41 protein-coding genes, 1 other RNA gene and 2 pseudogenes (1 of these 44 cut by a window edge) are annotated in these 57,671 nt (G+C 43.4%); 10 read left to right on the plus strand and 34 right to left on the minus strand.

Annotated elements, in window-relative coordinates:
* The 5 genes from EJ419_RS01615 to hisS form a co-directional block, all read right to left on the minus strand.
* Positions 1-1,560 carry the 5' portion of an NAD+ synthase gene (locus tag EJ419_RS01615; protein ID WP_165496191.1) on the minus strand. Its footprint begins 102 nt before the window's first position, so 1,560 of the gene's 1,662 nt are visible here — the first part of the coding sequence; its start codon is at positions 1,558-1,560; the stop codon falls past the left edge of the window.
* A complete protein-coding gene (locus EJ419_RS01620) occupies positions 1,553-3,016 on the minus strand; it encodes a replication-associated recombination protein A (protein WP_165496192.1) in 1,464 nt (487 codons plus the stop codon). Before EJ419_RS01620 ends, EJ419_RS01615 begins: the two co-directional genes overlap by 8 nt.
* Before the next feature lie 7 nt (positions 3,017-3,023).
* Positions 3,024-5,681: a DEAD/DEAH box helicase gene (locus EJ419_RS01625; protein ID WP_131283172.1), complete on the minus strand. Its 2,658-nt coding sequence runs from the start codon at positions 5,679-5,681 to the stop codon at positions 3,024-3,026.
* Between the two features lie 403 nt (positions 5,682-6,084).
* Positions 6,085-7,881 carry an aspartate--tRNA ligase gene (gene aspS, locus EJ419_RS01630; RefSeq protein ID WP_131283173.1) on the minus strand — a complete coding sequence of 599 codons (1,797 nt, stop codon included), beginning with the start codon at positions 7,879-7,881 and terminating at the stop codon, positions 6,085-6,087.
* Positions 7,882-8,060: 179 nt separating this feature from the next.
* Positions 8,061-9,461: a histidine--tRNA ligase gene (hisS, locus tag EJ419_RS01635; protein WP_131283174.1), complete on the minus strand. Its 1,401-nt coding sequence runs from the start codon at positions 9,459-9,461 to the stop codon at positions 8,061-8,063.
* Between the two features lie 80 nt (positions 9,462-9,541).
* Here hisS and EJ419_RS01640 point away from each other — a divergent pair, with 80 nt between their 5' ends.
* The gene (locus EJ419_RS01640; protein ID WP_131283175.1) at positions 9,542-10,882 is read left to right on the plus strand and encodes a DUF349 domain-containing protein; all 1,341 of its coding nucleotides are present in this window, start codon (positions 9,542-9,544) and stop codon (positions 10,880-10,882) included.
* Positions 10,883-11,127: 245 nt separating this feature from the next.
* Here EJ419_RS01640 and EJ419_RS01645 read toward each other — a convergent pair whose 3' ends face one another.
* The 3 genes from EJ419_RS01645 to EJ419_RS01655 all read right to left on the minus strand — a co-directional run bounded on the left by EJ419_RS01645 (position 11,128) and on the right by EJ419_RS01655 (position 14,345).
* Positions 11,128-13,485, minus strand: coding sequence for a RelA/SpoT family protein (locus EJ419_RS01645; protein WP_131283176.1), 2,358 nt, complete (start codon positions 13,483-13,485; stop codon positions 11,128-11,130).
* Positions 13,486-13,569: 84 nt separating this feature from the next.
* Entirely contained in the window at positions 13,570-14,049 is a 480-nt protein-coding gene (dut, locus tag EJ419_RS01650; RefSeq protein WP_131283177.1) for a dUTP diphosphatase, read from the minus strand.
* On the minus strand, positions 14,049-14,345 hold the full coding sequence (locus tag EJ419_RS01655) for a DUF4193 domain-containing protein (protein WP_131283178.1): 297 nt from the start codon (positions 14,343-14,345) through the stop codon (positions 14,049-14,051). The genes dut and EJ419_RS01655 overlap by 1 nt, the downstream gene beginning before the upstream one ends.
* A gap of 211 nt (positions 14,346-14,556) precedes the next feature.
* Here EJ419_RS01655 and sepH point away from each other — a divergent pair, with 211 nt between their 5' ends.
* The gene (gene sepH, locus EJ419_RS01660) at positions 14,557-15,711 is read left to right on the plus strand and encodes a septation protein SepH (protein WP_131283179.1); all 1,155 of its coding nucleotides are present in this window, start codon (positions 14,557-14,559) and stop codon (positions 15,709-15,711) included.
* Positions 15,712-15,925: 214 nt separating this feature from the next.
* On the opposite strand, the gene EJ419_RS01665 is transcribed toward sepH, so the two are convergent.
* Positions 15,926-17,146 carry an alkaline phosphatase family protein gene (locus EJ419_RS01665; protein WP_165496196.1) on the minus strand — a complete coding sequence of 407 codons (1,221 nt, stop codon included), beginning with the start codon at positions 17,144-17,146 and terminating at the stop codon, positions 15,926-15,928.
* A gap of 59 nt (positions 17,147-17,205) precedes the next feature.
* Between EJ419_RS01665 and EJ419_RS01670 the strand changes: the two genes are divergently transcribed.
* Positions 17,206-19,890, plus strand: coding sequence for a DNA gyrase/topoisomerase IV subunit A (locus EJ419_RS01670; RefSeq protein WP_131283181.1), 2,685 nt, complete (start codon positions 17,206-17,208; stop codon positions 19,888-19,890).
* 96 nt (positions 19,891-19,986) lie between these two features.
* On the opposite strand, the gene EJ419_RS01675 is transcribed toward EJ419_RS01670, so the two are convergent.
* Positions 19,987-21,177, minus strand: a complete 1,191-nt coding sequence (locus EJ419_RS01675) for an MFS transporter (RefSeq protein ID WP_131283182.1) — start codon at positions 21,175-21,177, stop codon at positions 19,987-19,989.
* 640 nt (positions 21,178-21,817) lie between these two features.
* Here EJ419_RS01675 and EJ419_RS01680 point away from each other — a divergent pair.
* The gene (locus EJ419_RS01680) at positions 21,818-22,165 is read left to right on the plus strand and encodes a hypothetical protein (RefSeq protein WP_131283183.1); all 348 of its coding nucleotides are present in this window, start codon (positions 21,818-21,820) and stop codon (positions 22,163-22,165) included.
* Positions 22,166-22,244: 79 nt separating this feature from the next.
* On the opposite strand, the gene EJ419_RS01685 is transcribed toward EJ419_RS01680, so the two are convergent.
* The 3 genes from EJ419_RS01685 to EJ419_RS01695 all read right to left on the minus strand — a co-directional run bounded on the left by EJ419_RS01685 (position 22,245) and on the right by EJ419_RS01695 (position 27,348).
* Entirely contained in the window at positions 22,245-24,647 is a 2,403-nt protein-coding gene (locus EJ419_RS01685) for a DNA gyrase/topoisomerase IV subunit B (RefSeq protein ID WP_131283184.1), read from the minus strand.
* A 133-nt stretch (positions 24,648-24,780) separates the two neighbouring features.
* Positions 24,781-26,433 (minus strand): RNA polymerase sigma factor, encoded by a 1,653-nt coding sequence (locus EJ419_RS01690; RefSeq protein WP_131283185.1) that lies wholly within the window; start codon positions 26,431-26,433, stop codon positions 24,781-24,783.
* 222 nt (positions 26,434-26,655) lie between these two features.
* Entirely contained in the window at positions 26,656-27,348 is a 693-nt protein-coding gene (locus tag EJ419_RS01695) for a hypothetical protein (RefSeq protein ID WP_131283186.1), read from the minus strand.
* 100 nt (positions 27,349-27,448) lie between these two features.
* Between EJ419_RS01695 and EJ419_RS01700 the strand changes: the two genes are divergently transcribed.
* Together EJ419_RS01700 and EJ419_RS01705 are read left to right on the plus strand one after the other, a co-directional pair.
* Positions 27,449-28,558 carry a polyprenyl synthetase family protein gene (locus EJ419_RS01700; RefSeq protein ID WP_131283187.1) on the plus strand — a complete coding sequence of 370 codons (1,110 nt, stop codon included), beginning with the start codon at positions 27,449-27,451 and terminating at the stop codon, positions 28,556-28,558.
* A 16-nt stretch (positions 28,559-28,574) separates the two neighbouring features.
* Positions 28,575-30,548 carry a protein kinase domain-containing protein gene (locus EJ419_RS01705; protein WP_131283188.1) on the plus strand — a complete coding sequence of 658 codons (1,974 nt, stop codon included), beginning with the start codon at positions 28,575-28,577 and terminating at the stop codon, positions 30,546-30,548.
* A gap of 34 nt (positions 30,549-30,582) precedes the next feature.
* Here EJ419_RS01705 and EJ419_RS01710 read toward each other — a convergent pair whose 3' ends face one another.
* Entirely contained in the window at positions 30,583-31,302 is a 720-nt protein-coding gene (locus EJ419_RS01710) for a lysophospholipid acyltransferase family protein (protein WP_131283189.1), read from the minus strand.
* A gap of 30 nt (positions 31,303-31,332) precedes the next feature.
* Between EJ419_RS01710 and EJ419_RS01715 the strand changes: the two genes are divergently transcribed.
* Positions 31,333-31,869, plus strand: coding sequence for a tetraspanin family protein (locus tag EJ419_RS01715; RefSeq protein WP_131283190.1), 537 nt, complete (start codon positions 31,333-31,335; stop codon positions 31,867-31,869).
* A 116-nt stretch (positions 31,870-31,985) separates the two neighbouring features.
* On the opposite strand, the gene EJ419_RS01720 is transcribed toward EJ419_RS01715, so the two are convergent.
* From EJ419_RS01720 to hpf, 4 genes and pseudogenes are all read right to left on the minus strand, one after another.
* Positions 31,986-32,957, minus strand: coding sequence for an ROK family glucokinase (locus tag EJ419_RS01720; RefSeq protein WP_131283191.1), 972 nt, complete (start codon positions 32,955-32,957; stop codon positions 31,986-31,988).
* A gap of 290 nt (positions 32,958-33,247) precedes the next feature.
* Positions 33,248-33,433: pseudogene (locus EJ419_RS08580) on the minus strand (SEC-C metal-binding domain-containing protein); the annotation flags it as partial.
* Positions 33,434-33,633: 200 nt separating this feature from the next.
* Positions 33,634-36,103, minus strand: a pseudogene (secA, locus tag EJ419_RS01725) (preprotein translocase subunit SecA); the annotation flags it as partial.
* 173 nt (positions 36,104-36,276) lie between these two features.
* A complete protein-coding gene (hpf, locus tag EJ419_RS01730) occupies positions 36,277-36,924 on the minus strand; it encodes a ribosome hibernation-promoting factor, HPF/YfiA family (RefSeq protein ID WP_131283193.1) in 648 nt (215 codons plus the stop codon).
* A 134-nt stretch (positions 36,925-37,058) separates the two neighbouring features.
* Here hpf and rnpB point away from each other — a divergent pair.
* An RNA gene (gene rnpB / locus EJ419_RS01735) (RNase P RNA component class A) lies at positions 37,059-37,457 on the plus strand.
* A gap of 189 nt (positions 37,458-37,646) precedes the next feature.
* Here rnpB and EJ419_RS01740 read toward each other — a convergent pair.
* The 9 genes from EJ419_RS01740 to miaB all read right to left on the minus strand — a co-directional run bounded on the left by EJ419_RS01740 (position 37,647) and on the right by miaB (position 47,656).
* Complete coding sequence (locus EJ419_RS01740; RefSeq protein WP_131283194.1) at positions 37,647-38,324, minus strand: regulatory protein RecX; 678 nt, start codon at positions 38,322-38,324, stop codon at positions 37,647-37,649.
* Positions 38,325-38,328: 4 nt separating this feature from the next.
* Positions 38,329-39,414: a recombinase RecA gene (recA, locus tag EJ419_RS01745; protein ID WP_131283195.1), complete on the minus strand. Its 1,086-nt coding sequence runs from the start codon at positions 39,412-39,414 to the stop codon at positions 38,329-38,331.
* Positions 39,415-39,570: 156 nt separating this feature from the next.
* Complete coding sequence (locus tag EJ419_RS01750; protein ID WP_131283232.1) at positions 39,571-39,804, minus strand: DUF3046 domain-containing protein; 234 nt, start codon at positions 39,802-39,804, stop codon at positions 39,571-39,573.
* A 136-nt stretch (positions 39,805-39,940) separates the two neighbouring features.
* Entirely contained in the window at positions 39,941-40,471 is a 531-nt protein-coding gene (locus tag EJ419_RS01755) for a helix-turn-helix domain-containing protein (RefSeq protein WP_131283196.1), read from the minus strand.
* 191 nt (positions 40,472-40,662) lie between these two features.
* Positions 40,663-41,199: a CinA family protein gene (locus tag EJ419_RS01760; protein WP_131283197.1), complete on the minus strand. Its 537-nt coding sequence runs from the start codon at positions 41,197-41,199 to the stop codon at positions 40,663-40,665.
* A gap of 168 nt (positions 41,200-41,367) precedes the next feature.
* On the minus strand, positions 41,368-42,030 hold the full coding sequence (gene pgsA, locus EJ419_RS01765; RefSeq protein WP_131283198.1) for a CDP-diacylglycerol--glycerol-3-phosphate 3-phosphatidyltransferase: 663 nt from the start codon (positions 42,028-42,030) through the stop codon (positions 41,368-41,370).
* Between the two features lie 52 nt (positions 42,031-42,082).
* A complete protein-coding gene (locus EJ419_RS01770; RefSeq protein ID WP_131283199.1) occupies positions 42,083-44,941 on the minus strand; it encodes an FtsK/SpoIIIE family DNA translocase in 2,859 nt (952 codons plus the stop codon).
* A gap of 251 nt (positions 44,942-45,192) precedes the next feature.
* The gene (gene miaA / locus EJ419_RS01775; protein WP_131283233.1) at positions 45,193-46,233 is read right to left on the minus strand and encodes a tRNA (adenosine(37)-N6)-dimethylallyltransferase MiaA; all 1,041 of its coding nucleotides are present in this window, start codon (positions 46,231-46,233) and stop codon (positions 45,193-45,195) included.
* A gap of 19 nt (positions 46,234-46,252) precedes the next feature.
* On the minus strand, positions 46,253-47,656 hold the full coding sequence (gene miaB, locus EJ419_RS01780; RefSeq protein WP_240680301.1) for a tRNA (N6-isopentenyl adenosine(37)-C2)-methylthiotransferase MiaB: 1,404 nt from the start codon (positions 47,654-47,656) through the stop codon (positions 46,253-46,255).
* A gap of 201 nt (positions 47,657-47,857) precedes the next feature.
* Between miaB and EJ419_RS01785 the strand changes: the two genes are divergently transcribed.
* Positions 47,858-48,604, plus strand: a complete 747-nt coding sequence (locus tag EJ419_RS01785) for a GTP pyrophosphokinase (RefSeq protein WP_131283201.1) — start codon at positions 47,858-47,860, stop codon at positions 48,602-48,604.
* A gap of 33 nt (positions 48,605-48,637) precedes the next feature.
* A complete protein-coding gene (locus tag EJ419_RS01790) occupies positions 48,638-49,402 on the plus strand; it encodes a Bax inhibitor-1/YccA family protein (RefSeq protein ID WP_205668800.1) in 765 nt (254 codons plus the stop codon).
* Positions 49,403-49,466: 64 nt separating this feature from the next.
* Here EJ419_RS01790 and EJ419_RS01795 read toward each other — a convergent pair whose 3' ends face one another.
* The 7 genes from EJ419_RS01795 to brnQ all read right to left on the minus strand — a co-directional run bounded on the left by EJ419_RS01795 (position 49,467) and on the right by brnQ (position 57,425).
* On the minus strand, positions 49,467-51,890 hold the full coding sequence (locus tag EJ419_RS01795) for an HAD-IC family P-type ATPase (RefSeq protein ID WP_131283203.1): 2,424 nt from the start codon (positions 51,888-51,890) through the stop codon (positions 49,467-49,469).
* Positions 51,891-51,920: 30 nt separating this feature from the next.
* The gene (locus EJ419_RS01800; protein ID WP_131283204.1) at positions 51,921-52,493 is read right to left on the minus strand and encodes a type 1 periplasmic-binding domain-containing protein; all 573 of its coding nucleotides are present in this window, start codon (positions 52,491-52,493) and stop codon (positions 51,921-51,923) included.
* 44 nt (positions 52,494-52,537) lie between these two features.
* Positions 52,538-54,067: an ABC transporter permease/substrate-binding protein gene (locus EJ419_RS01805; protein ID WP_131283205.1), complete on the minus strand. Its 1,530-nt coding sequence runs from the start codon at positions 54,065-54,067 to the stop codon at positions 52,538-52,540.
* Positions 54,067-54,792, minus strand: coding sequence for an ATP-binding cassette domain-containing protein (locus tag EJ419_RS01810; protein WP_131283206.1), 726 nt, complete (start codon positions 54,790-54,792; stop codon positions 54,067-54,069). Before EJ419_RS01810 ends, EJ419_RS01805 begins: the two co-directional genes overlap by 1 nt.
* On the minus strand, positions 54,785-55,237 hold the full coding sequence (locus EJ419_RS01815) for a MarR family winged helix-turn-helix transcriptional regulator (RefSeq protein ID WP_165496193.1): 453 nt from the start codon (positions 55,235-55,237) through the stop codon (positions 54,785-54,787). The genes EJ419_RS01810 and EJ419_RS01815 overlap by 8 nt, the downstream gene beginning before the upstream one ends.
* A gap of 137 nt (positions 55,238-55,374) precedes the next feature.
* The gene (locus EJ419_RS01820; protein ID WP_131283208.1) at positions 55,375-55,998 is read right to left on the minus strand and encodes a sugar O-acetyltransferase; all 624 of its coding nucleotides are present in this window, start codon (positions 55,996-55,998) and stop codon (positions 55,375-55,377) included.
* A 59-nt stretch (positions 55,999-56,057) separates the two neighbouring features.
* Positions 56,058-57,425 (minus strand): branched-chain amino acid transport system II carrier protein, encoded by a 1,368-nt coding sequence (gene brnQ, locus EJ419_RS01825; RefSeq protein WP_240680298.1) that lies wholly within the window; start codon positions 57,423-57,425, stop codon positions 56,058-56,060.
* Positions 57,426-57,671 lie beyond the last annotated feature (246 nt).

Here is a 57,671-nt window from a genome sequence, read left to right on the forward strand (position 1 = left end):
ACGATCAACTAAGCGCATTACAGTATCAACCGTTTTCTCATCAAAGCCATCTGCAAGTAGATCTGCGCGACCATGAGCTTTTTCGATATATGCTTCCAATACAGCGTCGAGAAGTTCATATTCAGGTAATGAATCCGAATCTTTCTGACCTGGTCTCAATTCCGCACTTGGCGGTTTAATAATCGAATTTTCAGGGATTGGTGGCACTTGACCATTTTCTATGGCGAAAGAGTTACGCCATCGCGCTAATTGCCACACACGGGTCTTGAGCAAATCTTTGATAGGCGCATAACCACCCACAGCATCGCCGTAAATCGTTGAATAACCACATGCACACTCAGACTTATTACCTGTTGCTAATGCCAATAATCCATGAGAATTCGAATAAGCCATGACGATTACACCGCGAATTCGCGCCTGAAGATTTTCTTGTGCAATTCCTTCTAAATTAAGTTGCTCTTGATAGCTCGTAAAGATTGGCTCGATTGGTTGAATTTCATAATGTGCACCAATATTTTGAGCAAGGTCAGCAGCATCATCTTTAGATCCATCTGACGAATACATGCTCGGCATAGAGATTCCCCATACATTCTCGCCACCACAGGCATCAGCGGCCATTGCAGCAACAAGAGCGGAGTCAATTCCACCAGAAAGTCCTAAGACTACGCCCTTGAAACCGTTCTTTCGCATGTAGTCTTCAAGTCCTAATACGCACGCACGATACACTTTCTCATCCGTGTCCATTTCACGCGCTAACTCATCCGCTGTACTTGTCCCATCGGCATGAAGAGTCCATGTGCGCATATCTTGATCAAACTGGTTTAACCGAGCAAGAACAGTACCTTCCTTACTCACGACAAAGCTTCCCCCATCAAACACCAGATCATCTTGTCCACCGACCTGGTTCACATACACAACAGGAGCATTAACTTCTTGCGCTCGCTTTATACACAGATCCAAACGAACACTATCTTTATTCTCTTCAAATGGAGAACCATTAATGGTTACCAAGGCATCAAGATCCGCGTCTGCTAGTTGCTGTGCCGGTCCGTTATCTTGCCAAATATCCTCGCAAATAGCAAACCCTAAACGATATCCATCAATTTGCATTGTAAGAGTACGATGTCCTGGCGTAAAAATTCGGAATTCATCAAATACGCCATAATTAGGCAAAAATTGCTTATCGTACGAATGAATAACTTCGCCATCGTGCAGGACAAGCAAAGTATTAGTTGGCAGTTCAACTCCTTGAGCGCTGCGTGCATCGTGAGATGTGCCCACTGTCCCTACAACTACGAAAAGATCGCCATACCCGTTATTCTTGAGCTTGCGAGCGATAGCAGAAGCTGAATCCTCAGCAGCTTTTCTAAATGTTGCGCGCAAAGCTAAATCTTCTATAGGATAGCCCGTCAACGTCATCTCAGGAAATACAACGATATGTGCTCCCTGCTCGTAAGCACGAGAAGCATAGTCGAAAATCACACGTGAATTGGATTCAATATCCCCCACACTGGTATTAACTTGTGCTAATGCGAAAGTTAAAGATTCTGCCTTAGTCATGGTCATTCTCCTCATGCGATTTGTTGTTAGAGCTATTTTCCTTAGTATTATTCCTATCGTACTGCCGAGTATTGAGGTCTGTATGAGAATCATGAGCACGACCCGCGTGAAGTATGGATCGAATTCGTTCTACTCTCGGACCTACTTCTCGTTCATATCCTCTATCTGTAGGATGGTAATACTCTCTGTCGCGTAGTACTTCTGGTAAATATTCCTGTGTTGCTACCGCTCCTGGCACATCGTGGGCATAAATATAACCTTTATGATTGCCAAATTCTTCCATAAGCTTAGTCGGAGCATTCCTCAAATGTAAAGGAACTTCGCCAACGTTTCCCGATGCAACGTCTTGCAATGCTGCATTAATTGCGTTATAACTTGCGTTGGATTTTGGCGCCGTCGCAACTGCTAAAACAGCTTCGCCAAGAATTATACGTGCTTCAGGCATGCCTACTAAAGCAACCGCCTGAGCTGCAGCAACAGTTACTTGCAAAATTTGTGGTGCTGCCATTCCAACTTCTTCGGCTGCAGCAATCATAATTCTTCGTGCGATGAAGCGTGGATCTTCGCCAGCATGGAGCATTCGCGCCAAATAATGCAATGCAGCATCCGAATCAGAACCACGCATGGATTTAATAAAAGCGCTAGCGACATCATAATGATTATCACCGGATTTATCATAATTAAGTTGCGCAATATCGAGAACAGACGCAACTACAACCGTATCAACGAGTGGCCGGCGCTCCCCTTTTTTTCGTTGTCTTTCGATAGCCACAGAGCCAGCAGCTGCTTCTAAAATCGTTAACGACTTTCGAGCATCCCCTCCGGACAGGCGTGCTATGTCTGATATTGCTTCATCCGTAACGCGAACTTCATCATTCAAACCATTACTTGAATGGATAGCACGACGAAGGACTTCCTCAATATCTTTAGATTCGAGTGAATTGAGTTTAACGACAACAGAACGCGAGATAAGCGGAGATATTATCGAAAAACTCGGGTTCTCAGTAGTCGCTGCGATAAATGTAACATCACGATTTTCCACACTTGGCAAAAGTGCATCTTGCTGAGATTTGGAAAAACGGTGAACCTCATCAATAAATAAAACAGTTTCTTGACCAGTTGTTACAAGCCTTTCATGAGCGCGTGTTAAAACCTCACGAATATCTTTAACTCCAGAGGTAACAGCTGACAATTCTTCAAATGCCCGACCAGACTGCTGAGCAACAATGTACGCTAAAGTTGTTTTCCCAACTCCAGGAGGACCAAAAAGGATAATTGACGTTGGCGCCGTACGTGTCTTTGAAACTGGTGCAGCAACACGACGAAGAGGCGAACCATCAACCAGTACGTGCTTTTGTCCTATGACCTCATCTAGTGTCGTAGGCCTCATTCGTACAGCTAAAGGGCGCACTAACGCATCATCTGCTGAAGTTGCAGAGAATAAATCATCAACCATGATATTCCTATCGAGCTTGCCACACCGGTAAATCTTCTACTACGTTTACATCATAGCTTTCAAATGAAACTTCCCCATCATCAAGTGTGGCATCCAAATCGACCACACCATCAATTGCCCAATCATAGTCACCCTCAAGATCGCATAAAATTTGTCGCACACGCCAACGATGATGAGTTTTTTCTTGCGAATCATCAAGCATAAAGAATTTGGAAGAACGTGCCTCATTATTTGTAAGCAAACCTTCATGGTCTTCATAAAAGTCATCCAACGCGTCTTCCCATTCGTGAACAGGCATACCCCATGCAGAATCGAGCTGCCCTAGTTGTTCTGGTTCATCCAAATCAATAAGCTGCACGCGGGTAAACAACGCATTGCGCACTAAGGTTATAAGCCCACTCTTGTGTGCGAGAATCTCATCGACAGCTGGAGGTGCTGCCTGTGCATTAAGCATCTGTACATCAAGATCAGAATCATTTTCACTCAATTGTGCAAGTCCAGCAGCAGCTTCCCATTCATCAACCAACGAAGAATCCACTGTACGGACGACTACAGCTAGCCAATCGATAATAGCTCGCAATTGATCATTTTTCTTAACATCTGGAACTGTGCGATCAAGAGCACGGTAGGCATCTGATAAGTACCGTAGCAATGTTCCTTCACTACGTGCTATAGACAATGAGGTGACGTAGCTTGTAAAAGAACTCGCCGTTTCGACCATGTCACGTACCACAGATTTGCAGTTTAATTCGTAATCCGCAGCCCAAGGAACGTCCGTTCGATATTGAATAAACGCCGGAAGAAGCAAATCTTCTAGAGGTTTTGGATACGTCACATCCTGCAAACGTTCCATACGCTCGTCGTACTCAATTCCCTCATCTTTCATAGCTAGCATTACTTTATCACGTGCACGCCGTTGCTGCACACGTAAAACTGGATACGGATTTTCCAATGTTGCTTCTACTACGGAAATAACATCTAACGCATACGTATCAGACTGTGGGTCGAGCAATTCAAGTGCCGCAATAAGGAATGGAGACAATGGCTGATCGAGTGCCAAATCATCAGGCATATCAATAGTCAGAGAATAATCCATAGAGCCGTCATCAAGTTCCCATTTTTCAACTATCTTTGTATCCATCAATGTTTGGAAAATCTCTGCAGCACGCTGCTTTAGAGCTTCTTGCTGTTGTTCATTAACTTGACTATGCTTTATGAGCTCTCGAATGCGCTTCCATGCATCGCCACCTTGAGCTACTTCATTAAGAATCATTGAATGCGTAATTTGCATATGCGGTGTCAGAATTTCAGGCTCAGATTCAATAAGTTTGAGGAAAGTAGGCTCACCCCAATTGACAAATCCCTCAGGTGCCTTCTTACGATGGATTTTCTTCAATTTCTTTGGATCACCGTTTGCTTTAGCAATAGCCTTTGCATTTTCAATTTCATGCTCTGGTGCTAACGCAATAACAAGCCCTTCTGAATCAAAGCCACTTCTACCCGCGCGGCCTGCAATCTGGTGGAATTCGCGCGAGCGTAAACGCCGTTGCTTGAATCCATCATACTTTGTTAACGCGGTAAAAATAACTGTATGAATAGGAACATTAATTCCTACTCCCAAAGTATCCGTACCACAAATAACCGGCAGTAAACCTTCTTGAGCGAGATTTTCGACAAGTCGACGATAGCGTGGGAGCATCCCCGCATGATGTACGCCTACACCAGTCAGCAACATACGTTTAAGCGTCTTACCAAAATACGAAGTAAAACGTGTCCCTTCAAGAGCTTTTTTGATAGCTTCACGTTGAGAACTTGATGCAACGCCCAAATTAGCAAGATTTTGCGCAGTCTCAACAGCAGCTTCTTGTGCAAAATGAACTACATAAATAGGGGCATCGCCTTTTTGTATATGCTTCGAAATCACCGAATGCAAATCATCGACGACATATTCATAGGACAAAGGAACAGGACGCTGAACACTCGAAATAATACTGACAGACCTATCAGTGCTTTCTTCTAATGACTGACATATCCCACTCATATCTCCCAACGTGGCACTCATGAGCACAAATTGAGTTTGTGGAAGTGTAATCAGTGGTACCTGCCATGCCCATCCACGATGAGGGTCTGCATAAAAATGAAATTCATCCACTGCTACACAGCTCACATCTGCTTTCTCACCTTCTCGAAGAGCTTGATTTGCAAGTATCTCAGCCGTGCAGCAAATGATAAGTGCATGTGGGTTAATCTGTGAGTCGCCCGTTATCATTCCAACATTTTTTGCACCGAATACGGACACAAGTTCAAAGAATTTTTCCGACACAAGAGCTTTAATTGGAGCCGTATAATATGAACGCTTCCCATGAGCAAGTGCCATGAAATGCATTCCTAGAGCAATAAGCGACTTGCCTGATCCAGTTGGCGTATTCACAATAGTATGATCACCACTAAGAATCGCCAAAATTGCTTCTTCTTGATGTGGCCACAAATTTATTCCACGTGTTTCATGCACCCATTGGGAGAAGATATCGAAAAGGTCAGCATCATCTAGAGCAGTATCGCGTTCTGAATTTTCCGGATCTTTCCCTATCTTTTTGGCCACATATCCCAAACTTGCAGGCGTTGATGACCAATTCTCTTTCAAATTTAAATCTTCGATACTCATATATTTCTACTGCTCTCAACTCTAACGTTTTCATCTACAAAGCATTCTTTAGCTTATTATGCCACGACCACAGCTATAAGCTTCACATCTTTGAAGAATTCGAAGTATTCATTTTATCTGTACTCTGTGTAGTTAAGGAAACTATTATATGATTTTAATAAGGTTTTGTTTGCTTAGGATTATTGGCGTGCACTCTCTGTTTATCGTTCTCCTTGTATGAGTTCACGCTGGCTTTTGAGAAACTATAATCTGTGAAAATTTTACTCTTCGTGCACTTTGCGAGATAGTATGCAATTACGCGTTACTAAACATCTCGCAATGCAAAATGGTGTGTACATCTTTATCGATGTACACACCATAAAACTTGATAGCGGATTTACCTAGACGACTAACTAAGCAAAATCTACTCTTCGTCCTCTTCTGGATCGTAGTCAACGCCTGTTTCGGCGCGTTGTTCATCAGAAATAGGAGCTGGAGCCCCAGTCAGTGGATCAGTACCGCCACCTGCCTTAGGGAATGCAATGACATCGCGGATAGAGTCTTCGCCAGCAAGGATAGAAGCACAGCGATCCCAACCAAACGCAATACCTGCATGAGGAGGAGCACCATACTTAAATGCCTCAAGGAGGAAGCCGAACTTATCCTCAGCTTCTTCTGCACCGATTCCTAGAACATTAAGTACGCGATCTTGGATGTCATCACGGTGGATACGCACAGAGCCACCACCGATTTCATTACCGTTGCACACAATGTCGTACGAATCAGACATAGCATGACCTGGGTCCTGATCAAACTTATCAATCCACTCGGCACTTGGCATCGTAAATGGATGATGAACTGAAGTCCACTTGGAATGACCAACTGCTACATCGTCATCATCTGCTTCAAGAGTCTTAAACAATGGGAAATCAACAACCCATGTGAATGCGAACTCGTCCTTCTTCAAGATACCCTCGCGTTTTGCGATTTCGACGCGAGCAGCGCCCAGCAAAGTCTGAGAAGCTTCACGAGCACCAGCTGCGAAGAAGACGGCATCTCCATCCTGAGCACCAGTTGCAGCCTTCAAACCTTCACGTTCTGCATCTGATAGGTTCTTAGCAACTGGTCCCTTAAGCTCACCATCCGTGCCGAACTGCACATACGCTAAGCCCTTTGCGCCGCGCTGTCGAGCCCATTCCTGCCATCCGTCGAACTGACGACGTGGCAGATCCGCAGCACCCGAATAAACGACGGCACCAACGTAATCGGCCTGGAATACACGGAATGGAGTGTCCTTAAAGTAGTCTGTAAGCTCAACGATTTCATTACCGAAACGCAAATCTGGCTTATCAGAACCATACTTATCCATTGCATCCTTATAGGTAATGCGTTGGAATGGAATCTGAATTTCGTAGCCAGCTGAAGCCCATACATCTTTCAAGACACGCTCAGCCATAGCGATAACATCTTCTTGACCAACAAAGGCCATTTCCATATCGAGCTGTGTAAATTCAGGCTGACGGTCTGCACGGAAGTCTTCATCGCGATAGCATCGTGCAAGCTGGTAGTAGCGCTCAATTCCTGAGACCATAAGCAGCTGCTTCAAAAGCTGTGGAGACTGTGGCAACGCATACCATGAACCTGGGTTCAGTCGAGAAGGTACAAGGAAGTCACGCGCACCTTCAGGAGTTGATTTGATGAATGTAGGGGTTTCTACTTCAGTAAAGCCCATCTCATCCAAAGCTTTGCGTGCTGCTTTAGACATTGCAGAGCGCATAAGCAAATTGTTATGCATCTGTGGTCGACGCAAGTCAAGATAACGATACTTCAAACGAACTTCGTCACTTGGAAGCTGTGTTTCTGATTCGTTCTCCAAAGATGTAGAAACTTGGAATGGCAATGCCGCAGACTTTGCCAAGATCTCAATATTTTCGGCAACAATTTCGACGTTGCCAGTAGCAAGATGAGCGTTCTCATTACCTTCTGGACGCTGGCGTACCAAACCAGTTACAGAAATAACAAATTCGCTGCGAAGTGGACGAGCCATTTCTTCGTCGTTGATAACAACCTGGACAAGTCCAGATGCATCACGTAGATCAACGAACGCAACGCCGCCGTGATCACGACGACGATCTACCCAACCAGAAATGGTCACGGTAGAACCGATAAGTTCCTCAGTAATGTCCTGAGCATGATGAGTTCTATAAGCTGTCTGAGACACTGTATTCCTCGATTTACTGTATGGATTTTCTAGGGCAAGGATAGCAACACCACTCTACGTCACTTTTGTTCTTCGTCACGCAAAGCTGCAATTGCGAATCCTAGGCCGCAAAGCTCTAAGTGAGCACACGTAAGCACGCTAACTATTTAACTTTATCGTCTAAAAGTATGTATGTTTTTTTAATTATGAGCAAGGATAACGGTTCGTTGAGCAAAATCATCAGCAGGAACCCAGGTCGACGCATCAGCTTCAAGCTGCTCACCAGTAACGATATTCTTCACTTCTTGTGGAGTCGTCTCGCCGTTTTCCTCTGTTACCGATGGAATCCATACATAAGGGATTCCAAGTTTATCTGCATATTTAATTTGCTTACCAAGCTTTGCAGCTGTCGGAGCGACATCTGCAGCGATACCGCGAGCTCGTAATGTCCTCGCAATGTCGTTAGAAATGTTACGGTCGTTTTCATTCCATACAGCTACAAGCACAGCAGCTGGAGAAATGCGTGATGCATTTGCTTTCACGGTATGAAGCATGTACGCCACTAAACGCGACAATCCAATCGATAATCCAACACCTGGGTACTTTTTCTTTCCCTGAGTTGCAAGATTGTCATAGCGACCACCCGAGCATACAGATCCTAAGGAGCTCGCTCCTTCAAGGAAGGTCTCATACACAGATCCTGTGTAATAATCAAGACCACGGGCAATCTTCAAATCTGCGATAACTGCACCCGGACGGATAAGAGCAGCCTGATCAACAATCATTGCAAGAGTTTCAAGACCGTCTTGAGCTAATGTATAAGCATCACCGTTCATATCAATACCGTGAGCCTTGCATAAATCATCGAACTTTTCTCGCAATTGCTGGCCATTCTCAGCGCTTAGCTCGGCTAGTTCGAGACATGCTTGTGCTTGCTCTTGAGTTGCTCCACATTCAGAAATAAGTAGACGTGCCACTTCGTCAGCACCAATTTTGTCAAGTTTGTCAATTTCACGAAGAACGCCCTCAATATCGCTCAATCCAATGCCACGATAGAAACCTTCAGAAAGTTTACGATTATTTGCATGAACTGTAGCCTTTGGAAGCCCTAGCTCGCGAAGTTTCTCTAAAGCTTCGACCATAACGAGTGGGACATCTACCTCATAATGACTTGGTAAGTCCCCATTGCCGACAACGTCGATATCCGCTTGAACGAATTCACGGAAGCGGCCTTCTTGCGGTCTCTCACCACGCCAGACCTTCTGAATTTGCCAGCGTTTGAATGGGAACACAACATCACCGGAATTTTCTACCACATATCGCGATAGAGGAACCGTCAAATCGAAGTGAAGTCCCAAACGATCTTCTATTGGCGTGTCGTTTTCATTGCCCACATCTTGAAGTCGAGACAGAAGATAAATCTCTTTACTTGTCTCACCTTTTTTCAATAAACTTGAGCCTTGTTCGACCGCACGGGTTTCAATTCCAAGGAAACCGTGGAGTTCGAAAATAGAACGAAGAGTGTCTATAACGTGCTGTTCTACGACACGTTCTTGTGGAAGCCACTCTGGAAAACCTGATAATGATGCACCTTTAGCCATGTTTCCTTATAATAGGTTATGTCACGGAAAATTTGCAAAATTTTCCACCTGCTTACTGAAGTTACTATCGAGGAGGGCTTATGTCTCAAGATAATGCCACTACATCCGCTACCCCATCCATGTTTGCTGCTCATAACAAGCCAACAGCAACATCCTCTCTTTCATCAGCCGTATATGGCGATGCTGATTTAGCAACCGCAAAGACCTTTGGTCGTGTGGCTGAAGATGGGACAGTTTTTGTCAATGATGACGGTACTGAGCGTGAAATCGGTCAGTACGCAAGCGCAAAGGCAGATGAAGCTCTCGATCTTTACGCACGTCGTTATCTTGATTTGAAGGCGAAAATTAGCCATGCACGTGCACGTTTTGAATCGTTATCTATCAAGCCTCGTGAAATAGATGAGACCCTCGCTTCTTTGAAGGAAGAAGTAAAACTTCCTTCAATGGTCGGCGATTTGAATGCCGTTCGAAAGGCAGTTGAAGAGCTGGGCGAACTTGGTGAAAGTGTTAAGGATAAACTTGCTAAGGCTCATGAAGAAGCAATCAAAGCTGCTGTATCAAAGCGCACTGCAATCGTCGAAGAAGCTGAAGCACTTGCCGGACAACTAGGCGAATCTACAAATTGGCGAAATACTAGCGATAAATTCAAGCAACTTTTCAATCAATGGCAAGATGCGCAAAAGCATGGTACTCGAATTCAGAAGGATGTTGCTGATGAACTTTGGGGACGTTTCTCAAAAGCTCGTGCGACATTTAATGAAGCTCATCGAGCTTGGATTTCTGCACGCGATGAGGCACGAAACGCTGCACGCAGTGCTAAGCAAAACATCATCTCTCGTGCTCAAGAGCTTAAGGACTCTACCGAATGGGCAGAAACTTCCCGTAAGTTTACTGCTCTTATGAACGAGTGGAAGAAAGCCGGAAACGTTGGACGTAACGAGGACGATGCATTGTGGAAGCAATTTAGAGCTGCCGCTGATGTCTTCTTCAACGCACGTCAAGCAGATCGAGATCGCATGAACGATTCCGAAAAGGAAAATCTTTCCAAGAAGGAAGAGTTACTCACAAAGGCTGAAGCTCTCGTACCTGTGGCCGACGCAAAGGCAGCAAAGGCGGCACGTGTCGCCCTCAGCGCGATTCAAGATGAGTGGGATGCTATCGGTCGTGTACCACGTGCCGACGTGTCTCGAATTGAAGCCCGTATGGATGCTGTCGAAAAGCAAATTAAAGAAGTCGAAGAAGCAGAATGGTCTCGTACCGATCCAGAAGCTAATGCTCGTAAGTCTTCATTTACCCAGCAACTTGAGCAGCAGCTGGCGGAACTCGATTCTAAGATCGCTGCAGAAGCTGACGCTGCGAAGAAGGCCGCTCTTCAAGCTGAACGTGACGCAAAAGCACAATGGTTGAGTGTGGTGAAGTAATTGCTTGAGTTTCAATTAGTACTAGTATCAATTAGTACTATGAGGTAAACGATAGTAGTTTAGCAGTAGTAAGAAGCGCTGGTATGCAGTATAAAGATGCATATCAGCGCTTAATATTTACCATAACATTTACTATAAATACGATGTATCAATCTAGAAATCGTATCGTTATAGTTTTTATAGCTCTCTGAGTAATCGTCAGCCTACTGTACGTATCAAGTTCGAACTTTCTTTTTTCTAGACTGTTACTCCATCTGACGTAAACGCGGTTTTGAATCATCCTTAGTACCCGTGAGACGATAAACATCAAATACCCCATCAATCTTACGGATAGACGCCAAAAGCTGGTTGAGATGGTTCAAATCTGCCATTTCGAAACTGTACTGACTTGTAGCAACTCGATCATCTCCGGTAGCAATTGTTCCCGCGATGATATTGACACCCGCATCAGAAAGAACGCGCGCAATATCTGAGAGTAATCGCCCACGGTCAAGTGCTTCGACTTGAATTTTAACTAAGAATGTACCTTGTTCGCTGGTCCATTCCACATGAACCATACGCTCAGGCTGATTTTCTCTAAGATTTGCTACATTAACGCAATCACTACGATGAACCGATACGCCAGCACCACGAGTTATAAAGCCAACGATATCGTCTCCAGGTACTGGAGTACAGCACTTCGCAAGTTTTACCCAGACATCATCGACGCCTTTGACAGATACCCCTACATTCTTAGTACGACGAATGTTGCCAGAACGGCGTCTCAGCGGCATGACATTTTGTTCAGCGCTTTCTTCTACCTCATCATCTCCCATAGCACGCACGATATGAGTAATAACATTTTGGGTAGAAACTTGCCCCTCACCGATTGCCGCATAGAGAGCATCGATATCACCATAGCCAAGTTCACCTGCGATACCAATTAATAGTTCAGCACGAGTGAAGTTATGAGTGGATAGGTTACGTTTGCGCAAAGCCCGCGCAAGCTCATCCTTGCCTTCTTCGATATTTTCGCTACGACGCTCTTTTGTAAACCATTGACGTATCTTATTGCGAGCCTTAGGAGATTTGACAAAGTTAAGCCAGTCATGCGATGGTCCGCCGTTATCACCTTTCGAGGTAATAATTTCGACAGTATCACCGTTTTCGAGTTCAGTATCAAGTGGCATCAACCGCCCATTAATACGAGCACCCATTGTATGATGCCCTACTTCAGTATGGACAGCATACGCAAAATCAACTGGCGTACCTCCACGCGGCACATCAACAATCTTTCCTTGTGGAGTGAATACATATACCTGACGAGCACCCAAATCATCTTTAAGTGAGCCGAGGAACTCATCAGAATCAGGAACTTCACTTTGCCAGTCAGCTAATTGCTTTATCCATTGTAAATTATCGTGTTCTGACAAATCGCTGTTATCAGAACTGATCTTTTTCTCGCGGTCAGTATCTTGCCTATCTGGAGTCGATAGCGCGCGACCTGCTTGACCGTTTGCCTTATATTTCCAATGTGCCGCAATACCATACTCCGCACGACGATGCATATCCCACGTACGAATCTGAATTTCTACAGGCTTACCACCCGGACCGATAACTGTCGTGTGCAAAGACTGATACATATTGAGCTTAGGCATAGCAATGTAATCTTTGAATCGGCCTGGCACAGGATTCCATCTCGCATGTACAGCACCTAGTACTGCATAGCAATCTCGAATAGAATCTACGATGACCCGAACGCCCATGAGATCATAAATATCAGAAAAATCATGCCCGCGAACAATCATTTTCTGATAAATGCTGTAATAATCTTTTGGACGTCCCTTCACACTCGCATCGATATTTTGTTCGTCTAAATCTTCGTGAATTTCGGCAAGGATTTGCTGCAAATAAACTTCACGCTGACCAGCACGATTATGTACAAGCTCAACTATCTCGTTATAAATTTTTGGTTGGAGTGTCTTAAAACTTAATTCCTCAAGCTCTGTTTTAATGGCATTCATGCCCAAACGATTTGCGAGAGGAGCGTATACATCAATAGTTTCCTGCGCTTTTTTCTGTGCGCTTGTCGGCTTAACATATCGCCATGTGCGTGCGTTATGAACGCGATCAGCTAATTTAATAACTAAAACTCGAACATCGCGACTCATAGCCACAATCATTTTGCGTATTGTCTCTGCCTGAGCAGAATCGCCTACATCCATTTTTGTAAGCTTTGTAACTCCATCAACAAGCCCGGCTATTGTATCGCCAAATTCTTGTCGGCATTGCTCTAGAGAATATTCCGTATCTTCAACGGTATCATGAAGCAATCCGGCTGCAATAACTGTAGGACTCATGCCTAAATCAGCTAATATCTGGGCAACTGCTATGGGATGGATAATATACGGTTCACCTGAGCGACGACGTTGTGACGAATGTAAACGTACTGCAGTTTCATATGCTCTTGTCAAAAGTTCGATGTCTGCATCAGGATGATGGTATTGAGTTACCTGAATAATCGGCAACAATGGATTCAGCGGATCACTACTAATTTCTCCGCCTAGAACTCGTGACGTAAACGATTGCGCATCTTGCTGATTGATGTGTTGTGTATGAGCCATATCGTCGCCTACTTCTTCAAACTCTTACCGAATATTCGTACTATGTAGCAGGTAATTCACAGCTACATAGTACGTAATGCATAATCAGTGTGAAACTCCAGTGGAACCGAAACCACGCTCAGAGCGATCCGAATCAGGAAGAGTCTGCGCTTCAATAAAATGTGCTTCAACATATCGTTGAATTACTAGCTGAGCAATTCTATCCCCTGGTTCAAAATGCGCAGTATGTTGAGGATCAAGATTAATCATCGGTACTTTAATTTCCCCGCGATAACCTGCATCAATGGTTCCTGGTGCATTTACGACAGAAATTCCCTGTTTGATAGATAATCCTGAACGAGGATGTACAAGTCCTACATATCCTGCTGGTAATGCGATCGCAATTCCTGTCGGTGCCAGAAAACGCTCAAAAGGCTTGAGGTCGAAAGCAACGGTTGTACGCAAATCAACACCAGCATCACCCGCATGCGCATAATATAAGCCAGCCTCTTTAACGTTCTCATCAAGATATTTAATAAGGACGTCAAGGCTTTCCGGTTCGTTATACATCTCATCGTATGCCACTATGCAGCACACTCCTTGCATACAGGCTGACCATCGTCAGTGTAATAAGCAAGCTGAGAACGATGCTTCACTAAGAAACATTCGCTACACACGAATTCATCGCCTTGCATCGGGATAACGGTAACACTTGCGTCTTCGTTACTTAAATCACTTCCCGGAAGTTCGTAACCCTCTGCAAGAGCATTTTCGTCATCATCTAAATCAACGTTTTGATTCTGACGGGAGCTGTTGCCTAATGCTTCAATCGATTCTTCGTCCTCATCTTTTGAACGTGGAGTATCGTAATCCTGAGCCATAGTTGCTCCTTTCTTGAAATTTGCTCCTATGCGAATGAGGATACTACATTTTTCGTATGTAGCAAGTTACGGCACGTTAAAATTAGCTTTTTGAGCATAATTTTTGCCACAAGCACACAATATTGTGCAACATTTTTGGGGTTTATATGGCTTGCCCTCACCTTACTATGGTGTGTAGCATGATGCTGATAGTACTTTCAAGGGGCTTCATATGGCAGATAATTCAAGTAGCTTATTGAGTTTTACGCATACAGATGATAACGGTAATCTAATCTTGCGAGATCCATTGACACATGCCACCTATGCTCTTGAAGTTAGTGACGAGTTAGAGCAAGGGATAATTGCTGCAAAGCAAATAAAACGCGATCTTGAGGGTGCTCCTCTTCCTCATACTGAGAAAGTGCTTCCGCTTTCTCAAATCCAAGCTCTTGTTCGTGCTGGGCACACTCCCGAAGATATTTCACACGACTATGGCGTCGCTGTTGCGTTGGTTCGACGTTTTGCAGCTCCTGTTGAAACTGAAAAGAAATTCGCAATATCTCAATTTCTTGACACCACGCTTAATAATGATGATAGTCCTATCAAAGTCAAAGAGGTTATTACTTCATCTATGGCATCGTTAGCCGGCGATTACTCGTCTATTGAATGGAACGTAACTCGCGATGGAAACTCACCTTGGCGTATCCAGGCAACGTATGATACTGCGCGTAGCCGAGAGACAGCTGAATGGATGTTTACCCCACGTGAGCATTCGGTTGTATGCGTCAATCTACCTGCAAAGCGTTTACTAGGAGAAATTTCGACTGTTACTTCTCCTGTAGATAAGGAACTCTTTAGCACGGATGCTGTCCCAGTCATCACTGCGAATATCCCTGCGCCTTCAGATGCTGTATCCATGACTACAGGCTCATTTGACAGCGTATCTATGAATTCGATGCGGTCTAATTCACATATGAGCACAGGCGCTTTTAGCGCTATCGTCAATGGTTCTTCTGCTCCCGCAGAATCTATTGAGCCTGATGTATTCGAACCTCATATCAAACGAAGCCATCACACCCCAACCGCTCACACCTCAACTGCGCAGGCACCTTCCGAGGAATCCTCCGCCACTAGCCCAACTGTGAATGGTGAGAACGGTAAAAGTACAAATACTCATGAGTTTTCTCAAGATTCTCATACGTCTGAGGTCATCACTGCATCACAAGATTCACTTGATTTAGGTGATATTGATACGGATAAGACTGCTCCTGTTGATACTTCAGAAGATTCAGCAAAACTTACTTCGCCTTCTCAGCTACCAAAGCGTAAACGCTCAGCAATTCCTGCGTGGGATGACATTTTGTTCGGATCGCGTTCAGACGATTAGGTGAATCTTAAGAAACGTGTATAATATTTCTTAGTAATTAAGTAGAAACAATTGAAATGTGCGACCGTGGTTGATATGGCTCCCACGGTCGCTTTTCTTTTGTGGTGAATCCCGTCTTATCTGCTCCAATTGCCACTGAACACAGATTTTTCCAGTGTCGATTTCACCAGCTGTAAATATACCGTGCTAAACGAAGTCTTTAGAGCATACAGGTCTAAAGAACGTCTACGAAGAACGGGATATCTAGTTCAGCCTTTGTCAGAGATCCGTGAACAGATGGCAATCGTGTGGCTTGGTCACTTTGGGTTCGTGAATCAATTAAAGTAGTATCATCACATGCAATCGCAATGACGTCCCCTAAATATGGTTTGACTTCATCACTTACGGGTCCATAAATTCCCGAGTCCACTGCATCATCACGAGTCATAATGAGCGCACGATTTCCTAGCCGAGCTTTCCAGCGTTCAGCTATATCGTTTGGATTTTCTCCCTCGCATGCATACAGTGCAACTGCACGAGGTTCTCCGCCTACCTGTTCAACACCTTGTATCAAACTCTCATCTTCACTAATATCAATGCGCGTACTCGGATTTGAATTAATCATTCCATGATCAGCTGTAATAACAATCAATGTCCCTGGCGCGCAACGACTTGCCAAAGTACGCAATTGGGAATCAATATTTTCAAAAACACCAATCCAATGCTCATCATCCCAACCGTACTGGTGTCCCATTTTGTCTGCGTCTCGAATATATAGGTACGTTAGCCCCGGCATATGCGATGCTTTTATAGCAGCTTCAAGACGATGCGCAGCAGTATTTCCTGAGATATATAGAGTACCTCGCAGTGCAGCTCGAGTCAATGCTGATTTTTTAAACTGAGGCATGCCGCATGTAGTTACCCGCACTCCTTGCTCACTTAATTTTTCAAAAATTGTGGGTTGGGTCTGAACGTCTTCTGGAACTAGTCCTCCCGTGAATTTTATCATTTGAGATAATTCACGCGTTGCTGGATTAATTTGTGAGTAACCTGTCATACCAGTTAGACCAGGGCATGTTCCGGTGCCAAAAACTCCCATTGCAGCCACAGTCGTACTTGGGAAACATGTCGATATAGGTCTATCATTATTATTTCGCGATAATAAATTTCGCAGATAAGGGGCATGCCCTTTACGCTCGACAACATTCCAATATCCAAGGCCATCGATGAGAACAACTATTGCTGATGTAACATTTGGAAGACCTAAATCGTGTTGGAGCTGCTCTGGGTTATCATGGATTGCTGTTGAAATCGGGGTGCCAATAGCTGAAGAAATAGCTGGAAGCACAGCACTAAGATGACGAGCTGCACCACGTCCCTGATTATTAAGTTCATTGTAATGCACTATATCTTGCATGTGTAATAGCTGTGAATCATTCTCGTATGAAAACCCCATAAATTCATTCAATCACACGCCTTGCATATAATAGACAGGAATGCGTTAAAAGGAGATTCATGGCACGCAAGCGCACTAATGCTGCAACGTACGATCCTCGAACTATTAAAGAGAATATCGTAGATACACCGCTTAACGAGGAAATGAGCAAATCCTTCCTCGAGTATGCGTACTCAGTTATCTATGCTCGCGCTCTTCCTGACGCTCGAGATGGTATGAAGCCTGTTCAAAGGCGTATTATTTATCAGATGGGTCAGATGGGCTTGTCCCCTGACAAACCATATATGAAGTCTGCTCGAGTCGTAGGCGAAGTAATGGGTAAGCTCCATCCTCATGGTGATTCTGCGATCTATGAGGCTATGGTTCGTCTAGCGCAACCTTTTGCAATGAGACTTCCACTTGTTGATGGACACGGAAACTTTGGATCTCTTGATGATGGTCCTGCAGCATCCCGTTACACTGAAGCGCGTCTTGCGCCATCTGCTTTTGGTATGAATGATTCTATCGGTGAGGAAACCGTTGATTTTACACCGAATTACGATAATAAGCTTGAAGAACCGACTGTACTTCCTGCTGCTTTTCCAAATCTCTTGGTCAATGGGGCATCAGGTATTGCTGTAGGCATGGCGACGAATATGGTTACCCACAATCTGCACGAAGTTGTAGAAGGTGCTAAATATCTTATTCGTCATCCTGAAGCAAGCCTTGATGATTTAATGCATTATATCCCTGGACCAGATTTACCTGGTGGCGGTATTATTATGGGGCGTTCAGGAATTCGTGAAGCATACGAAACAGGGCGCGGTAGCTTTACGACTCGTTCGCAAACTCATATCGAAAATGTTACTGCTCGTAAAAAAGCAATCGTTGTCACTGAGCTACCTTATATGGTCGGCCCTGAAAAGGTTCTTGAGCGTATATCAGACGGCGTAAAATCAAAGAAATTAGATGGCATTTCTGGTGCTATTGATTTAACCGATCGTCATAATGGCACTCGCATAGTTATAGAAATTAAAACTGGTTTTGATCCTCAAGCTGTCCTGACTCAACTGTTCAAGTACACACCTTTGCAAGATAATTTCACGATTAACAATGTAGCGCTGGTCAATGGACGTCCTCATACGATGGGCTTAAAAGAGCTTCTCGAAGTGTGGATTGAGCATCGTCGAAATGTCATCCGTAATCGTTCGATTTATAGAAAACGTAAGGCTCAAGAACGTCTTCACCTTGTTGAAGGTCTGTTATTAGCGTTAATTGATATTGATGAAGTCATCGAAGTCATTCGATCATCCGATGATGCAGATAGTGCTAAGACCCGCTTAATGGCTGTCTTTGATCTTGATGAGGTTCAAGCTCAGTATATTCTCGATTTGCGACTGCGACGTTTGACTCGCATGAGTCGAATGGAGCTCGAATCTGAGCGTGATGATCTTAAACGTCGTATTGAAGAGCTTAACGAGATTCTTGGATCAGCTGAAATCTTGGATAACGTCGTCATTCAAACCATGGATGAGGCAGTCGCTCAATGGGCTGATCCGCGTCGTACAATTCTTCTCGATGAAAATGAAGAAGGCGGCTACGTACCAGTTGCAGCTGCAATTTCACAGGCATCTTCGTCCGCAGGCGCACCGGCCACTGTACTCGGCGTCGGTGGCGGAACATCCTCAGCTCAAACTTTGGCTGCTGTCAACGCTCAAGTCGAAGCAAGTTCTGCATTAGGATCGTTAAGAGGGCCTGCAAGCTCAGGCGTTCTTGAACTTGAAGACGTTCCATGTACAATTGTTTTAAGTTCTTCAGGTTTAATTGCTCGTATGTCCGAAACTGCATGGGATGTTTATCAATCTCGAAGTGCTACTACCCCACGCACAACTGGGGATACGATTGCCACAATTATTAAATCTTCCACTCGTTCAACCTATGGATTAATTACATCAGCAGGTCGTTTGGTAACAGCACATACCTCAGATTTGCCTCAACTCTCAGTCTCTGAATCGCTCAATGTTTCTGGAGGAGTGCAAGCTGATGAGCTTCTCGTAGGTACACAAAGCACTGACCCAATTGACGGAGAACATACCATTAGCGTCATCGCTCTATCTGATGATGAGACAACTACGGTCGCCATGGGAACGCGCTTAGGAGTTGTTAAACGATGGAATCGTGAATCTCCAACGACTATGGATTCGTGGTCTATCATCGATCTGAAAGATAATGACAGCATTATTTTTGCAGCCCCTGCTCTTGACGAGGATAGGATTGTATTTGTCTCTTCTGACGCGCATTTGCTCACCTATGAAGCATCAAATGTTCGCCCGCAAGGACGCAATGCTGGAGGTATGGCTGGTATTAAGCTAAGCGAAAACAGTACTGTAGTAAGTTTCAGCGTCATCCCGGCTGGAAAACTGGCATGGGTTTATGACGACAATGATGAGGGAATGACGAGCCAATCAGGTGCTGTTGTTCTCACTATTGCTGGTGATGCCGATGCACTCCCAGGAACAGATACCGGTTCGTGCAAGATTACTCCTCTTGAGCAATTCCCTGTAAAGGGACGCGCCACCGGAGGCGTTCGAGTTCAACGTTTCTTGCGTGGTCAAAACACGATTATTCAAGCAACTGCAGCAGCTTGGCCAGTGTACGCAGCCAGCGATACACAACGTCCAGTTGATTTACCTGCAATTGATATGCGACGCGATGGTTCCGGTACGGAATTAAGTACTTCAGTTGAGTATTTATCTCGTGTGTAGTAAGTGCCTCGTATAGGTGAATCTTACGGAATTGGTTGTATGAATTTCCTTCATACAACCAATTTTTTATTAATACGTAGACGCTTATATTAGCATTTACTTGGACTGTATTGAACGTTTTCTCTGAATATACTCATGCATTGTAATCATGAGGACAAAGAATACAAGCATGTACAGTGGCATCCATAAAGCAGAACTTGCACGGGCGATTAAACCAAATACGGGTACGACGACGAGATAACCAATATATGCGCTTGCCATTTGAACCCCAATAATTGCTTGGGATTTATCCTCGCCAAATATTGCAGGTGTCGAATGGATAATGCTTGGATAAATAGGAGCACAACCTACACCAATAAGGATCAAACCAATCATCGTAATAAAGGTCCAAGGTGTTGGATTCACAGTGACCAGAATACCTATTCCTAAGATTAATGCTCCAAGGCGAATCATTCTCGCATCGTTTAACTTATCGGCGATAAATCCACTCGCTAAACGCCCTCCTGTAATACCAAGGAAGAAATAACTTGCCCATGTAGCAGCATCTTCAGCAGAGATTCCGCGCGATTGCATAGCATAGGTACTTGCCCACAAGCCGGCTGTCCCTTCCAAACCGCAATAGCACAAGAACATTATCATCACTTCTTTAGCCATCGGAAGACTAATCGTTTGAATAAGGCTCAACGGTTTGGCTGTCTCCTTATGATTAGGATCATCCTCTGTATTCGTTTCTGAATTATTTCTCTTAATCCACAGTGGGAGTGATGCGACGATGAGGAGCGAAATACCTATCTGTATAAACGATACGTAACGATAGCCTAATTGCCACTGGTGCTGATGTACTAGTGCATACGCCATGATATTTGGACTAATAACTGTTCCCACGCCCCACATTGCATGGAGCCAACTCATATGTCGACTACTGTAATGAAGTGCCACATAGTTATTCAGTGCCGCGTCGATTGCTCCTGCTCCTAAACCATATGGGATTGCCCATAGTGCGAGCACCCAAAATGATGGTGAGAAAGAAAAGCCAAGTAAGGCTACTGCGGTCATAGCGACAGATATCGCAGTTACTTTACCCGCACCGAGTTTGAATGTAATTCGATCACTGAGCAGTGACGAAACAATTGTTCCGGCTGTAATAATGAATTGTACGATACCTGCATACGATACGGGAACATTAAATTGAGGGTACATGGTCGGCCATGCAGATCCCATGAGAGAGTCTGGAAGTCCTAGCGAGATAAAGGCTAAGTAAATGACAGCCAAAAGCAAATTTGCCATAGTATTTTCCTCTTAATTTCATCCGATATTATGTATTGTTCATACACCAACCCGATATTGTCGTTCCGCGATATTTTATTCTAATGCTAGGTAGGACACCAAGACGAACTGCTTTCGTTTCTGTAATTAAGTTATTGTAATCGTTAAATTCAATACCCCAAGAAGCCTCTTCTTTCCTCATTGAATTATTTGACAAGTCATATTACAATTTCCTATATCTCAGCTTGTATTACAAAGTATCGAGAAGCCATAAACATAGACGTTTAAGAAGCACAATGAAATCAAAAATATCACGGTTATTAGGAATAACCTTTATGTTACTCGGAATTCTTATTCCCGTTCAAGCAAATGCGTTGCCTTCTTCTGATATCAAAAACTCGCAGATATCTTTTTTCTGAATATCAATATGTTGCTAATCATCTCTCAGCGCATGAGTTCTATCAATTAGTTACTGCTTTTGAAACAAGCTCACGCGCTAAGGATTCCAGAATTCATACCGAAGACCGTAGTGCAGGTAAACGGCGATTAAGGCTGCTCTCAAATATGCGTTAAAGAATAAAAGAGCTATCATCAAATCTGCTGAACAGTGGATTGGAAAGGCTATTGAATGGGCTTCTCCGTTCTAGAGAGAGATTGTTAAATGACCGGAATGTATGATGATCGTTTCTACGAAGAGCTTCGCACGGGGATTTCATGGTTATCAGAAGCTATCGCTTTCTTGAGTGAAGCGAACGGTGTTGAATCGTATGAAATCTGTTTGCTAAAAAATAAAGTTGAGCCAGAAGAAGCGAAAGCGATTGAAAATGCGTTCTTCTTAAATGCACGTAATGCGAATTCTCTCGTCGACGCTGAGATAGAAAGAATCGTTATAGACACGTTCACGAAAGAAAATCCTCGCTTTTCATGGCGTATGTCCCGCGATGTACTCATGGAATTATGGACATATCAAGTACAGCGCTATGATGCATTGAAATCTAGCAAAGATTAGTTCACAACGATAAAAGTGCGGTAGAGGCTGATCTAACATCCACCCTCTACCGCATAATGACATAGGTATACGTTTTCAGCTACGCGTCAATCTTTGTACGGTCAAAATCGTCAGCATTCTCAATGATAAATTGCTTTCGAGGTGGTACCTCATCACCCATTAATAAGCTGAAAATTTCTGACGCCTGCGCAGCATCTTCGAGACGAATACGACGTAGCATTCGTGTGCGAGGATCCATAGTTGTGTCTGCAAGCTGATCTGCATCCATTTCGCCAAGACCCTTATATCGTTGAATATCTTCGTTATACGCAATTCCCTGCTCTCTCAGCTTTGCAAGGCGGATACCAAGCTCTTCCTCAGAATACGTATAGATATATTCGCCCTTATGTTTTCCTGCTAACGCAATTCTATGCAGTGGAGGCACAGCAGCATAGACATGTCCTTCAGTTATCAGTGGACGCATATAACGATAAAAAAGTGTAAGCAGCAACGTACGAATATGAGCACCATCGACATCAGCATCAGTCATCATGACGACCTTGTTGTATCGGGATTGCTTCACATCGAATGTTGATCCAGAACCAGCACCCACTACCTGGATAATGGATGAACACTCTTTATTCGCTAAGATTTGAGCAGTTGATGCTTTTTGTACGTTAAGAATTTTACCGCGGATAGGAAGAAGTGCTTGGAACATCGAATTTCGAGCGGCCTTAGCTGTACCTAAAGCCGAGTCACCCTCAACGATAAAGAGCTCAGCGATGTCATCATTGCCCGGTTGACAATCTGATAGCTTTGCTGGCATAGAAGCTGATTCCAAAGCATTCTTACGTCGAGTAACTTCCTTAGTTTTACGTGCCTGAATACGTGCATGCATTTCGCCGACAATTTTTTCAAGCACACGCATGGATTGTTCTTTAAATCCACGCTTTGATCCAGAAATCATTTCACCGAACTGCTGGTCACTCATCTTCGTGACGATTGGCTTAACCGGAGCCGTCCCCAATACATCCTTGGTCTGACCTTGGAATTGTGGCTCTGCAATGCGTACAGTTACGACAGCTACCAGACCAGACATTACGTCATCGCGCTCGACCTTTGTATTAGAATCTTTAGCACTAATCTTGAGCTTTCGAGCATTTGCTTCGACGTTTTTACGCACCTGTTTGGTAATAGAATTCAAGAAGCCATCAACATGCATTCCACCACCGGGTGTTTCTACAACGTTCACAAAGCTACGAACAATGGTTTCATAATCATTAACCCAGCGCAACGCAATATCTACATCACAGGTACGCTCAATCATTTGAGCATGAAGATCCCCATTGGCTCCTACAACTTGAGTCTCTTCCTCGTAGGTATCTTGACCTGTAATATGCCAAATATCACTTATGTCCTCACCACGAGACAAGAAATCAACATAGTCAACGATTCCACCTTCGTGATGGAATACTTGAACTCGCGGATGAATATTTTTCTTAGCTTGTCGCAACGCAGTTTCGCGAGCTGCCTCTTGTGCTGCTGAACTTTCTATATCAAAATCTTCGTCTGCCTCAGTATCCTCAGCTTCGTCGATTTCAATTTCTTCTAGTTCAGATTCATCATGTACTGCTGTCGACTTTTCGCCATCATCGGCATATGCACTATCCTCAGCAGTGTCCGAAGCCTCAGAATCGGCTATATTTACTGCAAGTGTATCTGTATCCGATGTAATCGAATCTTCTTCAACAACAATGCTGCGCTCACCGTCTGAATCTGGTACAGCCTCATCGATAACGCTAATCTTCAGCCCTGGAACCAAGAAAGATGTCTGGCGAACGCGGTCTACTAATTGTTGATAATCAAATTTTGCGGTCGAATTAAAAATCTCATGATCGAGCCAGTAACGAATGCGCGTTCCTGTATGCTTATCGGCATACTTTCCGACAATGCGCAACTCAGTTGCTTTTCGTTTAGCTGTAGCTTTAAAAGGCGACTGTGGTGAAGGAGCGCTAGGATCTGCATCTGTATAAATTCCAGGGTGCCCCTGATGAAATTCCATACGATATGTATTTCCATCACGATCAACTTCAACATCTAAACGCTCGCTTAACGCATTTACCACTGAAGAGCCAACACCGTGAAGACCACCTACAGCGTTATAAGATGAGTTGCCAAATTTAGCGCCGGCGTGAAGCTTAGTAAGAACAACCTCAACACCTGACAATCCCGTCTTGGATTCCTTATCAATAGGAATACCACGGCCATTATCCTCAACGGTAATAGAGCCATCCGTATGCAAAGTAACGGTTATCTCAGTGCAAGCACCCGCAAGAGCTTCATCCACTGAGTTATCAATAATTTCCCATAAACAATGCATAAGACCTTGGCTATCGGTGGTTCCGATATACATGCCTGGTCGTTTGCGAACAGCGTCAAGACCTTCCAATACGGAAAGACTATCTGCGTTGTACTCCTCTTTTGCTGTTTTTTTAGCAGCCATTAACTATGCCTCTTAGCCATAAACGTGTGGATGATATTGCGACTTTTCACTGTGTGCAATATCATCCATGATGTTGGTATAAATTACTCTTCGTATTACGCCTCACGTATTACGAATTAGCACGAGTAACTATTTACTCTTGCTCCAAGAAGTCACGGAGAGTCTGTGAACGTGATGGATGACGTAGCTTCGCCATAGTTTTTGATTCAATCTGACGAATACGCTCACGAGTAACTCCATAAACATGACCGATGTCGTCCAATGTCTTTGGTTGTCCATCTTCCAGACCGTAACGCATCTTGATAACGCCAGCTTCACGCGGGCTGAGCGTTTCAAGAACTTGACGGAACTGCTCCTGCAATAGGGAGAAAGCCACTGATTCTGATGGAGCAATCGCGTCGGAATCTTCAATCAAATCTCCGAATTCCGAATCTCCATCTTCGCCCAATGGTGTATGCAAGGAAATAGGTTCACGGCCATACTTTTGTACTTCTTGAACCTTTTCAACAGGCATATCTAATTCACGTGCGAGCTCATCAAGAGTTGGTTCACGTCCCAAATCTTGAAGCATCTGACGTTGAACACGAGAAAGCTTATTAATGACTTCAACCATATGGACCGGTACGCGAATTGTACGCGCTTGATCCGCCATAGCACGTGTAATAGCCTGGCGAATCCACCATGTTGCATACGTAGAGAACTTAAAGCCCTTCTTCCAGTCGAACTTCTCCACCGCTCGAATAAGTCCGAGGTTTCCTTCCTGAATCAGATCTAGGAAAAGCATTCCACGACCGGTATATCGTTTTGCAAGAGAAACAACTAAGCGAAGGTTTGCTTCAAGCAAGTGATCTTTTGCTTTCTTACCATCACTTGCTGCCCATTTAAGCTCACGCTTTTGCTTAAAAGTCATTTCCTCGATGTTTTCAGTATCGATAATATGCTGAGCATAGAGACCTGCTTCAATTCGTTCAGACAAATCTACTTCTTGATCTGCAGTCAACAAATTAACGCGACCGATTTGCTTAAGATAATCCTTTACTGGATCAGCAGTTGCACCTGTAGCGATAACACGACGTTTAGGATTGCCGGAAGGTGTGAGATTTTCATCATCTTCCTTAGACTCGTTCAGGATGAATGCACCTTCTTCTTTTGGCTCTTCAACCTGTTCTTCGTCCTCGCCGTCATCATCATTTTCAGGCTCTGGATCGTCCATGCGCTCTTCACCCAAATCATCGTCGTCATCTACAATTGGGTCTCCATTTTCATCCAATTCAATGGAATCATCAAGCTCAGGATCCTTATCCACATCCTGATCATTTAAATCATCTACATCAATGTCTTCATCATTTGGGTCAGTTGATTCTGTCTCATCTTCCAGAAGGTTATCATCAGTAAGTGGCTGATTCTTATCAATTTTGGTCTCAGCCTTCTTACTGGTCGCCTTCTTCGATGTCCTCTTGCGAGTTGTCCTCTTAGACTGCTCCTGCTCGATAACTTCAACAGATACTTCTACGGATTCAACGATAACCGACTCATTACTTTGCACAGACGATTCATCCTGTGTACTCTTCTTCGTAGAACCCTTCCTAGCTGTGGTCTTAGCGGATGTACTCTTAGCTCTCTTCGCTCCTTTAGCAGCCGAGCTCTTAGTTGTAGATTTAGACGAAGTCTTCTTGGCAGATGTTGTAGTTTTCTTTGCGGTAGCCTTCTTCTGTGGTGTTGCCGAAATAGCTTCTTCCTGCTCAGATACATTCACTGGTGCAGTGTCTTTCGCTGTGGCCAACATGTCCTCCTTGTGCTTTTACGCATTCATAACCGTAAAAGGGCGCACTTATGGCAAGTGCAAGTGTTTCTACTATGAAAGACAACCATAAAAGCCAGACAATTATTCCCTTTACGCAACACAATTATTGCTATAAGATTAATAGTTCGAGCTTCTGCTACGGCATTCACTGTACCTGTTATCTTGCTGTCGTCTTAATATTTGCTTTCCATTGTCGACAAGCTTTCAGGAGGATTTTTCGTCAGATGCTTTATCGCTGGTAGTTACAGTTTTCCTTAGTCTCTCACGACACCATGCTGGGTAAATATCATGTTCTAACGCACTAAATATGATGCGCGATAGCGGATATTTATCATCTATCGATAATGCTTCCATATTAACTTTCCAGGCTTCATTTATTCTCCCTAGCCACCAGAGCCAATACGCTTTCATTGAAAGCAGTCCTGCACTAAAACTTTGAGGTGTTATCTTCTCAAGGTCTGAAATAATATGTATAGCGCACATCACGCGCTCTATGTCTGGACGAACAGAATTATCTTCAAAAACCTCTAGAAGTGTCATTCGTACTAATTCACTGCTATTTCGAGTCATAGGTTCCGTGATAAGAGTTATGAGGCTTTCCATCGGGATCTCTCGCATCGCGGATAAAATCAATGCATCTCGCAACGATAGATGCGTATTAAGGCCGACAAGCAACTGATATAACTGATCATGCGTCCATCGAATATGATTGTCATAATTATTTAGCGCCTCGTTCCATACGACACACACTTGTGAGAACCAGACATCAAATATTAATGAGAGATCCCTCTTGTGCGCGTTGCGCTCATCTTTATACCTTGTTTGAAATTGAACGAGCTCATTCTCATCAATATCAACAGCTAATTTTGTATCATTCGTTTTTATATCGTTATTCATACTCCCATTGTGCGTTGCACAAATTCGATCAACAATTTCTACAAGCAATGTGAACGGATGTGGAAAACCCTATTTATACCTCGTCATTTACACTGGAATAGTGACGAATTTGACGCAACATGATATTGACAAACGCCTTGAGGAAATTGTTAGTGCTGCCTGGGCTCATAACATGCAGCACTTCCCTGCTGTTACTGTGTCCGAGGTATCTAAAGTATTAGAATATGTTGGAAAACAGGCAGTTACGTCAAGTCGCGGAGGAAAGAGACTACGTGCTTTGCTTCTCCACGAAACCGCACACACCTTTGCTGAGAACACGCGCGATGTTATTTTCACGCAGGAGCATGAGCGGGCAATAATTGATCTCGCTGTAGCCATCGAAATATTCCAAACTGCTGCTCTTATCCACGATGACATTATTGATGATGCCGATACACGTCGAGGCAAACCCTCCGCGCATCGAGCACTTGAAACGCATATGTCTAATAACCATCAAGGTTCAGGACTTGCTCTTATGCTAGGCGATTTATTAGCAACATTGAGTATCCGTACCGCTCACACAAGCAGTGATATTTTTTCTCAATCTTCCACTATCTTCCAAACGTTCCTTGATATGCACGATCAAGTAGAACTTGGACAAATTATGGATGTGTCCATGGAATCTCTTGATTTGGACCACTGCGATAAATTAGAAGAGTCAATTACCGCCACTTATATCAATAAAACAGCGAGTTATACTACGGTAGCACCATTAGAAATTGGCTTGCTTGCTAGTGAGAGTTTGCAAGGCATCGAATCCGCCCATTCTGTAGCTTTAAGTGCTGGTCAAAAACTTGGAATTGCATTCCAAATACACGATGATTTGATTGATCTGATTTCGAATCCTGAGCAAACAGGAAAACCCGTTGGCGGTGATATTCGTGAGGGCAAGCGCACGTATATACTTGCTCAAGCTCTCAAATTAGCTAATTCAACTCAACGCGATTATCTCATTCACAGCTATCTTGATAATGAAATTCGTACTCAGAGTCAGATTGACCATATACGCGATATCTTTATCTCCTCGGGTGCTATTGAAGCAAGTATCACTGCAGTTGATGAATTATGGAATAGTGCTGCTCAAGAAATTCTTGCATTATGTATGGCATGCGATATATCGCCAGAAATGACACAGAATTACCTTCACACATGTCAACGTTTCGTCGCGTGAGGTTAGACTAATCATTATGGCATCATCAACCGTCGGATTCATTCACCAAACTCTAGATAACCGCTATTTCATCAATCATAAAATTGCCGAGGGCGGCATGGCTAGTGTGTATGAGGCCACCGATCAACGCTTGAACAAACGTGTAGCAATTAAGATAATGCATACTTCTCTTGCATTTTCTCGAAACAGTGAGCAGTATATTGAGCGTTTTCATCGTGAAGCATTATCTGCCGCATCTCTTGATAACCCACATATTGTTCATGTCTACGATGCCGGCGATATTGATGCAATTGGCTATATCGTTATGGAATACGTCGATGGCACTAACCTTCGCTCAGTGATGAATGAGAAAAAGTATTTTAGTGTTAACGATACTATCCGCATTATTTCACAGATTCTTGATGGTCTCGCTGATGCGCATGATCATAATATTATTCATCGTGATATTAAGCCAGAAAATATCATGATTAATACTCGTGGTGAAGTTCAAATCGCCGATTTTGGTTTAGCTAAGCATACTGATAACGCAACTGTTGCTCCTACGGGTATGTTCATGGGAACAACCACGTATATAGCTCCAGAAACTGCTTCAGATAACACGTCCTTGCCTGCTTCCGATTTGTACTCGGTGGGACTTATCGCATGGGAAATGCTTATGGGCAGGCCTCCTTTTGCTTCTGATAATCCAGTAGCTGAAGTTTTTAAGCACGTTAACGAAGACGTGCCTACACTCAGATCCGTTACATCTATCTTTCCGCAGCAATTGAGCGATTTTATCTCTGAGCTTACTCAGCGAAATTATTCTAAACGCCCGTCGACAGCTCGCATAGCTCTGGATAATCTGACTCGTATATCCAACTCTTTATCTGATGCCCAGAAATCCATAACTTTGGATGATACGCATCTACCAGCTTCTCGCATGGTACGAAGTTCATCTCATACATACAAAGATGGAAACGTTCCACCCCCACCTATTAGCACACATACTACTGCAAAATCACCAATCCTCAGATGGTTTAAAAATCATCAGTTAACGGCGTTAGTCACAGCTGTAATCGCGGTTATCCTAGTTATTGCCGGTGGCGTCGCTTGGTGGAATTCTTTTGGACCCGGGAGCTATTATGAATTACCTCAAGCTCACGATGTCACATGTACTGAAAGCACTCCTTGTACTGTAACAAATGCAGACGCGGCTGCCTATCAAAAGCAGCTTGCTGATGCTGATATTCCGTTTACTACGCAAGTTTCATACAGTGACACTGTGAAAAAAGGTAAAATCATATCGACAACGCCATCGGTTGTAGGTAGTCACATCTCAAAATCGAATGGTTCCGTATCCATTATTATTTCTTCTGGAATTGAAAAGATACGTATACCATCCGATATTCTTGATTCATCTACCAATAATGGGAAGCAACCACTCAAAGCGCTAAAGAATGCTGGATTTATCAATGTGAAGCATTCTGCAGATAATGACCAATATTCTCTGACTGTGCCTCAAGGCTCAGCTATTTCCATAAATCCAAAGCCTGGAACTCGTGTGAATCACAATGCGGAAATAACGGTAATCCTTTCACAAGGCTTAAAACCGGTAACTATGCCTGATGTTACAGGCCTTAGCCGAGCTGATGCTTTATCATCTCTTAATGAGCTCAATCTCAAGGTCACCGTTCGTGAAGAATATTCATCATCCGTAGATGCAGGCAAGGTTATCTCTCAATCAGAAGAAGATGGTACAAAGCTTCATTGGAATGATAAGGTGCTTATTACGATTTCAAAGGGCGCCCGATCTGTAACAATTCCTGACGTTCGCGGTATGACATTATCTCGCGCTCGTACCACTTTGGAGGATTTAGGACTAAAAGTCTCTGTAACTGAGCGTGGCGGTGACACCGTTGATAAACAGTCACTCTCTCCAGGCGAGATAATCTCTGTTATTGATGAAAAGGGCAACCATACACGGATTACCCTTACGACGACAAAACGTTAATGTAATTAAGAATTACTCGATTATCAATTAATTCTTAATTATTTTCCACGGTTGCCCCTCCCTCGTTATCGCTCTCTTTCTGCGCAAGAAGTTTCTTCGCTTCCTGAGCGTACATATCAACGTATTCTTGACCACTAAGCATTTGAATACGCTTCATGAGTTCATCTGTCAATTCACGAATTTCTTCGCGGGTTATATCCGTAATATCTTTTTTCTCAACGTTTATTGGCTCACCGTATACACATGTAACGCTTCCCTTTTGCGGAATTACCTGACCAGGTTTTTGAAGTTCGCGAGTTCCAATAAGAGCCGTAGGGATAATTGGGCTTCCGGTTTCTAAGGCAAGACGAGCGATTCCTGTATGCCCACGATACAAACGACCATCAGGACTACGAGTTCCTTCAGGATGAATGCCGAACACCTTGCCAGACTCGAGAATTTCTTTCGCGGTTTCCATTGCTCCAGTAGCTTTATCGCCTCCAGAACGATCAACTGGAAATACTCCAACTGATGTAAACCACCATTTCTTAAACCAGCCTTTGAAGCCCTTGCCAGTGAAGTAATCAGACTTCCCCATGAAATGAACCATGCGGGGGCTCGTCATAGGAATGACAGCATCATCAATAACAGCCAAGTGATTCGCTGCAATGATTGCGGCACCAGTTTGAGGAATATTATCAGTTCCGATAGCAATCGGATTGAATCGTCTACGTGCAATCCAGCCAAGACCTTTAACAAAAAACCAATACAACATGCAGGGCTCACAATCTCGTAGAATGGATATATGACTAATGATAACCTTAGCAAATCTCATGACGACGCGTGGAACGATTTCATAAATGGACACGATGAAGAACTTTCGTCTATAGAAAACTCTCGTGCGGCCAAAAAATTCGAGAGGAAGGCTCAACGTGCCGATGCCAAAGTTAGACGTGATGAAGAAAAACGGATTAGAACAGAAGAAAAATTCGCAGTAAGCGATTTTGATAAGAGTGTTTTTGGAAAATCACAATCCAATCCTCGCGGTTTTTCTTCTTCTTGGCTAGATGTTGATGAGGCGAGCAATCATTTTCAACCTCCTCAGTTTGAAGAATCTCCAATCCCTAGGAGTACCGTCATAGGCGCTCTCCTTTTCATAATCGGAATTGTCGGAGTATTCGTATCCTTATTTTTCCTTAGTTTCAATGGTTTTGTCGGTATGCTAAGTTTCATTGTTCTCCTTGTAGGCTTAGCCATACTACTTTCTGTACGTAGTCCTCGCGCAGCTGGGAACTCGAATGGCTCTTCTCATACGAATTTCCCGGATAGAGCTCAAATTTAGGATAAACAGCGCATTCTTGCTAATCGCTATACCATATGGTTGTGGGGTGTTATCTCGATGGATAACACCCCACAACCATGTACACAATAGTACGAATTATAAATCGCTAGTCTTCACTACTTCTGGTACTCATCCTTATAGAAACGTAGAGCAAGATTAGCTGCACCAATTAAGCCAGCATCCTGACCTGCCGTCGCCGCCACAATTGGTGGATGAGGACGGTAAGCGCTTGCTTGCAGGAAACGAGAATAGTTATAGCGAGCAGGATCAAGAAGGATATCTCCTACAGCAACTACTCCACCACCGATAACGTAAATATCTGGATCCAGTACAGCACTAATAGCAGCCATCGTGCGGCCTAACCATTCACCAATCTTATTGAAGGCATACAAACTAATCGCATCGCCCTCTTCAGCTGCTTTAGATACCATCTTTCCACGCAATTCGTAAATATCTCCACCACACATATCGAGAAGACGCTTTGCATCTTGTGGACGACGACGAATTGCTGAACGCGCGAAACGTTCAAGAGCATTTCCAGATGTATAACGCTCAGCACAACCACGCAAACCGCATCCACAAGTATCGCCATCAGATACCATAGGCAAATGACCAAGTTCAGCAGCCATACCATATGAGCCACGGAAAAGCTCACCATCGATAACGATTGCTCCACCAAGACCTGTTCCTACGGTCAAAGCAACCATATTCTTGTGTCCCTTGCCAGCACCATGGACGAACTCGCCCCAGCCTGCACAGTTTGCATCATTTTCTACTACTACTGGTGCTTTGTGATCGATAAGAGCTTCAATACGGTCAGCAAGCGGATAATTTACCCATCCACTAATATTTGCTGCGAAGCTAATAGTACGATGGTCTTCCTTCACATTACCTGCTGCAGAAATACCAATAGCAACGATATCATTAAAAGATTTTGAGGCTTCAAGATAAAGATTCGCAATGTGCTCATCAATGAGTTCTGCTTCACCTGGGGTTGGTACTGTCCACTGGCGTACGATTACATCATTATCATCGCACACGCCTACAGCGATTTTTGTACCACCGATATCTACTGCCAAAGAATGCATTCTTCCTCCGTTCAATAGGCTTTTCGCCATACTCACAAAACTTTAACACGAATACTAGGCTTACGACACGTTGCTCATGCTAATTTACGCTATTTTCGGCATTTATGACTTTAATTTACTTATAATTGATTTTATTTTCGCTCTAGCCCATTTCTATCTCATTACATTTAGATGCGACGGGACTAATCACACGGGACAAATATCTTCATAAAATATATAAAGGAAGAAGCGGAGAAACTAGCTTCTTCCTTTATATATCAAGCTATGCCATTACATCAGTAAGCAGTATATTACTTCTCATTCTTTCCATGGCACATCTTGTACTTACGACCAGAACCGCAAGGGCAAGGAGCATTCTTAGGTGTGCCTTCGAATACGCGACCGTCAGACCATGGACTATGCAGTTCTTCGCTCTTAGGACGCTTATTAGCAGGAACCTTACCCTCTGCGTGGCTAATTGGGGCAGCACCAGTTACATGACCTTCGTAAGAGCGAGAAACAGATTCCTCACCATCAGCATCTTCAGAAGAGTCATTGTCACCGTCTTGATCATCTAATTCTTCATCTGCGTCGTCATCTGATTCAGCAATGCTTCGAGCATCGCCAGATTCATCTGGTGCTGAATAACTCAAAGTCTGCTCAGATTGAGCTTCTTCTTCGCTAGCTTCGCGCGCAATCTGCTCCAAATCAATATTGAAGAGAAGTTGTACAACGTCTTCCTTAATTGATTCAACCATCGAGTTATACATTTGGTATCCCTCGCGTTGATATTCAACTAATGGATCACGCTGTCCCATTCCACGCAGACCGATACCGTCCTTGAGATAATCCATTTCATACAAATGTTCACGCCACTTGCGATCCATAACCGCAAGAACAACACGCCTTTCGATTGAACGCATAGCGTGTGCGCCAACAAGTTTTTCGTTCTCATCATAGAGGGCATCTAGACGCTCAGAAATCAATTCCACAAGCTTCGTGCGAGCCTTATCACCTTTAAGCTTGCCGAGTTTCTCCAAAATTTCTGATTCATCAAAATCGACATCAACAATTGAAGACAAAGCTTTCCACAAATCTTTAAGATCCCACTTCGCTGGTGAATCTACACCCTTAGTAGCACCTGCGACATATGAATTCACGACATCATGAATGAATCGCTTCACGTCATCAGAGATGTCAGCACCCTTAAGAACTGCCTGACGTTCAGAATAGACAACAGTACGCTGCTTATTCATAACGTCGTCATACTTCAAAACATTCTTACGAGTTTCGAAGTTGCGAGATTCAACAGACTTTTGAGCAGTGCGGACACCATTTGACACACTTCGAGCCTCAATTGGTTCGCCCTCTGGATATCCAGCTGCCATGACTCGAGCAACAAGCTGGGTATTGAACAATCGCATCAACTGATCTTCAAGAGACAAGTAGAAACGAGACTCACCTGGGTCACCCTGACGACCCGAACGTCCACGAAGCTGATTATCAATACGACGTGACTCATGGCGTTCAGTACCGAGCACATACAGCCCGCCAAGTTCCTTAACTTCCTCGTGCTCATCCTTAGCCTGCTTACGCATTTCTTCGAGAGTTTCAGGCCATAGACGTTCATAATCTTCAGGTGTATCTTCAGGTGAATAGCCTTGTGCCTTCAGCTTTGCATCAGCAAGGAATTCGACGTTTCCACCCAGCATAATATCTGTACCGCGGCCAGCCATATTAGTAGCAACAGTAACTGCTCCCTTACGACCAGCTACTGCAACAACCGCAGCTTCAGCTTCGTTATGCTTCGCATTAAGAACCTTGTGAGGAATCTTAACCTGATCGAGCAATGTTGATACAAGTTCTGAAGATTCTACCGAAGATGTACCAAGCAAAATAGGCTGTCCCTTTTCATGACGTTCAGCAACGTCACGAACAATTGCAACCAACTTTTCTTTTTGTGTACGGAAAATCAAATCATCCTGATCCTTACGAATCATTGGACGATTTGTAGGAATTGGGATAACGCCCAACTTATACGTATTCATAAACTCTGCAGCTTCAGTTTCTGCAGTACCAGTCATACCAGCAAGCTTGTCATACATGCGGAAGTAATTTTGCAAAGTAATCGTTGCAAATGTCTGATTCTCAGCTTGGACTTCAACGCCTTCTTTAGCTTCAATTGCTTGATGTAGACCCTCATTGTAACGACGACCATGAAGCATACGACCAGTATGTTCATCGACAATCAAGACTTCTCCACCTTGTACTACGTAATCCTTATCACGTACGAAAAGTTCTTTCGCGCGGATTGCGTTATTGAGGTAACCGATAAGAGCCGTGTTTGCTGGTTCATAAAGATTATCAATTCCAAGGAAGTCTTCAATCTTCGCGATACCAGAGTCGAGAATACCGATTACTTTCTTCTTCTCATCGACGTCATAGTCCTCATCACGATTGAGCTTCAATACGAGCTTGGCGAACTCACGATACCAGCGAGTAACATCGCCTTCTGCAGGGCCAGAGATAATCAATGGTGTACGAGCTTCATCGATAAGGATAGAATCAACCTCATCGACAATCGCGAAATAATGCTCACGTTGTACGAGATCAGCCTTATTCCATGCCATGTTATCGCGCAAATAGTCGAAGCCAAATTCATTATTGGTGCCGTATGTGATATCAGCGTTGTACTGCTTACGACGTTCAGCTGGACTTTGATCAGTAAGAATGCATCCGACCTTCATGTCAAGGGCGCGGAAAACACGACCCATCAATTCAGACTGGTAATTAGCCAAATAATCGTTAACAGTAACAACATGAACGCCTTTACCTGCTAAAGCATTAAGATAGCTTGGCAGTGTTGCAACAAGGGTTTTTCCTTCACCAGTTCGCATTTCAGCAATGTTGCCCCAATGCAACGCAGCACCACCCATAAGCTGAACATCGAAGTGGCGTTGTCCCAGAACTCGTTTTGCAGCTTCGCGAACAGTTGCAAACGCTTCAGGCATTAAATCATCTAGTGACTCACCATCAGCATAACGAGCCTTAAATTTCGCTGTTTGAGCTTTGAGCTCGGCGTCTGTAAGAGCGCTAATCTCTCCCTCAAGATCATTTACCTTATCAGCCACAGCCTTGAGCTTTCGCAACTGTGCGCCTTCACCCATTCGCAAAGCTTTTTCAAGAATTGCCACGTGTACTCTCCTATTTTCCACAATGTGGTTACGTTACAAACTTATCCAATAGTACGATAACGCAACGATAACAACGCCTATGTTCAGCGTTAAACACAAAAATGAGGGGATACTCATGGAGAGTATCCCCACTTTTTGACTATCAGTTACAGATTTTTAGCGCGCTCAATTTCGAATACGCCATAACTCCAACCGTGACGACGGTATACAACCGATGGTCGATTCGTCTCACTATTAACGAACAGGAAGAAATCATGACCAATTAATTCCATTTCATACAATGCTTCATCAATGGTCATTGGCTCCGCGATATGTAGCTTACGACGAATAACAATTGGTGAGTCGCCAACCTGAACCTCAACAGATTCGCCCGGCTCAAGGTCACCAGCAACCGCTTGAGAAGCTGTCTGAGGAACATATTCTTCCTCTTCGTGCACTTCTGGTTCAGCCTCTCCCAAATCTACAGGCTGAATTGATTCATAACCACGACGATGATCCTTACGGCGATCTCGTGTACGACGCAAACGCAAAGTCAGCTTATCGAGAGCCAAATCTAATGCACTCAAATCATCAATGCTAGAAGCTTCAGCACGAACCACTGTACTTCCAGCAATAACGGTGAGTTCCACACGCATCGCAGTATCAGCCAATCGAGGATTTCCCTCATGAGAAAGAACCACCTGAATACGCTGAGTATCTGGTGCGATAGCAGTAACTCGATTCATTTTGCTTTCTACCACGTCACGGAACTTCTGCTTGATTTGTGTATGACGACCAGTTACCACGATTTCCATGGCGACCTCCTTAAAATGAACCGCTAGACGTTAACTTCCTTGCTAACGTACTTAAATTTTAACTCATAAAACTGAAAAATGCATTGCATTTCGCTGTGGATTTACTGAAAAAACCGTGGTAGCATTGAAGTTTGTGAGACCTTTGGGTGGCCGCGGTTTTATTTTATAATTCTGAGGAACTTCCGGGCTCCGTAGAGCACGATGGCGGATAACGTCCGCCCAGGGTAACCTGAGAGATAGCGCAACAGAGAATAGACCGCTCCATAATGCTTTGGATTTTGGAGTAAGGGTGAAACGGCGGTGTAAGAGACCACCGGATTGTTGGTAACATCAATCGCATGGCAAGCCTCATCGGGAGCAAGGTCAAGTAGAATACATTGAAGCTGCTCGCTTAAGTATTCGGGTAGACTGCTAGAGCTTAATGGCAACATTAAGTCGAGATGGATGGTCACCCCTAGCGCATATATGCTTTTGCCTATATGACTGCTATCAAGCCGCTAGGACAGAACCCGGGGTATATAAGGTCTCACTTTATTTATCTTTAGTCTTTAATATTTAGCGTCGTATGCTATTAGATTATCGTGCTGCATCACACTTATGATTTTCTCCGTTTAGCGATACTAGGCACGCATATCATATTATTATTATCGATTTGAGTAGCTGATTATCACATGCACGCGTACTACGTGTATGCATGTGCTGAAAGTTTTACTCTGAAAATCTTAGCCCTCATCAAATTCTTCGGCAGTAAAAACATCATATTGCGCTTGCTTAATCAAATCAGACGAATGTCCTTTACGACCAGCTGCAGACCATAAGCGCCTTAGCCGTACCTGTTTATCAAGCCCACGGGTGCGACGTGCTACATATTCCACAAGAGCGTATGCCGATTCTATGAAAGCTCCATCTTCTCTAGCATCGTCAACAGCTTTGCGTGCGATATGTGTCTCCACACCTTTACGTCTCAGCTCTTGGTATGTACCAATCTCCCCCATGCGCCGAGAAAGACAGTATCGCACAGCACTCTTTGCGTATGCCTCGTCATCAAGTATTCCTAGTGCAAGGAGCCTATTAATAACAACGTCTATGACATCATCATTAAAATCTTTTGTCTGTAGCCTCTCGCGAAGAGCTCCAGATGAACGCGCTGATGCATCTAAGAGACGTAAAGCAGACTCTTGACAGCGATTCTCCTCATCGCTACGGCGAAGTGAACCTTGTATACTATCAGGCGATGATATTGCTTCTTTTAATACATTTACGTCGCCGCTTGTATCTTCTACGTCTGTCGGATGGACAAGCTCATTAGTATGTCGATGAGCTTGCCCAATATCATTACTTGTCTCGTCAATAATAGGCAAAGGTCGATTTCGCAAGAAATCGTCAGCAGATATGACCATTCATCTATGCTTCCTGAACGGAATCATCTGTTGTTAATTGCGTTTCTTGTCCCTCACCGTCAACTGGTTTCGGGATAAGACCATATTCCATTTTGACACGGTTTTCGATTTCCTTCGTAAGCTGCGGATTATCAATCAAGAATTGGCGTACCTTTTCACGACCTTGGCCAAGTTGATCACCATCATAGGTAAACCATGATCCAGACTTCTTAACTACACCTACTTGAAGTCCCATATCAATAACAGAGCCTTCTCGTGACACTCCTTCACCATAGAGAATGTCAAATTCAGCTGACTTAAATGGTGGAGCCATTTTGTTCTTGACTACTTTAACGCGAGTACGATTTCCAACCGCCTCATCGCCATTTTTCAATGTTTGTACGCGTCTGATATCCATGCGTACTGATGCATAAAACTTCAGCGCTTTACCACCTGTGGTTGTCTCAGGATTACCAAAGAAGACGCCAATCTTCTCACGAAGCTGGTTAATGAAGATAGCCGTTGTATTTGCCTGGTTGAGCGCACCAGTCATTTTGCGTAATGCCTGACTCATCAAGCGCGCTTGCAAGCCGACATGACTGTCGCCCATTTCACCTTCAATTTCTGCCTTTGGAACCAAAGCAGCTACCGAGTCGATGACGATAATGTCAAGAGCACCAGAACGAATAAGCATATCCGCAATTTCTAGAGCTTGTTCACCATTATCTGGCTGAGAAACGATAAGTGAATCAGTATCCACGCCCAGATGTCGCGCATATTCCGGATCCAACGCATGCTCTGCATCAATAAAAGCTGCAACTCCGCCCTTGCGCTGAGCACTTGCCACAGCTTGTAATGCAATAGTTGTCTTACCAGAAGACTCAGGTCCATAAATTTCTACGATACGACCGCGTGGCAATCCACCAATTCCAAGAGCCATATCAAGTGCCAATGAACCGGTAGGAATGACTTCAACATTTTCAATCGGCTTATCACCCAATCGCATTGCTGAGCCTTTGCCAAAATTCTTTTCCACCTGTGCCAAAGCAGTATCCAGTGCCTCTTGGCGCCTATCTTTTGTAGTGGCTGCATCTTTCTTTGCAGTTGCCATAACTACTCCTTAAATATGAAGAATAGCTTCACAGTAGCTCAATACTGCTGAGGTATTCAAGCTTTAAAAATGTTGTTTACTAATGTGAATAACTATATCACCACAATCGAACATTTGTTCGAATACGCGCCGATATTCTAAAAAGTACGAATATACTTATTGAGCTGGCATAGGCGGTGCATTATGATCACTTCCCCAACGTTGCGGATCTGGAATATCCATCTGATCACACAGCACATTCCACACAACCCGTGGTTCAATACCTTGAGATAAAGCTTCTTCTACGGTTTTATTATCCAACTTATCGAGCGCTTGATCGTGCGCAAGAGAACGTCCATAGCTTCGACCAAAAACCTCATCTAATAATTGCCAAAATTCGCGCTCTCGCATAGACATAAGAAAACCTCACTCACAATAGGACTTCCCCTATCATAGAGTGAGGTATATTCTAAAATGTTTTATACGCTACAAGCAATTATCCCAAAAGACATATCCTTATGAGTAATTGCCTTGGATTACATTGCATTTAGCGCATTCCCGCTTCTTCATATTCTCGAACTCGTTCGGAAACCATAATAAGCATTTCTGAAAGCTTCACATCAAGCGCATCAGTAATAGAAGCTAAGAGCTCTGAGCTTGCTTCCTTTTGTCCACGCTCTACTTCAGACAGATACCCCAAAGAGACACCCGCTTTTTGGCTAACCTCTCGTAAGGTCTTATGATCTCGTGTCCTGAGCGAACGAAGTACATTACCTTGCACCTTACGCAAAGAGAAGGTATCGGCATCCATCGATTCACGCCTGCTTGTCTTATTCTCTGTCTTAATTTGTATATCCTCGATTTCGGAATTCACCCACATCCTATTACGTGCAGCTTCACGTTCATTCTTCTCAGCACGAGCTTTCTGAGCACGCATTACCTGCTGCTGTGCAAATGCAACTGCACGAAGCTGAGCAGGAGTGAGATTACGCATCATCGCCTGCTTGCTTGCAGCTCGCTTCATCTCTTCTACTGTTGGTGTCTTCTGTTCATGGGTTTGTACAGCTGTAGAAATCATCTTGCCTCTTTTCTGTAATTACTTGAGTCAACATCACTCAACTTCTGTTTATTCCCAATTTCTTTAAATGTGATACAGCCCACATTTACTGTCGTATAAAAAAACATCAGAAGATCTTAATGCGCTTTTACAGAGCTATATATCAATGTGAGAATCTTATTGGCTATTACTTCGTTATTAAAATCGATTTATTAGTTTTCTGTGCACATATCAAGAGCAAGCTCAATTGCTGCGCAGACGGACTTATACCTAATTAATTCTCTGTCTCCTGTAAAAAGATACCTACGAGATAAAACCTCTCCACGTGTTACAGCACAGCCTATGTAAACAGTTCCAGCTGGAATATTTCCGTCAGGGCCAGGACCCGCCACACCTGTTGTAGATAGAGCAATGCCATCACATGCAAAGAGCTCAAGTGCACCAGTTGCCATATGTTCAGCCGTGTAAGAATTAACCGGTCCATGAGCATCTAACCACGTCGAATCCACCCCAAGAATGCTAGCTTTGGTATCAACCGCATACGTATTTATGCTACCTCTATACGTCGCTGATGCTCCCGGAATTCTTACAAAAGCATCTGCAAGAAGACCACCTGTAAGAGACTCGGCACAACAAATTTTCCTATTCATCGTGCTGCATACTTCAAGCAAGCGTCGAGAAAGTTCATCCTGCTTACTTAACAGAGAACTTCGGCTTTGTTCGTCATCCGAAGCATTAAATTGATCCATGATTCCACTTTTCATAAATATTCTCGAGCAATTTTATTCTGACAAATACCGAGCTTTTTTGGGCAGTCTTTCGAATGCCGAGGATGAAGCAGATTTATTGAGCATTCTTGAAGACTATATGTTTCATCTCACCCTATAGATTCTTCACATGAAGATTCGGCAGAAGAATTATTCCTTATCTTCCACAGAATTAGATGTTTTAGAAGAAGATACTCCCGAAGTAGGCGCATTAGCAAATGTATTAATGAGATATTCCCCACCCGAGTATAGGCAGAAGAAAAGCGCTAGAAGAATAATAAAGACAGAAATTCCGGCATAAATAGTCCATCCACGAGAGGTAGTTCCTCCTGTGAATGTCCATATTGGCAAAAGAATCATTCCTATACCGATGCACTGAGTAAGCGTCTTCAACTTTCCAGTATTAGAAGCAGCAATAACTTTCCCACCCGTATCAATGACAAAGAAACGCATTACAGTAATACCAATCTCGCGCACTAGGAACAAGATAGTAACAATCCACCATACTTCATTATTAATAGACAGAACAATCAATGCACCGCAAATAAGCAATTTATCTGCTATCGGATCCATCAATTTACCTAGTTCAGTAACTTGATTGTATTTTCGCGCCAAGTAACCATCTAATTTATCGGTAGAAGCAGCAACGATAAAGAGTACCGCCGCAATCCATCGATACGTGACATTTGCAGTCCCCGCATACCCCGCATTTGCTGCAAAATACAAGAATGCAACCATCATAATGATGCGAATATATGTCACAATATTCGGAGCGCTATTCCATCCATCAAATAAAGATTTTTTATCTGTCATATCTTTGTCCTTATCGCCTTTACATTTCTTAATATTACAGGCACAGACATATCTAGTACATATTGCCGTCAGCTTGGTCTGACTCAGCTATGCTAGAATCACATTCACCTTGAGCACTAGGAATACTGGAAGCATCTCCCCTGATAAAAGCTAAAACATCATTGAGCTGACTTGGCTGGACTAAAACTTCTCGCGCTTTAGACCCCTCAGAAGGTCCAACGACTCCACGAGATTCCAGTAAGTCCATCAGACGGCCAGCTTTAGCAAAACCAATTCGTAATTTACGCTGAAGCATTGATGTTGATCCAAATTGCGCACCGACTACTAACTCTGCAGCTTGAAGCAGTTCGTCCATATCATCGCCAATTTCCGCATCAATTGCTTGCTTTGTATCCTGCTGAGCAGCCATTTGCTCTATATCTTGACGATATTGAGGCTTACGCTGAGTCTTTACAAAATCAACCGCAGCTCGAATTTCAGATTCCGAAACCCACGCTCCTTGGACACGGATAGGCTTTGGCTTGCCCATTGGCAAGAACAAAGCATCGCCCTGTCCGATAAGAGCTTCAGCACCGACAGAATCCAAAATAACTCGGGAATCTGTGGCAGAGGACGTAGCGAAAGCTAATCGTGATGGAACGTTTGACTTAATCAAACCGGTAACAACGTCAACTGATGGACGCTGGGTAGCAAGAACAAGATGAATTCCAGCTGCACGAGCAAGCTGCGTAATGCGCTGAATAGAACTTTCGACATCGTTCTTAGCAACCATCATCAAATCTGCCATCTCATCGACAACCACGAGCAGATAAGGATATGGAGCGACTTTGCGGTTCGAGCCAGCAGGAGCATGGACTTTTCCAGCCCGCACAGCTTCGTTAAAATCCTTCACATGACGGAATCCAAAGAATTGCAGATCGTCGTACCTCGCATCCATTTCCTTAACAACCCATTCCAATGCCTGAGCCGCGCGTTTAGGGTCTGTAATAATCGGTGTTAAAAGATGTGGAATACCAGCGTATGCAGTTAATTCCACACGCTTTGGATCCACCATAATCATACGAACTTGCTCAGGTGTAGCTCGCATAACAATAGACGTGAGCATCGAATTAATGAAACTAGACTTACCCGAACCAGTTGCACCAGCTACAAGCAAATGAGGCATAGCTGTAAGATTTGCAGTTACGAAGTTTCCTTCCACATCTTTTCCTAGACCAACTGTCATTGGATTAGGATCATTCATGGCTTGAGAGGATCGTAAAACATCACCGAGATGGACGATTTCGCGATCTATATTCGGGATTTCAATACCGATAGCGCTCTTGCCAGGAATTGGAGAAAGAATACGTACATCAGAGCTAGCAACTGCGTATGCGATATTCCTTTGTAGATTTGTAACTTTTTCTACCTTAACGCCTGGGCCGAGTTCAACTTCGTACTGAGTTACTGAAGGACCTCGCAAGAATCCAACAACATCCGCATCGACGCCAAATTCTTGGAAAGTCGCTCGAAGTGCTTGAATAACTCTCTCATTTGCTTCAGTTCGTACAGCATGAGGTTTACCTTTAACAAGAACGTCAAGACTTGGCTTGTGATACTGAGCAATATCATTATCCGCTAAAGAATTATCTTCGTCGTTTTCATTAGCTCCATCAGCGTTTTGAATATTCTCAGGATTCTGCGAATCGCCTGAGTCAGCGGTTTTGCCACTTATATCGTGCGTACCGCTCGCATTTTCAGACGTGTCGTTATAAGAATCTGCATTCCCCTGATGTGAAAGAGCTGAGGTTGAAGCAATTTCCTCTGCACCAACCAATGGCATCGCGATAGTCGCATCTTCCGAGGAATCTTGAGAAGCACGTGAATCGTATGTATCTGAAGGATTATTTCGGACATTATTATGCAATGCGGTTGTTCGACCAACATCAGGAGTTTGCTGGCTCATCTCATTGCCATAGATAGGAGTAGCACTCGTAGACTGGCGATGTGACATGGTATCGTCTTGCACTCGAACAGCATTCTGGAAGGCATTATCGCCTTCGTATTCATCAAGTGATGTGTCTGTCTCCTGATGACGAATTCGATTGAAAATTTTCTTCCACCACGGCAAACTCTGATGATCTTCGCTATCCGTTCCATCATGAGCAGGAACACCGTCAGCGAATACCAAAGAATCATTGGGTCCGACGCCTTCTCCAGCATCTTCGTTTTCACGACCAGCTTGATTAAGACCCAAAAGTCGCGGAATTTCAGCAATATGAATTTGTGTAATCATTAATACTGCAAAAATCGCGATAAAAACAAATATAACCACGGCAAACGGTGTTGATAATCCCCATGCTAAAGGCGAACCAACAGCATGCCCTAGCAACCCGCCGGCACTACGAATCGTTGCCCAGTCAAAACGTTTCATACTTGATGCTCGGAATATATCAGCGATTGAGCATATAGTCCATACCAAAAGAACCCAACCTGATACGACTCGCGTATTCTCGGATTCTAGATTCGAATTACGTATCAGTCTAAAAGCAACGAAGAGCAACACGACTGGCAATATCACACTCATTATTCCAAACATGCCAGCTGCAATCATATGCAAAAATTGCCCGAGGACACCATCCACACGGAACCATTCGGAAGCAATCAGCAAAATACTCATAATGATAAGTAAGAAGCACCACGCGTCAAGACGAGAATCACTATCTTCACTACTGGAGCCAAAAATATCACGGATAAGCTGAGCAAATACACGTGGAATGAATAAGAGTGCTTTTACCCACCAAGCTTCTGGCTCACGGTACTCTTGAGCATCACGCTGCGTATCTTTCTTACGCGGTGACGCCGTTGCTGATGCTGAGCGAGTCGTTTTACCGTCTCGCGGACTTTTTGATGATGAAGTTGGTCGTGCCATAACGATATATAGATTAGCGAAAAACAAAGACGGCGGCGTTAATATTTCCTTTTCTAACACCACTGCTACACATTGCCTAATTACGTGGTTATGCACGGGTGCTGTATGCAGAGCCGAGAACGGAATCTCATTTTCTTTAATCGGTGCCGAGATATGTATCTCAAGATTGTATACACAATTTTATGTCACAAAATGTTACCTAGCTATATCCGTATGTGCCCCAATTGTCCCTATTGCGTTGGGACATCATCTCATACATTTCCTAGGTGATGTTGAATATAGCTATCAATCTGAGTATCATGTGCATCAAATTCACCCGCATCAGCTCGTCGTACTACATCCATAGCATTTTCAACTAAAGAATCTGACGTAGCATCTAGCCAATGCACGCGCGGATCTCGGCCGAACCATCCCATCTGTTTTCGAGCAAGCCGTTTAGTCTTTTGCGAGATATCTGCGTAGGCTTCATCCGCAGTCATCTGCCCATCAAGAACTGAAAGGATCTGAGAGTACCCAAGAGCGCGTTCGGCAGTGACTGATAACTTTCCGCGTAAAGCTCTGACCTCATTTTCGAAACCCTGCTGCCTCATAAGTTGAGTGCGTTTGTCAATCTTTGCATCCAATACTTCACGATCTAAGTCCAAGCCAATTTGCACCGTCGGGATAACATATGAATATCTTGGAAGACTCGCAGAAAAAGGTCGGCCAGTTAGTTCTATTACTTCCAATGCGCGGATAGTTCGTCTAATATTTCGTTCATCCATACGTTGCGCAGCTTGCGGATCTTTCTCTTGAAGCTCTGCAAACAAAGCATGCGGCCCAATGCGTTCTGCACGCTCTTCTACTCTCTTTCGAATCGTTTCATCCGTACCTGGGAAAGTTATATCATCGATAGCGGCTCTAGCATATAAACCTGAACCGCCCACGAGAATTGGACGTGCTCCTCGACTATAAATATCGAAAATCGCGCGACGTGCTAATACCTGAAATTTTGCTACCGACATCTCATCACTTGGCTCAATAATATCTATCAAATGATGACGTACCTGAGATTGCTCATCAGAACTTGCTTTTGCCGTACCTATATCCATATGTTTATACATTTGATACGCATCAGCATTAACGATTTCACAGGCTTGTCCTGTCGCCTCTTCGAGTTTTTTCGCTAAGTTAATAGCGAGCGCGGTTTTGCCAGATGCGGTCGGACCGATAATCGAGATAGTTTTTACACGCTCTTTATCAGCATATAGTTCGGTGAGATAATCGGCAGAACTATCAATAGCCTGTATCATCTCTTCGTCTTCTGACATTTTAATGTCGGACATCGTATACGTCTCCTTGTTCGGGACGAGGATCGCAAATGAGATAGTGAGCAGCCGTATCCGTTACTGTGCATGTTACAAAATCACCAACACGTGGTTTTTCATATCCCTGTGGCACACTTACGTGAACTAAATTTCCGCCTTGATCACGTCCTGAGACTCTCTGAGTTTTATTATCTTTAAACCCCTTAGCTTCAGTAATCATTATTTCAACGTTCTTACCTCTTTGTTCCGCCATGATTTGCGTTGAAATTTCTTCTTGTAAAGCATGCAAACGTTCAAAGCGATCATGAGCAACTTCAGACGGTACTTGTTCCATTGTCGCGGCAGGAGTTCCTGGTCGTGGTGAGTATTCGAAAATAAATGCTGACGTGAAGCGAGCGCGACGCACTGCGTCCATGGTTGCTTGGAAATCTTCTTCTGTTTCTCCTGGGAAGCCAACGATGATATCAGTGGTGATTTGCGCATGTGGCATTGCCGCTCGAACGTTATCAAGTATGGCCATGAATTTTTCGATACGATAGCTTCGTCGCATAGCTCGAAGAATTTTGTCTGAGCCTGATTGCAGTGGCATATGTAATTGCGGCATAACGTTTGGCGTCTGTGCCATTGCATCAATCACGTCATCCGTAAAAGCAGCTGGATGAGGTGATGTGAAGCGTACACGCTCAAGTCCTTCAATCTGCCCGCAGGCACGAAGTAACTTACTAAACGCATAACGATCCCCGGTGGAATATCCATAGGAGTTAACATTTTGACCGAGCAATGTTACTTCTTTAATTCCCCTTGAGACGCATGATTCGATTTCTGCAAGCACATCACCTGGCCGTCTATCACGTTCTTTTCCGCGAACTGCTGGCACTATGCAGAATGTACATGTGTTATTACATCCCACTGATATCGAGACCCATGCACTTACTTGTGATGAGCGTACGGTAGGTAGCTCACTTGGGAATTGACTTAGTTCGGTAGCAACTTCTACTTGCGAATGTTGAGTTTTCTGTGCTTCTTTAAGCAATGTGGTCAAAGAACCGATATTCTTTGTGCCAAATACCGCATCAACCCAAGGGGCCTTTTCCGTAATACGCTTACGATCTTTTTGCGCCATACAACCGCCTACAGCAATTTGCATGTGTGGACGTTCCCGTTTGAGTTGTGCGTATTGGCCTAAAGTTCCGTACATACGTGATGTGGCATTCTCGCGAACGGCACATGTATTTAGAACAATGAGATCTACATCATGAGCATCAATTTGCTCTTGAGTAGCTTTGATGTAGCCTTCATCCTCAAGCACTCCTGCTATACGTTCAGAATCGTGCGCATTCATCTGGCAGCCTAGCGTATGCACGTAGTACACAGGAGAAGACGGTAACTGTGCGTGAGCATCATGCATTTGAGAATTCTCAAAAATACCCTCATTCATCATAGAATGAGCATTCTGCGGCTTCACGCTTTCTAATACCACGTCGCCAAGTCTTTCCTGAGCAGTCATCATCTCTTCATTCATAACTACTGATATTAGCGTAAAACGTTTCTTCATTTGGTGCCACGAGTGTTCTATACTGAACTATTAAGGAAATAAATGAGGTGGGAAATGATACTCGATCGACAAAATCCGTTAAGTCTTGCCGATATTACACAGGCGATTGCTGCGCTTTCTGAGTCTTTGCCTGAGTTTGAGACACCGCAAGATATAGAGGATATTACGAAATTTGGCCGCGATTTCGAGGCTTTAATGCAAGGTTATCGTGGCGCGATGCAAGAGATTAGCACAAAACTTGAGATTTTAGATGATGAGTATCAGACGAAGTATAGTCATAATCCTATTCATCATATTGAGCGCCGTTTAAAATCTGTCCGTTCAATTGCTGGAAAGCTGCTTGCACACGATTTGCCGCTGGACATCGATAGTATCGAAAATAATATTTTTGATATCGCTGGTATTCGAGTGATGTGTAATTATATTGACGATGTTTATGCTATTGCGAGTATGCTCAGCCGTCAAAGCGATATTCGTATTCTCGAGGTTAAGGATTATATTAAGCATCCTAAGGAATCTGGATATCGTAGTTTGCACGTAATTTATAGTATTCCGGTATTTCTAACAACCGGCGCTAAAGATATTCCTGTAGAAGTTCAATTCCGCACTATTTCTATGGATTATTGGGCAAGCTTGGAACATCGTTTGCGCTATAAAAGCGAGAATAATCCAGAGCGGGTTGCCAAGCATGCGCAAACTCTTCAAAATGCTGCTCGTGAACTCTATGACATTGACGTATCTTTACAAAACGTCCATCGCGATTTAGTTTCCGCTCCGCGCGAAGACCACATTAGCGACTAGAATGCATTGTAATTGTTTATGAAAAGAGGACAAATGACCGATTATAATTTCAACTCTTCATCAGATACTCAGCCAACCGGCCAGATGCCGTATCAGCAACCATATGTTGATGTTGCTTCCACAGTCGAACAGGAACGCGCCCAACAAATTTCTGTTGCGCGCACATACGGCGAGATGACTATTGGTTTACTTGTGACAGCCGCTGTTGCATATCTAAGTTATGCAACAGGTTTGTTCTATAACTTCATCGTTGCTACAGGACGCATCGGTTTTATCGGATTGATTATTGTGCAGCTCGGCGTTGTATTCTTCTTATCCGCCCGCGCATTAAAGATGAATCCTGCTACTGCACGAGTTGCTTTCTACGCATATGCTGCACTTATGGGCTTTACGCTAAGTACAATTTTTGCAGTTTATTCATTAGGTAATATTATTTTAGCGCTGGCTTTTACTGCCGGATTCTTCTTCGCACTGACAATGTTCGCTCTGACTACAAAAATGGACTTACTTAAGTTAGGTCCTATCTTGACTGTCGCGCTTATTGTTTTGATTGTTGCTGAAGTCATTATGATGTTTATGAATGTCGGAACAAGCACAATGGTTCTTTCAGCAATCTCTTTGATCATCTTTGCTGGTTTTACTGCTTATGATGCGCAAGTGGCACGCGCATTGTTTGCTCAATACGGCAACGATACAGTCATGATTAAGCGAATTTCAATTATATGCGCTTTGAATCTATATCTTGACTTTATTAACTTCTTCTTGTCTCTTTTGCAGATTCTCGGCAATCGCGACTAATTAATTGCAATTTACAAAAAGGTGAGGTTCTTACATTAGAACCTCACCTTTTTATTTGCAAATTTTATTCCACATTATCGTTCAGGAAAATTCTATCAACGATAAATCGCACTGCAGCCCATACAATTATTGAACATGCTGCAAGACACAACGTCACATAAATGCTATTGCCCGTTGGGATATGTAGCTGGAAGAAATTCGCCACAACTGGGATAAATGCTCCCGCAATTCCTGCGACAGCAAAGAAAGCCACTAACCATCCTCGCCAAGAATTCAATGGTCGGGAAATCCAGGCCAGCATAACGATACCCAATACAAAGAGCACAGCTACATTAATAGTACGAAGCTCTGTAAGATGTTCGGAAACATCCGACCAGCCCAATATCATCGGAACACACAGTGTAGATGCTAGAACGCTTATACCAGTTGCCAAACCTGCAGGAACAGCTACGTGGATAACACGTTTTAAGAATCCAGGAATATAGCGTCTCGTATTTGGAGCAAGAGCAAGCAAGAATGCCGGAGTTCCGATCGTAAACCAACCGATATATGTCATATGTCGTGGGAGGTATGGGAAATTAAGGCCAAGAAGAACGACACCAAGCGAGATAATTGCCGAGTACGTTGTTTTTACAAGGAACAAACTTGCCACACGTTCCATATTTGCCATAACTTGACGCCCTCTAGCTACAACATCTGGAAGATGAGAGAACAGTGAATCAACAAGTACGACCTGCGCCACTGCTTTCGTAGCTGGTGCAGCATTGCCCATAGCAATACCAAGGTCAGCTTCTTTCAGAGCTAGCGCATCGTTAACCCCATCTCCTGTCATAGCAACAGTATGACCTTGCGAATGGAGAGCTTGGACGATGAGCTTTTTTTGAGCTGGAAGCACTCGCCCAACGACATCAATTTCTTCCAATACTTCTGCCACCTTTTCTGGTGTCTGTGGAAGATCTCGCGCATCCATATAACGAGGCATATCTTCTCCGGTCAATTTGACCTTATGCGCGATAGCGGCAACTGTTCGTGGATTATCACCAGAGATAACTCTTGCGCGAACGCCTTGTTCTCTAAACCATGATAGTGTAGCCTGCGCATCTGAGCGAACCGATTCGGAGCATACGATAATTGCTTGTGGAATAGCTGATGCATCTATCGTCTCATCGTCGGCTGGAGAAATTTTCCCTGGCATACTCATCGCTAGGACAAGAACTCGAGCTCCTGTTAATGCATGCTCTTGTACATTATTCATTAAGGGGGTCGTATCTACTGATAATGCTGATGCGACAATTTCAGGAGCCCCAAAAATCCAACGCTGCCCATTGACAAGATCTACCGAACTCCACTTTCGTGCAGACGAGAACGGTATGCGCGACACGACTTCAGCAATAGATTCCTCGCCCCATTGAGCCGATAGCGCATTTTGGACTGCTTGTGCCGTAGGATTTGGTGATTCCTCATGAGTTACGTGCCACAACGCACGGCTGATATCATCAGCTGAAACATCAGCACTATCAAGGACAACAATGTCGTCCATAGCGATACCACCATCAGTAAGTGTGCCTGTCTTGTCTAAATTAAGAGCATCTACACGAGCTAATGTTTCTACAGCATTAAGTTCTTGCACTAAGGTATTCTGTCTTGCTAAGCGTAATGCGGCAAGAGCAAAATTCAATGATGTTAAGAGCACAAGTCCTTCTGGAATCAGTCCGACGATTCCAGCAACTGCTTGAACAACAGCTTGACGCCATGCTCCTGTCGCTAGGGCGCTCTCCCACCCTCCCGCAAGGCGAATCTGGGACCAAATGAGCAAAGCACACATCGGAATAACAATGATAATCATAAAACGTAAGATCTTATTGATTCCATCATTTATATCCGAATGGGTGGTTGTATATATCTTTGCTTCTTCGGTAAGCTTGACCGCATAAGACTGTGAACCTACCGCAGTAACTTTTACAAGCGCAGACCCCGACACTACTGTCGAACCAGAATAAACCTCATCCCCCGGTTGCTTTTTTACAGTGCGAGATTCGCCAGTTAGCATTGACTCATCAAGCTCAACTCCGTTATCTTCAATGACTTGTCCATCAGCAGGTACTTGCTCACCTGATTTAATCCACAGCACGTCGTCAAGAACTATGTCGTCATGGTCAACTTCAACATCTATTCCATTACGACGAACTGTATGTTTTGCAGAGATGAGAATGCTTAATTTGTCCAGTGTCAGCTTGGATTTAACTTCTGTAAAAATACCAATTGCAGTATTGATAATAATAACAACGCCAAATACTGCATCTTTCCATTCGCCGGTAATAAGGACAAGTACCATCGCAGCAAGAATAATGCCATTAAATAATGTAAAAACATTAGAGCGAATGATATCAGCAATCGAGCGTGACGTTTTTGTTTGACTAATGTTGACTTGCGAGCGCGCTATGCGTTCTTGTACCTCGCTGTCGGTTAAACCTATGATATTATTCATTTTCCTACTTGCTGGTAATGCTGTGATATTTTATAAGAGTTCGGTATGCATGACTGTATCATGCGGTCTATCTTCTACTACTGTCATAATGACATCATACGCACTGTGCGAATCTTTTGAAGCTCGCTCATTTATATTCCAGTATGCAGCGTAATACAGCGAACTAACAGGAATATCTGAGATATCGCTGCCACGTGTTGCTGCAATGATGACAGGTATGGCTTTTTCACGTGCAGTATATAATGCCTTATCCCAATCGCGTGAATTTGATAGTGCATCTTGAGGAATGACTATGACGCGAGTATACGACTTTAAAGCATTATAAATTTGTGCTATTTGCTCATCTTCACGTTGTGCGGCTCGATAGTATACAGATAAGCCTGCTTCATGTATGGTGTGAGCGATGCGTAATGTATGTTTTCCGTTATCTTTTAGAGATGCGATAACGTCTACTTTGACTTCACTTGGATCGCCATCATCATCTCGTGGATAGTATTGGCCAGCTGTGCGCAGTGTGTAGCTATGACCGATTGCAGTATGCGTTGGTCTATCACACGCGCCAAGGCTTAGACCTGCGGTGATGAGCACGAATAAGGCGACCATACTTGTGCATAGTCGCCTGTTCAATACTCGTAATACCATATGGTTTATTTTAGCAAATGTTCTTTCCTAAGGTAATTGCGTGCAACTGTTGCTGCGGACATACCTTTAACATTGACATCATAATTCATCTGGGACATCTGTGCTTCGGAGATCTTACCTGCAAGTTTATTGAGAATACCCTTTAATTCAGGATATTGCTTCAATGTTTCCTCACGTAAGACCGGCGCTCCCTGATATGGCGGGAAAAGATGTTTATCATCCTGCAGAATCTTCAAATCATATTCAGCGATTTGGCTATCAGTCGAGTATCCATCAACAATTTGGACATCACCATTGTTAATAGCCTGATAGCGCAGTGATGGTTCCATAGTAGCCACGTTGAGATGTAAGCCGTATACACTCGTTAGTCCTTTGCCGCCATCTTCACGGTCATTAAACTCCAATGTAAACCCAGCCCGTGCACTATCTTGCACCTTAGCTAAATCAGAAATCGTTTCTAATCCATTTTCCTTAGCGTAATCGTTCTTAACAGTAATTGCATACGTATTTTGATACTTCATCGGTTCGAGCATAACAATATGGTCTTGTTTAAGTAAACCATCGCGAGCCTGTTCATATACCGTTCGAGAATCAGTGCTTGTTGCAGGAGGATTCTTCAGCAATGACGATGTTACAGTTCCAGTAAATTCAGGATAAATATCCACTTTTCCGGATTTAAGTGCATTGTATACAAATGTCGTTTTACCAAAATTAGGTTTAACTTCTACAGAAATATCGCTATTTGCTTCAATAAGATCTTTATACATATTCATGAGAATTTCTGGCTCAGAACCTAATTTTCCTGCAATCACAAGATGCTTACTGCCTTGAGTTTGCATATTATTTACCACAGCCGGAGCAGCATAAGAAGCACTCAAGCCGAGCACAATTACTAGGAAGGAAATGAAAATATTACGTGCTTTGAATTTGCTCATCCAGTTAATTCCGTAATGAGCGATAATTGCTAGAATTGCGGAAGAAAGCGCACCGATAAGAATAAGAGCTGTATTATTGCGATCAATTCCAAGTAGAATAAACGATCCGAGACCGCCAGCACCGATTAATGCAGCAAGAGTTGCAGTACCAATAATCATTACTGCAGATAAGCGTACACCCGCCATAATAACTGGCATAGCCAAAGCAATACGATATGTTTTGAGCTTTTCCCACTCATTCATACCGAATGCTTCGCCTGCTTCTTCAAGCTGTGGATCGATTTGATTGAGACCCGTCAATGTATTTTGCAAAATTGGGAATATCGCATAAATTACCAATGCTGTCACAGCTGGCACTGTACCAATTCCCATAATTGGGATGAACAAACCTAATAATGCGAGAGAAGGAATTGTCTGGAATATAGCTGCTATCTGTACAGCAATATCGGACGTGCGCTTCCATCTTTGAAGAAGAAAAGCAAGAGGTAGCGCTATCGCTATAGACACAATAAGCGCCAACAAAGAGATTTGAATATGCTGACCAAGAGCAATCAGCCAATCCATACGGCGATCAAGAAAAGTTGTAATAATATCGCTCATTATGCTTCCTCATTCTCAAATAGTTCGTGCACGAATGACGTTGCAGAATGATTAACTACTTCGTCGGGCGTACCAATTTGATCAATATTGCCGTTATGAACGATGCATAACCTATCGGCAAGTTTAATTGCTTCTCGCATATCATGCGTAACAAACACAATGGTTATATTAAATTCATTGTGCAAGTCAATGACAAGGTCTTGCAATTGCGTACGGCTAAGCGGATCCAGAGCTGAGAATGGCTCATCCATCAAGATAACTTGAGGACGTGTCAGAAGAGCTCTTAAGATGCCCACTCGTTGCGCCTCACCACCTGACAATTCACTCGGCATACGATACGCATACTCTTTATGCGGCAGTCCTACACGATCAAGTAATTCATCTGTGTCAGCGATGATACGTTTATCATCCCACTTCTTCATTTTTGCGATAAGCGCTACATTTTGACCTACCGTAAGGTTTGGAAACAAGCTACCCGTTTGAAGTACGTAGCCAACGTTTAGTCGTAATTGACGAAGATTCGTTTCTGACACATTCATTCCGTTGACTTCAACTATTCCAGATGTAGGAATTTCAAGACCGTTCATCATTTTGAGCATGGTCGTTTTACCAGAACCTGATGGGCCGACAAGGACAAACAATTCCCCATCATGAACAGTAAAGTTAGCATCTTTAAGAACAGTTTTTCCATCAAATTCTTTAGATACGTGTGAAAAGTTAATCATTATCAGCCTTTCTCAAATTTTCAACTATGCGCTTAAGGTATCGTTCGAATTGATCGCGCTCGCTATCAGTAAAACCTTGATAAAAAATTTCTCCTACCGCTGCACTGATTTCTTCGCCTAACTTACGCTGACTAGCGCCAAGCTCTGTAACTTTATAGAACTTTTTACGTTTATCTTGAGAACAATCTTCTGTTTCTACTAGACCATTTCGTTCTAAACGTTCGAGCATAACCGATAAAGTATTTTTAGCTAATCCAGTTGCAATAGATAAATCAGTCGTGGTCATACAATCGTTATGCCATAAAAACCACATAACTTTACTCTGTTCGCTTGTAAAAAGACTTTCGCCTCTTTCCTCGAATTTACGAGCATATACCCTCGAATTAAGTGAACGAATATTCGCCATATCTAGAGTAGGACGACTGTAATCTATATTTTTTTCCATAGTAACTTTCGTGATTTTAGTTCTATATAGAACGGTTCTATATAGAACTATACATCTGAGCATAGAAAAAGCACGCGGAAAAGTTCTACCCTTCCCACGTGCTGTTTCTTGTTAAATTTAATCACCCGATGAATAATCTAGTAATCCATTACATCGAATTTTCGATTTTTAAAATAATAATCACGATCTTCTGAGGTAATCTTACGAATTACATGTGCTGGATTACCAGCCACAATAGTATCTGATTCGATATCTTTTGTCACAACAGATCCGCCGCCAATAACGCAATTATCACCGATATGTACTCCCGGAAGAATAGTAACGCTTCCACCAATCCATACATTATTTCCAATCGTGATAGGCATACCGTATTCATACCCAGAATTACGACTATCAGGATGTACCGGATGACCTGCCGTGTATATCGAGACATTTGGAGCAATCATGACGTTATCACCGATTACTACTGGAGCAACATCAAGAATAGTGAGGTTATAGTTCGCGAAGAAATTCTTTCCTACTGTGATATTAGTACCATAATCACAGTGGAAAGGTGCTTCAATGTACGCACCTTCGCCAGCACTGCCGAAAATACCTCGAACTAATTCAGGGATTCGAGAAGCATTGTCAGGATGAAGATTATTGAATTCCCAAATTTTGCGTTTACATTGCATACGCTCTTGCGCTAAGCCTCCCATATCTGCAATATACGGAAGACCTGCAAGCATACGTTTTTTATGATTAACAGTATTACGATTCATCACTAGTCCTTTACTGCATATTTATCGGGTATCATTGAACAGTTTCTGCCGTATCACAATCAAGCATTAATAGATGCACGAGCAGGAATGCATAGCCCGATAATTGCGCCAATTACTGCAGGAATTACCCATCCCATACCAATGTTTGCAGCTGGGAAAGCGTTATTTACAAATAAGAGCACCTGATGAATTCCGCCGAGTCCTGGAATAAGATCAGTTAAAGTACTCAATAGTGTAATCCCAGCAACAATCATTGTTAATACCATTGCTCCCACAAAAATACTGCGTTTATAAGAGAATACCCGTCCAGTAACAGCGAGAACCGTCAGCACGATTGTGATGGGATAGAGGAATAAAAGAATTGGAACAGAGAAAGTAATAATCGCATCCAGACCTGCATTAGCTATGACAAAAGATATGAATGTAAAGAATACTGCGCACCGCTTATATGTACACACACGTGGGAAGAGTTCTGTAAAAGTCGTACTAATTGATGTAATAAGACCAATAGCAGTTTTAACGCATGCTAGCGAAATAATAATGCCTAGTAAGATGCCACCTGCAACGCCATAATATTGTTCAGCGATAGCAAATAATGCTATTCCTCCATCAGCACTAACCCCAAGAATATTGCCTGATTGAGCGCCAATAAAAGTCAGTACGCCGTAAATAGCTGCCATACATATAACAGCAAGAACACCAGATTTCATGGTCACAAAGGCAGTATCTCTCGAATCTTTAACTCCAAGACTGTGAATAACATCAATCAACACGATACCGAATGCCAATGCAGCCAGCGCATCCATCGTATTATATCCTTCAAGAAAGCCAGTGAAGAAAGGCTGAGATATATACTGCCCACTTGGACGAATCGCACTAACACTTCCCATTGGCTTTACTAGAGCCGTAATGACCAAGATTGCAAGAACGCTTAAGAACAATGGATTAAGAATCTTGCCAACCCAATCAAGGATACGATTTGGGCGCAAACTAAAGAACAAGACGACAGCAAAAAAGACTAAGGAAAATATTGCGAGCGAAAGAGTACGATACGAAGATGGAATCAAAGGAGCTACACCCACTTGGAATGGAACAGTAGCCGTACGTGGAATAGCAAAAAGAGGACCAATCGTCAGATATAATGCAACAGTAAAGAAATAAGCGAAACCTTTACTAACTAAACTTCCCAATTCAAAAAGACTCTTCTTTTCTGAAATAGCATATGCAGCAATGCCAAGAAGAGGCAGCCCCACACCAGTAATACAAAAACCGATGATAGCTTGCCATAGATGCTCCCCAGCCTTCTGCCCCATGCTAATTGGGAAAATAAGATTTCCCGCGCCAAAGAATAAGCCGAAAAGCATGGATGCAACGATAATTGTCTGCTTTGACGTAAGTTTCTTTATCGCCGAATTATTTTCTGTCAACTTCTACCGCCTTATACCACCATCAAGTCGTTCGAAAACATAGTATTGTTACATCACTGAGGATACACGTGTAGCTGTATCAATTTCATGTACATTAATTCATCGATATCTTTACTATCACATTAGGTTTATTTCTATATCATTGCGACTAAAAGTGTTATTACAAAACCTCAATTCTTCCAGAGCATGAGACCGTCAATGACTAAAATACCCTTTCAGATTTAACACATCGCACCGAACAATTCA

Origin of the sequence: Alloscardovia theropitheci, assembly GCF_004332295.1 — a bacterium.
GTDB classification, from domain to species: domain Bacteria; phylum Actinomycetota; class Actinomycetes; order Actinomycetales; family Bifidobacteriaceae; genus Alloscardovia; species Alloscardovia theropitheci.

Coding starts and splice junctions, on each gene's coding strand:
- EJ419_RS01620 (WP_165496192.1), bottom strand. CDS start 3,016: ATGGTTGATGATTTATTCTCTGCAACTTCAGCAGATGATGCGTTAGTG.
- EJ419_RS01625 (WP_131283172.1), bottom strand. CDS start 5,681: ATGAGTATCGAAGATTTAAATTTGAAAGAGAATTGGTCATCAACGCCT.
- hisS (WP_131283174.1), bottom strand. CDS start 9,461: ATGGCTAAAGGTGCATCATTATCAGGTTTTCCAGAGTGGCTTCCACAA.
- EJ419_RS01640 (WP_131283175.1), top strand. CDS start 9,542: ATGTCTCAAGATAATGCCACTACATCCGCTACCCCATCCATGTTTGCT.
- EJ419_RS01645 (WP_131283176.1), bottom strand. CDS start 13,485: ATGGCTCATACACAACACATCAATCAGCAAGATGCGCAATCGTTTACG.
- EJ419_RS01655 (WP_131283178.1), bottom strand. CDS start 14,345: ATGGCTCAGGATTACGATACTCCACGTTCAAAAGATGAGGACGAAGAA.
- sepH (WP_131283179.1), top strand. CDS start 14,557: ATGGCAGATAATTCAAGTAGCTTATTGAGTTTTACGCATACAGATGAT.
- EJ419_RS01665 (WP_165496196.1), bottom strand. CDS start 17,146: ATGGGGTTTTCATACGAGAATGATTCACAGCTATTACACATGCAAGAT.
- EJ419_RS01670 (WP_131283181.1), top strand. CDS start 17,206: ATGGCACGCAAGCGCACTAATGCTGCAACGTACGATCCTCGAACTATT.
- EJ419_RS01675 (WP_131283182.1), bottom strand. CDS start 21,177: ATGGCAAATTTGCTTTTGGCTGTCATTTACTTAGCCTTTATCTCGCTA.
- EJ419_RS01680 (WP_131283183.1), top strand. CDS start 21,818: ATGACCGGAATGTATGATGATCGTTTCTACGAAGAGCTTCGCACGGGG.
- EJ419_RS01685 (WP_131283184.1), bottom strand. CDS start 24,647: ATGGCTGCTAAAAAAACAGCAAAAGAGGAGTACAACGCAGATAGTCTT.
- EJ419_RS01690 (WP_131283185.1), bottom strand. CDS start 26,433: ATGTTGGCCACAGCGAAAGACACTGCACCAGTGAATGTATCTGAGCAG.
- EJ419_RS01695 (WP_131283186.1), bottom strand. CDS start 27,348: ATGAATAACGATATAAAAACGAATGATACAAAATTAGCTGTTGATATT.
- EJ419_RS01705 (WP_131283188.1), top strand. CDS start 28,575: ATGGCATCATCAACCGTCGGATTCATTCACCAAACTCTAGATAACCGC.
- EJ419_RS01710 (WP_131283189.1), bottom strand. CDS start 31,302: ATGTTGTATTGGTTTTTTGTTAAAGGTCTTGGCTGGATTGCACGTAGA.
- EJ419_RS01715 (WP_131283190.1), top strand. CDS start 31,333: ATGACTAATGATAACCTTAGCAAATCTCATGACGACGCGTGGAACGAT.
- EJ419_RS01720 (WP_131283191.1), bottom strand. CDS start 32,957: ATGCATTCTTTGGCAGTAGATATCGGTGGTACAAAAATCGCTGTAGGC.
- hpf (WP_131283193.1), bottom strand. CDS start 36,924: ATGGAAATCGTGGTAACTGGTCGTCATACACAAATCAAGCAGAAGTTC.
- EJ419_RS01740 (WP_131283194.1), bottom strand. CDS start 38,324: ATGGTCATATCTGCTGACGATTTCTTGCGAAATCGACCTTTGCCTATT.
- recA (WP_131283195.1), bottom strand. CDS start 39,414: ATGGCAACTGCAAAGAAAGATGCAGCCACTACAAAAGATAGGCGCCAA.
- EJ419_RS01750 (WP_131283232.1), bottom strand. CDS start 39,804: ATGCGAGAGCGCGAATTTTGGCAATTATTAGATGAGGTTTTTGGTCGA.
- EJ419_RS01755 (WP_131283196.1), bottom strand. CDS start 40,471: ATGATTTCTACAGCTGTACAAACCCATGAACAGAAGACACCAACAGTA.
- EJ419_RS01760 (WP_131283197.1), bottom strand. CDS start 41,199: ATGGATCAATTTAATGCTTCGGATGACGAACAAAGCCGAAGTTCTCTG.
- pgsA (WP_131283198.1), bottom strand. CDS start 42,030: ATGACAGATAAAAAATCTTTATTTGATGGATGGAATAGCGCTCCGAAT.
- EJ419_RS01770 (WP_131283199.1), bottom strand. CDS start 44,941: ATGGCACGACCAACTTCATCATCAAAAAGTCCGCGAGACGGTAAAACG.
- miaA (WP_131283233.1), bottom strand. CDS start 46,233: ATGATACAGGCTATTGATAGTTCTGCCGATTATCTCACCGAACTATAT.
- miaB (WP_240680301.1), bottom strand. CDS start 47,656: ATGCATGATGCTCACGCACAGTTACCGTCTTCTCCTGTGTACTACGTG.
- EJ419_RS01785 (WP_131283201.1), top strand. CDS start 47,858: ATGATACTCGATCGACAAAATCCGTTAAGTCTTGCCGATATTACACAG.
- EJ419_RS01790 (WP_205668800.1), top strand. CDS start 48,638: ATGACCGATTATAATTTCAACTCTTCATCAGATACTCAGCCAACCGGC.
- EJ419_RS01795 (WP_131283203.1), bottom strand. CDS start 51,890: ATGAATAATATCATAGGTTTAACCGACAGCGAGGTACAAGAACGCATA.
- EJ419_RS01800 (WP_131283204.1), bottom strand. CDS start 52,493: ATGGTCGCCTTATTCGTGCTCATCACCGCAGGTCTAAGCCTTGGCGCG.
- EJ419_RS01805 (WP_131283205.1), bottom strand. CDS start 54,067: ATGAGCGATATTATTACAACTTTTCTTGATCGCCGTATGGATTGGCTG.
- EJ419_RS01810 (WP_131283206.1), bottom strand. CDS start 54,792: ATGATTAACTTTTCACACGTATCTAAAGAATTTGATGGAAAAACTGTT.
- EJ419_RS01815 (WP_165496193.1), bottom strand. CDS start 55,237: ATGGAAAAAAATATAGATTACAGTCGTCCTACTCTAGATATGGCGAAT.
- EJ419_RS01820 (WP_131283208.1), bottom strand. CDS start 55,998: ATGAATCGTAATACTGTTAATCATAAAAAACGTATGCTTGCAGGTCTT.